General features: G+C 55.0%; 47 protein-coding genes and 3 tRNA genes (2 of these 50 running past the window's edge). 26 read left to right on the top strand and 24 right to left on the bottom strand.

What is annotated here, in order from left to right; translation table 11 throughout:
* From G512_RS0105715 to G512_RS0105705, 3 genes are all read left to right on the top strand, one after another.
* On the top strand, positions 1–201 hold the 3' portion of the coding sequence (locus G512_RS0105715; protein WP_028480876.1) for a P-II family nitrogen regulator. 138 nt of this gene lie to the left of the window's left edge; the window shows 201 of its 339 coding nt (coding positions 139–339); its start codon lies beyond the left edge, outside the window; its stop codon occupies positions 199–201.
* Positions 202–311: 110 nt separating this feature from the next.
* A complete protein-coding gene (glnA, locus tag G512_RS0105710; protein WP_028480875.1) occupies positions 312–1,721 on the top strand; it encodes a type I glutamate--ammonia ligase in 1,410 nt (469 codons plus the stop codon).
* 691 nt (positions 1,722–2,412) lie between these two features.
* Positions 2,413–2,814, top strand: a complete 402-nt coding sequence (locus G512_RS0105705) for a bleomycin resistance protein (RefSeq protein ID WP_028480874.1) — start codon at positions 2,413–2,415, stop codon at positions 2,812–2,814.
* A 109-nt stretch (positions 2,815–2,923) separates the two neighbouring features.
* Here G512_RS0105705 and G512_RS0105700 read toward each other — a convergent pair whose 3' ends face one another.
* The gene (locus tag G512_RS0105700) at positions 2,924–3,703 is read right to left on the bottom strand and encodes a transporter substrate-binding domain-containing protein (protein WP_028480873.1); all 780 of its coding nucleotides are present in this window, start codon (positions 3,701–3,703) and stop codon (positions 2,924–2,926) included.
* Between the two features lie 494 nt (positions 3,704–4,197).
* Here G512_RS0105700 and tyrS point away from each other — a divergent pair, with 494 nt between their 5' ends.
* Positions 4,198–5,451, top strand: coding sequence for a tyrosine--tRNA ligase (gene tyrS / locus G512_RS0105695; RefSeq protein WP_028480872.1), 1,254 nt, complete (start codon positions 4,198–4,200; stop codon positions 5,449–5,451).
* 90 nt (positions 5,452–5,541) lie between these two features.
* Here tyrS and G512_RS0105690 read toward each other — a convergent pair whose 3' ends face one another.
* Positions 5,542–8,859 carry an AsmA-like C-terminal domain-containing protein gene (locus G512_RS0105690; protein WP_143181409.1) on the bottom strand — a complete coding sequence of 1,106 codons (3,318 nt, stop codon included), beginning with the start codon at positions 8,857–8,859 and terminating at the stop codon, positions 5,542–5,544.
* 162 nt (positions 8,860–9,021) lie between these two features.
* Between G512_RS0105690 and bcp the strand changes: the two genes are divergently transcribed.
* From bcp to G512_RS23080, 3 genes are all read left to right on the top strand, one after another.
* Positions 9,022–9,495: a thioredoxin-dependent thiol peroxidase gene (gene bcp / locus G512_RS0105685; RefSeq protein WP_028480870.1), complete on the top strand. Its 474-nt coding sequence runs from the start codon at positions 9,022–9,024 to the stop codon at positions 9,493–9,495.
* A gap of 10 nt (positions 9,496–9,505) precedes the next feature.
* The gene (locus tag G512_RS0105680) at positions 9,506–10,351 is read left to right on the top strand and encodes a ferritin-like domain-containing protein (protein ID WP_028480869.1); all 846 of its coding nucleotides are present in this window, start codon (positions 9,506–9,508) and stop codon (positions 10,349–10,351) included.
* Positions 10,352–10,443: 92 nt separating this feature from the next.
* Positions 10,444–11,775, top strand: coding sequence for a M23 family metallopeptidase (locus tag G512_RS23080; RefSeq protein WP_028480868.1), 1,332 nt, complete (start codon positions 10,444–10,446; stop codon positions 11,773–11,775).
* Positions 11,776–11,831: 56 nt separating this feature from the next.
* On the opposite strand, the gene prfB is transcribed toward G512_RS23080, so the two are convergent.
* The 3 genes from prfB to G512_RS0105660 form a co-directional block, all read right to left on the bottom strand.
* Positions 11,832–12,963 (bottom strand): peptide chain release factor 2 gene (gene prfB, locus G512_RS0105670; protein ID WP_143181410.1). Its coding sequence is split into 2 segments (ribosomal slippage): positions 11,832–12,893 and positions 12,895–12,963, totalling 1,131 coding nucleotides; the frame shifts between segments, so codons are not numbered across the junction.
* 119 nt (positions 12,964–13,082) lie between these two features.
* Positions 13,083–15,533, bottom strand: a complete 2,451-nt coding sequence (locus G512_RS0105665) for a penicillin-binding protein 1A (RefSeq protein WP_028480866.1) — start codon at positions 15,531–15,533, stop codon at positions 13,083–13,085.
* A 196-nt stretch (positions 15,534–15,729) separates the two neighbouring features.
* Positions 15,730–17,016, bottom strand: a complete 1,287-nt coding sequence (locus G512_RS0105660; RefSeq protein ID WP_228130476.1) for an N-acetylmuramoyl-L-alanine amidase — start codon at positions 17,014–17,016, stop codon at positions 15,730–15,732.
* Positions 17,017–17,826: 810 nt separating this feature from the next.
* Here G512_RS0105660 and G512_RS0105655 point away from each other — a divergent pair.
* Complete coding sequence (locus tag G512_RS0105655; protein ID WP_028480864.1) at positions 17,827–21,162, top strand: Rne/Rng family ribonuclease; 3,336 nt, start codon at positions 17,827–17,829, stop codon at positions 21,160–21,162.
* A gap of 140 nt (positions 21,163–21,302) precedes the next feature.
* Here G512_RS0105655 and G512_RS0105650 read toward each other — a convergent pair whose 3' ends face one another.
* Together G512_RS0105650 and G512_RS22755 are read right to left on the bottom strand one after the other, a co-directional pair.
* Positions 21,303–22,475: a pyridoxal phosphate-dependent aminotransferase gene (locus tag G512_RS0105650; protein WP_028480863.1), complete on the bottom strand. Its 1,173-nt coding sequence runs from the start codon at positions 22,473–22,475 to the stop codon at positions 21,303–21,305.
* 29 nt (positions 22,476–22,504) lie between these two features.
* Positions 22,505–22,726 (bottom strand): hypothetical protein, encoded by a 222-nt coding sequence (locus tag G512_RS22755; RefSeq protein WP_208974953.1) that lies wholly within the window; start codon positions 22,724–22,726, stop codon positions 22,505–22,507.
* Here G512_RS22755 and G512_RS20170 point away from each other — a divergent pair.
* The 5 genes from G512_RS20170 to aat all read left to right on the top strand — a co-directional run bounded on the left by G512_RS20170 (position 22,725) and on the right by aat (position 27,893).
* On the top strand, positions 22,725–24,053 hold the full coding sequence (locus tag G512_RS20170; RefSeq protein WP_051269038.1) for a M48 family metalloprotease: 1,329 nt from the start codon (positions 22,725–22,727) through the stop codon (positions 24,051–24,053). The genes G512_RS22755 and G512_RS20170 overlap by 2 nt on opposite strands.
* A gap of 65 nt (positions 24,054–24,118) precedes the next feature.
* On the top strand, positions 24,119–24,862 hold the full coding sequence (locus G512_RS0105640; protein ID WP_028480862.1) for a DsbA family protein: 744 nt from the start codon (positions 24,119–24,121) through the stop codon (positions 24,860–24,862).
* A gap of 510 nt (positions 24,863–25,372) precedes the next feature.
* Positions 25,373–25,831: an acetyl-CoA carboxylase biotin carboxyl carrier protein gene (gene accB / locus G512_RS0105635; protein WP_028480861.1), complete on the top strand. Its 459-nt coding sequence runs from the start codon at positions 25,373–25,375 to the stop codon at positions 25,829–25,831.
* Positions 25,832–25,844: 13 nt separating this feature from the next.
* Complete coding sequence (accC, locus tag G512_RS0105630; protein WP_028480860.1) at positions 25,845–27,188, top strand: acetyl-CoA carboxylase biotin carboxylase subunit; 1,344 nt, start codon at positions 25,845–25,847, stop codon at positions 27,186–27,188.
* 30 nt (positions 27,189–27,218) lie between these two features.
* Positions 27,219–27,893, top strand: coding sequence for a leucyl/phenylalanyl-tRNA--protein transferase (gene aat, locus G512_RS0105625; protein WP_028480859.1), 675 nt, complete (start codon positions 27,219–27,221; stop codon positions 27,891–27,893).
* Between the two features lie 53 nt (positions 27,894–27,946).
* On the opposite strand, the gene G512_RS0105620 is transcribed toward aat, so the two are convergent.
* The gene (locus G512_RS0105620; RefSeq protein ID WP_036488673.1) at positions 27,947–28,486 is read right to left on the bottom strand and encodes a DUF2155 domain-containing protein; all 540 of its coding nucleotides are present in this window, start codon (positions 28,484–28,486) and stop codon (positions 27,947–27,949) included.
* 303 nt (positions 28,487–28,789) lie between these two features.
* On the opposite strand from G512_RS0105620, the gene G512_RS20165 reads away from it, so the two are divergent.
* Positions 28,790–30,781, top strand: a complete 1,992-nt coding sequence (locus G512_RS20165) for a mechanosensitive ion channel family protein (RefSeq protein ID WP_051268996.1) — start codon at positions 28,790–28,792, stop codon at positions 30,779–30,781.
* Between the two features lie 73 nt (positions 30,782–30,854).
* Here G512_RS20165 and G512_RS0105610 read toward each other — a convergent pair whose 3' ends face one another.
* The 5 genes from G512_RS0105610 to G512_RS0105590 form a co-directional block, all read right to left on the bottom strand.
* Positions 30,855–33,689 (bottom strand): valine--tRNA ligase, encoded by a 2,835-nt coding sequence (locus G512_RS0105610; RefSeq protein WP_028480857.1) that lies wholly within the window; start codon positions 33,687–33,689, stop codon positions 30,855–30,857.
* Positions 33,690–33,840: 151 nt separating this feature from the next.
* On the bottom strand, positions 33,841–34,452 hold the full coding sequence (locus tag G512_RS0105605) for a PopZ family protein (RefSeq protein WP_028480856.1): 612 nt from the start codon (positions 34,450–34,452) through the stop codon (positions 33,841–33,843).
* Between the two features lie 225 nt (positions 34,453–34,677).
* The gene (locus tag G512_RS0105600) at positions 34,678–36,012 is read right to left on the bottom strand and encodes a TolC family outer membrane protein (RefSeq protein WP_051268993.1); all 1,335 of its coding nucleotides are present in this window, start codon (positions 36,010–36,012) and stop codon (positions 34,678–34,680) included.
* A 386-nt stretch (positions 36,013–36,398) separates the two neighbouring features.
* Positions 36,399–37,058 (bottom strand): protein-L-isoaspartate O-methyltransferase family protein, encoded by a 660-nt coding sequence (locus G512_RS0105595; RefSeq protein ID WP_028480854.1) that lies wholly within the window; start codon positions 37,056–37,058, stop codon positions 36,399–36,401.
* Positions 37,059–37,212: 154 nt separating this feature from the next.
* A complete protein-coding gene (locus tag G512_RS0105590) occupies positions 37,213–38,025 on the bottom strand; it encodes a DUF2793 domain-containing protein (protein ID WP_028480853.1) in 813 nt (270 codons plus the stop codon).
* A 237-nt stretch (positions 38,026–38,262) separates the two neighbouring features.
* On the opposite strand from G512_RS0105590, the gene G512_RS0105585 reads away from it, so the two are divergent.
* A tRNA-Cys gene (locus G512_RS0105585) sits at positions 38,263–38,336 on the top strand.
* Between the two features lie 62 nt (positions 38,337–38,398).
* Here the strand turns inward: G512_RS0105585 and G512_RS22025 are convergent.
* A complete protein-coding gene (locus G512_RS22025) occupies positions 38,399–39,010 on the bottom strand; it encodes a molecular chaperone TorD family protein (protein ID WP_051268991.1) in 612 nt (203 codons plus the stop codon).
* A gap of 256 nt (positions 39,011–39,266) precedes the next feature.
* Here G512_RS22025 and cobD point away from each other — a divergent pair, with 256 nt between their 5' ends.
* The 3 genes from cobD to G512_RS0105565 are packed head-to-tail and all read left to right on the top strand — an operon-like array spanning position 39,267 to position 41,873.
* Positions 39,267–40,277 (top strand): threonine-phosphate decarboxylase CobD, encoded by a 1,011-nt coding sequence (gene cobD / locus G512_RS0105575; RefSeq protein ID WP_028480852.1) that lies wholly within the window; start codon positions 39,267–39,269, stop codon positions 40,275–40,277.
* Positions 40,274–41,245 carry an adenosylcobinamide-phosphate synthase CbiB gene (cbiB, locus tag G512_RS0105570; RefSeq protein WP_028480851.1) on the top strand — a complete coding sequence of 324 codons (972 nt, stop codon included), beginning with the start codon at positions 40,274–40,276 and terminating at the stop codon, positions 41,243–41,245. Before cobD ends, cbiB begins: the two co-directional genes overlap by 4 nt.
* A gap of 16 nt (positions 41,246–41,261) precedes the next feature.
* A complete protein-coding gene (locus G512_RS0105565; RefSeq protein ID WP_028480850.1) occupies positions 41,262–41,873 on the top strand; it encodes a DUF938 domain-containing protein in 612 nt (203 codons plus the stop codon).
* On the opposite strand, the gene G512_RS0105560 is transcribed toward G512_RS0105565, so the two are convergent.
* Genes G512_RS0105560 through cobU form a run of 3 tightly spaced genes read right to left on the bottom strand, consistent with a single transcriptional unit; the run spans position 41,870 to position 44,245 of the window.
* Entirely contained in the window at positions 41,870–43,345 is a 1,476-nt protein-coding gene (locus tag G512_RS0105560) for a cobyric acid synthase (RefSeq protein ID WP_028480849.1), read from the bottom strand. The genes G512_RS0105565 and G512_RS0105560 overlap by 4 nt on opposite strands.
* Positions 43,342–43,641: a YrhK family protein gene (locus G512_RS0105555; RefSeq protein ID WP_028480848.1), complete on the bottom strand. Its 300-nt coding sequence runs from the start codon at positions 43,639–43,641 to the stop codon at positions 43,342–43,344. The genes G512_RS0105560 and G512_RS0105555 overlap by 4 nt, the downstream gene beginning before the upstream one ends.
* Positions 43,642–43,669: 28 nt before the next feature.
* On the bottom strand, positions 43,670–44,245 hold the full coding sequence (cobU, locus tag G512_RS0105550; protein WP_028480847.1) for a bifunctional adenosylcobinamide kinase/adenosylcobinamide-phosphate guanylyltransferase: 576 nt from the start codon (positions 44,243–44,245) through the stop codon (positions 43,670–43,672).
* Between the two features lie 401 nt (positions 44,246–44,646).
* Between cobU and G512_RS0105545 the strand changes: the two genes are divergently transcribed.
* The 7 genes from G512_RS0105545 to sseA all read left to right on the top strand — a co-directional run bounded on the left by G512_RS0105545 (position 44,647) and on the right by sseA (position 50,220).
* Positions 44,647–44,721 (top strand) — tRNA-Asn (locus G512_RS0105545).
* A 53-nt stretch (positions 44,722–44,774) separates the two neighbouring features.
* A tRNA-Asn gene (locus G512_RS0105540) sits at positions 44,775–44,849 on the top strand.
* A 303-nt stretch (positions 44,850–45,152) separates the two neighbouring features.
* Positions 45,153–45,800 (top strand): hypothetical protein, encoded by a 648-nt coding sequence (locus tag G512_RS20155; RefSeq protein WP_143181411.1) that lies wholly within the window; start codon positions 45,153–45,155, stop codon positions 45,798–45,800.
* A 212-nt stretch (positions 45,801–46,012) separates the two neighbouring features.
* Positions 46,013–47,056 carry a cysteine synthase A gene (locus G512_RS0105530; RefSeq protein WP_028480846.1) on the top strand — a complete coding sequence of 348 codons (1,044 nt, stop codon included), beginning with the start codon at positions 46,013–46,015 and terminating at the stop codon, positions 47,054–47,056.
* A gap of 72 nt (positions 47,057–47,128) precedes the next feature.
* Positions 47,129–48,559: a cardiolipin synthase gene (gene cls / locus G512_RS0105525; protein ID WP_051268987.1), complete on the top strand. Its 1,431-nt coding sequence runs from the start codon at positions 47,129–47,131 to the stop codon at positions 48,557–48,559.
* Between the two features lie 95 nt (positions 48,560–48,654).
* Positions 48,655–49,371 (top strand): alanyl-tRNA editing protein, encoded by a 717-nt coding sequence (locus G512_RS0105520; protein ID WP_028480844.1) that lies wholly within the window; start codon positions 48,655–48,657, stop codon positions 49,369–49,371.
* A 3-nt stretch (positions 49,372–49,374) separates the two neighbouring features.
* On the top strand, positions 49,375–50,220 hold the full coding sequence (sseA, locus tag G512_RS0105515) for a 3-mercaptopyruvate sulfurtransferase (RefSeq protein WP_028480843.1): 846 nt from the start codon (positions 49,375–49,377) through the stop codon (positions 50,218–50,220).
* 62 nt (positions 50,221–50,282) lie between these two features.
* Here sseA and G512_RS0105510 read toward each other — a convergent pair whose 3' ends face one another.
* On the bottom strand, positions 50,283–51,056 hold the full coding sequence (locus tag G512_RS0105510) for an HD domain-containing protein (protein ID WP_228130475.1): 774 nt from the start codon (positions 51,054–51,056) through the stop codon (positions 50,283–50,285).
* A gap of 92 nt (positions 51,057–51,148) precedes the next feature.
* Here G512_RS0105510 and G512_RS20150 point away from each other — a divergent pair, with 92 nt between their 5' ends.
* Positions 51,149–51,787, top strand: coding sequence for a TetR/AcrR family transcriptional regulator (locus G512_RS20150; protein ID WP_051268986.1), 639 nt, complete (start codon positions 51,149–51,151; stop codon positions 51,785–51,787).
* Between the two features lie 59 nt (positions 51,788–51,846).
* On the opposite strand, the gene G512_RS0105500 is transcribed toward G512_RS20150, so the two are convergent.
* From G512_RS0105500 to G512_RS20145, 6 genes are all read right to left on the bottom strand, one after another.
* Positions 51,847–52,644 carry an amino acid ABC transporter ATP-binding protein gene (locus tag G512_RS0105500; protein ID WP_028480841.1) on the bottom strand — a complete coding sequence of 266 codons (798 nt, stop codon included), beginning with the start codon at positions 52,642–52,644 and terminating at the stop codon, positions 51,847–51,849.
* A 43-nt stretch (positions 52,645–52,687) separates the two neighbouring features.
* Positions 52,688–53,815 carry an amino acid ABC transporter permease gene (locus G512_RS0105495; RefSeq protein WP_028480840.1) on the bottom strand — a complete coding sequence of 376 codons (1,128 nt, stop codon included), beginning with the start codon at positions 53,813–53,815 and terminating at the stop codon, positions 52,688–52,690.
* Between the two features lies 1 nt (position 53,816).
* Positions 53,817–55,013, bottom strand: a complete 1,197-nt coding sequence (locus G512_RS0105490) for an amino acid ABC transporter permease (protein ID WP_028480839.1) — start codon at positions 55,011–55,013, stop codon at positions 53,817–53,819.
* An 85-nt stretch (positions 55,014–55,098) separates the two neighbouring features.
* Complete coding sequence (locus G512_RS0105485) at positions 55,099–56,133, bottom strand: amino acid ABC transporter substrate-binding protein (protein ID WP_028480838.1); 1,035 nt, start codon at positions 56,131–56,133, stop codon at positions 55,099–55,101.
* A gap of 545 nt (positions 56,134–56,678) precedes the next feature.
* Complete coding sequence (locus G512_RS0105480; RefSeq protein ID WP_028480837.1) at positions 56,679–56,996, bottom strand: lipid-A-disaccharide synthase N-terminal domain-containing protein; 318 nt, start codon at positions 56,994–56,996, stop codon at positions 56,679–56,681.
* Positions 56,993–57,671, bottom strand: the 3' portion of a protein-coding gene (locus G512_RS20145; protein ID WP_178378254.1) for a glycosyltransferase family 2 protein. The gene runs 110 nt beyond the window's last position; only the last 679 of its 789 coding nucleotides appear in the window; its start codon lies beyond the right edge, outside the window — the gene reads right to left on this strand; its stop codon occupies positions 56,993–56,995. The genes G512_RS0105480 and G512_RS20145 overlap by 4 nt, the downstream gene beginning before the upstream one ends.

Below are 57,671 nucleotides of genomic sequence, written 5' to 3'. Positions count from 1 at the left end.
CGTGGAGCCGAATACGTGGTGGATTTCCTGCCCAAAGTCAAAGTTGAGATCGTCTTGACAGACGACCTTGTCGAAAAAGCCGTGGATGCCATCCGCGATGCCGCTCAAACCGGTCGCATTGGCGACGGTAAGATTTTCGTTTCCAACATCGAGGAAGCAATCAGAATTCGGACGGGTGAAACTGGCGAACAGGCCGTCTGATTTATCAACCTCGCTCATTGGGAGGAGCCGGCGGCACAAGCTGTTCGGAACAAACCGAGAGCGATCCAACACAGACTAATCCAAAAGCTGATATAAGGGGTAAGGACGTTATGAAAACGGCCAGCGATGTCCTGAAGGAAATCCAGGAAAAAGACGTAAAATTCGTTGATCTGCGTTTCAGCGATCCACGCGGCAAGATGCAGCATGTCACGATGGATGCTGGCATGGTTGACGAAGACATGTTCGCAGAAGGCGTAGCCTTCGACGGTTCTTCCATTGCTGGTTGGAAGGCCATCAACGAATCCGACATGATGTTGATGCCAGATCCTGAGACCGCTCACGTCGACCCGTTTTTCGCCCAATCCACCATGTCGATCTTCTGCGACATTCTCGACCCGATCTCGGGCGAAGGATACAACCGCGATCCACGCATGACAGCGCGTCGCGCTGAAGCATACGTCAAGGCATCCGGTGCCGGTGACACTGTTTTCGTTGGCCCTGAAGCCGAGTTTTTCATTTTTGACGATGTTCGCTTTTCTGCTGACCCGTACAACACCGGCTTCAAGCTGGACAGCGCCGAGCTGCCATCCAACATGGATAGCGAGTACGAAACCGGCAACCATGGCCACCGCCCGCGCATGAAGGGTGGTTACTTCCCGGTTCCTCCGGTCGACAGCTGTCAGGACATCCGTTCTGAGATGCTTTCCGTGATGACTGAAATGGGTGTTGTCGTGGAAAAGCACCACCATGAAGTTGCCGCGGCACAGCACGAACTTGGCACCAAGTTCCAGACGCTGACCACGATGGCGGACCACATGCAGATCTACAAGTACGTGGTGCATCAGGTCGCTCATGCTTATGGCAAGACCGCAACCTTCATGCCCAAGCCCGTATTTGGTGACAATGGCACCGGCATGCACGTTCACTTCTCCATTTGGGAAGATGGCAAGCCAAGCTTCGCTGGCAATCAGTATGCGGATCTCTCCGAAAACGCTCTGTACTTTATCGGCGGTGTCCTGAAGCATGCCAAGGCCGTGAACGCCTTCACCAACGCTTCAACAAACTCTTACAAGCGTCTGGTTCCAGGCTATGAAGCTCCGGTCCTGCTGGCTTATTCTTCTCGTAACCGGTCTGCATCTTGCCGTATTCCGTTCACGTCTTCACCTAAGGCCAAGCGCGTTGAAGTCCGCTTCCCGGACCCAACCGCCAACCCGTATCTGGCCTTTACCGCTCTTTTGATGGCTGGTCTTGACGGGATCAAGAACAAGATCCATCCGGGCGATGCAATGGACAAGAACCTCTACGACCTGCCACCAGAGGAACTCTCCGAGATCCCGACGGTTGCAACATCCCTGCGTGAAGCTCTTGAGAGCCTTGATGCAGATCGCGACTTCCTGAAGGCCGGTGGTGTCATGGATGACGATCAGATCGATGCCTACATCGAACTGAAAATGGAAGAAGTGCTGCGCTACGAAATGACGCCGCATCCTGTCGAATTCGACATGTATTACTCAGTCTAATCCTTCAGGGTTAGGTCTAGGAAAAAGGCCGGGTCTAGTACTCGGTCTTTTTCTTAAAAAAACAAGATGACCTGTACTGATCCTGCAGATCCCTGATTGAAGGCGGGGCGTCACGCACCCGTCATACGATTCAGGCACATACTATTTCAGGTTTTCAGCTTCTGACCGGGCTGACTGACCCGCATCGACTACAAGCGGCTCTAACGGGCCGCTTTTTTCGTTTGCACACCCAATTCAAGTGAGTGCATCACGATTGAAGGCAAGCGATCACGAATTGTTACGGTGGCTTGAACATCCGCCCAAATCCATTAGATTAAAGGGGTAGACGGGAGGTTACAAAATGAGTCCACCAGACCGTTAGCGGCCACTTTGACTCCGACGCTCACCACGATTAAACCCCGATTTGTCGAAGTGGCACGAGATAAACAAGTGATGTATTTTGCGCGGCAGAATTTCTGGCCGCGAGTAAAAATGGTTCACCTGAGAGCAGCAAACAAGAAGCGTCCTTTCGAGAGCTTTCCAAACCTGACAAGCGCTCCAGTAACCTGAATACGAAACAAACCCCGCTAGTCCCTTCGAGAAGGGAGCGGGGTTTTTTTATAACCATTCACTAGTGACTGCTCGCGAGCTGTAAAAACACTCTGTACTGCCCTACTGTTGCAGATCCTGAAACGTAACGAGGCGACAGAGCGTGAGCACACCCTCCAACAGTGATATCGAAGTCCTGCCCAATCTACCCTCACTGGATCTGGTCGAAACAAGAGCCTTCTATCAGGATGTGCTTGGTTTTGATCAAATCATCTATGAAGATACAAGCACCCTCATCCTCCGCCGCGATAACTGGGAAATCCATTTCTGGCATTGCTCGAACAAAGAGATCTGCGAAAACTCAAGCCTTTATGTTCGAGGTGGAGGCATTGATATGCTTTATGAGGAGTTCTCCTCCAAAAACTTGGCTACAGACGGGAAGTCGCAGCCAAGGCTTTCCAGTTTTCAGATCCGTCCGTGGAACATGAAGGAGTTTTATATCCATGACCCTCATGGCAATCTTCTGAAATTCGGCAGGATACCTGACAGCGCAGATACGGAATAACGTATTCAAGCCGTCCTGTATCACGGATACGCCGTCCGTCCTATGAGAACCGTCACAATAAAAAAGGCGCTCCGAGAAGCGCCTTTTGAATACCTCTGGAAGGTTTTTATTATTCGCCGTACACGTCGAAATCGAAGTATTTCGCGGCGATTTCCTGATACTTCCCGCTCTCACGCAGATCTTTCACTGCCTTGGAAAACAGTTCGTTCAATTCAGTCTCACCCTGCCGCATGCCAACGCCAACACCTTCGCCGTGAATTTCCGGAATTGGCTTCATGGTGCCGAGCAACTTGCAGCAGTCCCCATCTTCAGATTTGAGCCAATCAGACAATACAACCACATCATCAATCACGGCATCGACACGACCGCCTTCAAGGTCGAGCTTGTATTCATCAGCAGATGGATAGGTTGTGACGGTCGAACCATCAAACTCCTGCTCGGCGAAGATGGCGTGAGTGGTACCTACCTGCACACCTACATAAAGGCCATCAAACGCTTCTGGCGTTGCTTCCGTGATCTCGCTGTCCTTGCGTACGGCAATGCCTGGAGGCGTCTGATAGTACTTTTCAGAGAAATCGATGAACTGCTTGCGTTCTTCCGTGGACGACATAGAGGCCATGATGGCATCGTATTTGTTCGCGATCAGACCGGGAATGAGCCCTTCCCAATCCACCGGGAACCACTCACACTCAACCTTGGCAGCTTCACACATGGCGTTGCCGATTTCGATCTCGAAACCAACCAGTTCACCTGAGGCCGTTGTATAGGCGAACGGAGGATAGGAAGCCTCAGTGGCAATCCGCACCTTCTCCCAGTCTTTCGCCGAAGCGCTACCAATCATCGCGACGCTCATCACCGCAGCTGCAGCGACCATATATTTCTTATTCATTGCTAGCCTTTCTCTGGATCTTCTTGGGCGCGCCACCTGAGAGCTCGCCATCCGGAACTGATCTCCATACACGGCAAACTCACTGATATTTCAAAGACTAATTCAACATCTCTAGAAGATAATTGGCAGGCCTCCGGCATTTTGAATTATCACCTATCAAACTGTCGATTTGACAGTCTTTCAAGCACCATTTTAACGGATCCGCCGACAGGTTCGGAAGGGTTTTTCACAGGACTGCTCGCGAAACGACTCACTCGGATTTGCCTTAGGAATCAAATCGTATTTTTAATATGATCAATATGTCGTTATTAGTTTTCATATTGGCATGTCATTATTATCATATTGACAGTTTAAGACTGCTCAAATAGTGACCATCTACCTCTTATTGACGTGATCCCAAAAACGGATGCAACTCCTCCCATTCTCCGCTATAGAACAGCTACTTAATCGCCCCGTCCTGCGGGCGCCTTTCAAGCGATGAACAGGTTTCCAAAATGAGCGCATACAAGTCAGAATTCATGAAAGTTCTGGATGAGCGAGGCTTCATCCATCAAACATCCGACGCCGAAGGCCTCGACAGACTGTGCGCTAGTGAAATTGTAACCGCCTATATTGGCTTTGATTGTACCGCAACGAGCCTGCATGTTGGTTCGTTGGTTCAAATCATGATGTTGTACTGGCTGCAACAAACAGGTCATCGACCCATTGCCCTGATGGGCGGTGGTACCACACGTGTAGGTGACCCCACTGGCAAGGATGAAAGCCGCAAGGTCCTGAGCGATGAAACGATCGAGCAGAACAAGGCGGGTATCAAACAGGTATTCGAGAAATTCCTCTCTTTTGGTGAGGGCCCCACCGACGCCCTCATGATGGACAATGCCGAGTGGCTTTTGAAAATCAATTATCTGGAGTTTCTGCGCGACGTCGGGCGTCACTTCTCAGTGAACCAGATGATCCAGCGCGATAGCGTGCGGCTTCGGTTGGAGCGCGAGCAACACCTGTCGTTCCTTGAGTTCAACTATATGCTGCTTCAGGGCTATGACTTCGTAGAGATCTACAAACGCACAGGGTGCCGCCTGCAAATGGGCGGCTCCGACCAGTGGGGCAATATTCTGTCCGGCGTTGATCTTGGTCGTCGTATGGTCGAGAAGGAGTTTTATGCCCTGACGACCCCGCTTCTGACCACCGCGTCAGGTGCGAAAATGGGCAAGACTGCCGACGGGGCCGTCTGGCTCAATGCAGACATGCTATCGCCCTACGACTACTGGCAGTTCTGGCGAAACACGGAAGATGGCGATGTAGAGCGTTTCCTCAAACTGTTCACCGTCTTGCCGATGGAAGAGATTGCTCGACTTGCCAGCCTTGAGGGCGCTGAAATCAACGAAGCGAAGAAAACCCTAGCAACCGAAGCAACAGCCCTGCTCCACGGCCGCGACGCCGCGGAGGCCGCAGCTGAAACCGCGCGCCGGGCTTTTGAAGAGGGCCAAAGCGCTGAAGGCCTTCCAACAATTGAAGTGCCTCAGGCAGAAATGGAAGCGGGCATCGGCCTGCTGAGCGCCTACGTCACAGCAGGACTGTGTCAGTCCAATGGCGAAGCACGACGCAACATCAAAGGTTCAGCTGTACGGGTCAACGACAAGGTTGAACAGAATGAAAAACGCGTTCTGACCCTTGAGGACCTGACTGAAGACGGCATCATCAAATTGTCCCTTGGCAAGAAAAAGCATGTGCTGATCCGTCCAGTTTGATCACGCAAACAAGCACGTCTAGATGCAAAAGGCTAGGATCCTCAGGACCCTAGCCTTTTTTCATGATTCACTTTATGAAATTGAGCGGTCTCAATCGAACTCGAAAATTCGCCGGAAGATGCCCGGAGCGATGGCCGAAACCGGATTAATGGTGAAATTTGGCTCATCGAAACTGCCGGTCATCTTATAGGTTACCCCAAACAAGCCAGCATCTCCCTTGTCTCCTCCAAGGGCCAGTCCCAAAATTGGGACCTTGGCAAGGAAGTTGTTCAACGTATAAGCAGGCACAAACGTTCCCGTCATGTCCAATTGGCGCGTTTTGATATTGGCCTGCCCTTCAACTGTGCCGCCAACAAGCGCCCCTTCAAGAACGCCCTTCGTCAAATTGACCACATCCCCGACCCGATTGAACTCGATGGTCATACGGTTAAAGGATGCCTCACCGCTTTGCGCAACGGCATTGAAGGTCGTATCAACTCTGCCTCTACGGAAAGCCGAGTCACGCGGCCTCGCCTTGGCAAGCGCCCGGATGGCTGGATCCTCGGTGATCGAGAAATGCTTGATCACTCCCTGACCTTGCCAGCGTCCCATCTCCGGCATTTCAATAGCGCCAAAAGAGCGACCACCGCGCATCCGGCGAAAGACATTGGTAAACTTCAACAGTTCGCCGGCATCATGCACGTCGAAGTTCAAAACCTTTCCAGCGGCTTTCGGGCCCAGGGAGAAACTGAAAGGATTGCGCTCCGATGTCCGACCCTGCAGATCAAGCGCTGTTACCTCGTCCCCATTCAAAGAAACGGTGCCGTCCAAACGACTGGCAAGAATGCCACCAAACCCCGTCACATCCCGCAGTTGCAGCGCGATCTTGATCGGCACATTTTCAGGAAGTGTGCCTTGCGCCTCCCCTGTTCCATCACCAGTTGCCGACCGAGTTGTAAACCGCTTCAAAAAACCTCGTCCATCCAGCCGTGCAGCTTGAGCGTTCACCATATATCCGCGCCGACCATCCCGGCGAATACTCAGCGCAACATTGTCGTTTGGCCGAAGGTTAAACTCGGAAAAGTCAGCATATTCCAGATCGCCGCTCGACGTGAGTTTGGCATTGCCGCGTAAAGAAACTCCGTCAGAATTCAAAGAGAAGTTATGGATGGTTTTTCCGCCATCGGAATCCAGCATCCGGAAGCGGGCCTGTGCACGGACACCAGGCTCTTTTCTCCATCCAACAGCACCAAGAGTGATTTGGGTTCGGGTAAGATCAAGGCTGTAAACCTTTGTCCCCTCGGACTCGGTCAGCTTGATTTGAAGAGGACCTTGTAAAAACTCCCGAAGATCAATCCCTTGCTCAGCGAGCGCCTGCGCTGTTGCATCGAGAACGATACCTTGGCGCGTGGCACCTTCGACGCCATCCATGGGGCTTTCAAGATCGATCTTGGCTTGCAAACCGTTCAGCTTGCCATCGCCCTCGATAGTAACCAGATCCTTGTTAGCCTTTACCACGAGGTCCGCATCACTGATCAACTGGTCGCCGATCTTGCGGCTACTGGAGAACTTCTCTGTCTTGAGTTCAGCATTCCACTCCACATCCGCAAACGTGATGTCGTCCTTAACCGGAAAAGCCGCGCTCACGAGCAGCGTTCCGCGTCCCTGCAAGTCGCTCGGCACCAGGCCGATCCGGTCCAACGCCCGGAAGGGTTCGGCATTGACGAGTACACCCAAATCATCCGCATCGCCCGCGACAGTGACCGCCAGATCATGGGATCTTTCTGGGCGCAGGGCCAGATTGAGAGTCTTGTAGGTCACATCGGTGACATCTACCAGATTGCCGTCCTGCATGCGAAAGACACCATCTTTGGCCTCAACAATCAGCGTTTCATTCTCGATACGACCGCGACCATTGAGTTGCGAGGCGATGGGCAAGTTGTCGAGTGTGGCCAAAGCTGCATTCTTCAGATCAAATGACGCCGTGACAGCATTTCCAACCCAACCCTGGTTGTCTGGATTTCCATCAAATGACGACGGTCCCAACCCCAGATCCAAGCGAATGTTTTCAACCCGCCCTGCCTTGATGTGCTCAACCAGCCAGTGCCGTGTTTTTGGTACAACAGGCACCGGCCAAAGCTGAAGCACCTGCGCCGCGCTGAGCGAAGGACTGGCAAGCGCCAACGCCATGAACGGCCCCCCATCGCCAAAGTAGAAGGACCCGGCAAGGCTCAGATCCGCATCCAGCCCTTGTGCGCGTGCTGCATCAACAAAAACAGTTTTCTCGTTCAGGTCCAAACGACCATCAACGTAGGAATCAATGAAGACGATAGGCGGCGCGTTTACATCGCTGGGGGCAACAACCGCTTCTCGCGAGCCAAGCGAGAAGGTCCACTGCCCATCATTTATGACCGGCGGCGAAATACTCCCTCCGAACACAAAGCGGGTCTGCCCTCGCACGGCATAAGAGCGACCAATGAAGATGTCCCGTTCATCACGCTGGACATTCAGGTTCAAAAACACTTCATCAAGATTCACATCTGCCTCGGTCAGGTGCACCTTGATGCGTCCCGTTCTCACCCTCAGATCGGCATCAATGAAGTTCCCAGCCGCTGTCAAACGCGCTTCCGCAGTGGCATAAAGCGGAGTTCCCCGCCCCTTGTCCAGAGGCAACTCCACATTGCTGGGCAACAAGTCCCCAACTGCAACGCCATCCATTTCCACGGCGATGGAGCGCTCGCCGGTCTCAGGAGAAACCGTGCGGCGCATGGTCCAAGACCAACGTCCTTGCTCACCGGCCAGACTGGATTCGATCTGAAATGAAACCTCGTTCAGAACTTCAAATTCTGCATCGATGCCGCCAGCCTCGAAATGGCCGGAGGCGCTGTCAATGGCGACCACGCCATTTGCAACCGATACACTTTGCAGGTTGCGCCGTTTCAACTCCTCCGCCAGCAACACGCTGAACTTGTCGATGGCAACCACTTGGCTTTGCAGCTTGGGCAACGGCCCTCGTCGGCTACCGATTCGCAGAGCGGCTTTCGGGCGTTCAAGCTTGACACCCGTCACTTCAAAAGCCCCGCGCAGGAAGCCAAACAAGTTCAGGTCAACTTCCGCATACGGCAGGTAGACATCCGCCGCAGATGTGCCGGACACCGATATAACGGAGTCTTCCAGGATCAGTTGCGTCCCTTCACCGGAAAAATCCAGAGAAGCGGCCCCGATTTTCAGGTCGAGCGCTCCTTTATCAAACCGGGTTGACGCCCAGTCCACCAGAAATGGCAGGGACACAGGGCCAGAGGACGCACGCCAAACAGCCCCGAGACCAAGCACAAGAAAAATAGCAACGATGCCCACCACGGCACGCCGACGCCAACTGGCCTTCTTCTGGCGGCGCAACCGGTCCCGTCTTTTGCCCAACCTCTTCAACAGTGCAAGTTTCCTCGTCCCCGACCGATTGAATTCTTCTCGAATCGATACAGATCATAACCGTCTAACGAAAGGTTGTGCATACAACCATCTGCATTAGATTTAAGAGACATCATAAGCGACAGGTCTCGCCTTCGCACCCACCAATACAGGAGATACATCATGCCAACAGAAGCTTTGACCGAAGGCGCCCCGGCTCCGGATTTCACTTTGGAAACCGATGGCGGTGGGTCCTTTGCGCTGTCAGCCCAAAAAGGCAAGCCCGTGATCGTTTACTTTTACCCCAAGGATGACACCCCGGGCTGCACCAAGGAAGCAATTGCCTTCACTGAAATGGCCAGCGAGTTCGAAGCTTTGGGCGCAACTGTTGTAGGCATCTCGCCCGATACACCAGCCAAGCATGACAAGTTTAAGGCAAAGCATGGGCTTGCTGTCACGCTGGCCTCGGATCCGGAAACAAAAACCTGCGAAGCCTATGGCGTCTGGGTCGAAAAAAATATGTATGGAAAAAAGTACATGGGCGTGGAGCGCTCCACCTTCCTAGTTGATGCAGATGGGAATCTTGCCAAAATCTGGCGGAAGGTAAAAGTACCCGGACACGCTGAGGCGGTCCTTGAAGCTGTAAAATCTCTTTGATGAAATCTGAATGACACAGACAAAAAACACCGCACCGGAACTCAGTGTGCCGTCACTGAAATCCGGTGCGCACGCCGTTGTCAGCGCGGCCGATCCACTGGAAAAATCACGGATCGCCTATGCAACGGCCCAGCACTGGTTTTCCAAAGGGTTGGGGCTGCATCGTGCAGCGCTTGATCCGGATATGCCGGACCGTCCAGGTCGTCCGGAGAAGCCCGATCTATTGCCACCGCGCGACATGCCCAAGCGAGCGATAGGTGGTAAGGCTGGCAAGATCGCCCTCCTCCATTCCTTGGCGCATATCGAGTTGAATGCCGTGGATCTGACATGGGACATGATCGGCCGGTTTTGTCGTGTCCCCATGCCCCGGTCCTTTTTTGATGATTGGGTGCAGGTGGGGCTGGAGGAGGCTAAGCATTTCTCGATGTTGGCCAAACACCTGAACAGTCTCGACCACGCCTATGGCGACCTGCCCGCCCACGACGGTTTGTGGGAAGCAGCTCAATCCACCGGGCACGACCTGTTGGCCCGCCTTGCCATCATTCCGCTGGTCCTTGAGGCGCGTGGCCTGGACATCACACCCCCTATGATCGCCAAGGCCAATGCCAACGGTGACCATGGCACGGCCCGCATTCTTGAAACCATTTACCGGGATGAAAAACGTCACGTGGCGTTCGGAGCCAAATGGTTTCGTTTCATGTGCGATCGCCACCGCCTGAAGCCCGATCCCAAGTTCCACGAGCTGGTACGCAAGCATTTCCGCGGCCCTTTGAAACCGCCTTTCAACGACCGAGCACGGTCTGAGGCAGGTCTGACACCGGGTTTCTATCGCCCGCTGATCAAGCTGACCGGATAGGCACGCGGCGGTTAGTCTTTGTTAACCATAACGACTTTAAATGGAGGATCAGAAATCGAGAGATACCTGTAGTGAATCAGTGAGGAGACACCATGCTTTCTGCGTGGCGCAAACAAAAGCGATCCGGACGGAAGCCTCCGCACTATATCATTGTCAAATCGCCCAAAGGCGAAAAAGCCATAGCCCTCAATCCGGCAGTTGCGTTGGCAGCCGGCTCAGCGCTTTTGGTGTTCTCGGTAGGCTACTTCGCCGCAACAGGGTATCTGTTGATGCGCGATGATATGCTGGCAAAGACAGCACTTCAGGAAGCTGAACTGCGCCGCAGCTACGAAGACGAGATTACCAAGCTACGCGGTCGCATCGAAACGCTGAACTCCAAACAACAGATGGCCCAGCATCGGGCCTCCCTGAGGCTTGAGAGTCTGGAGAGCATTCGAAACCATCAGTCTACTCTCGAACAACGCCAACAGAAGCTGCTTGAGGTGCTTGCACTGGCGCAAGATACTGGATTGCAGATCGCCAGCTTTACCACCAATCCAAAGCCGTTGCCCAAGCCTTCTCTGGCTCAACGTCAAGTCATTTCAGTTGCGGAAAACGGCCTGCCCGACTCCGTTGGCGGCGAAACAGTACCGCTCGAGAATCCCGGGCACCTACTGGGATTGCGGCCAACATCCACGACCATACCCGCGCCCGGCCCAAAAACATCACCACCAGAGACGAACCCCAAAGGCCTTGGCGATCTCTCGGCGCTTGAGTGGGAAATTCGCGGCCAGATTGATCAAGGCAAGGCAGTTCTGGCGTCAGTCCTCGCGTTTGCTCAAAGAGACCTCGAAGCTCTCAAGAGTGTCGCAGATACGCTGGAAGTCGATGTGCCGACAGCTGAAAAGGTTGCAATGGGCGGCCCATATGAGCCGCTACCGCTTTCCGACTTCAACACCTATGTGATCAAGACCGAACAGGCCCTCTCCTTGCGCCACCGCCTGCTCACAGACTTGCAAGCACTACCCTTGGCAGCACCATTGGGACAGGCCCCCATTACCAGCGATTTCGGGGCCCGTATGGACCCGTTCTTGAACAAACCGGCGATGCACACCGGTGTCGACTTCAAAGCCCTGCGCGGCACCCCCATAAAGGCGCCCGGGAGTGGAAAAGTCACGTTCGCTGGATATCGCGGCGGCTATGGCAAATCCGTAGAAATCACTCACGACAACGGTTTGACAACACGTTTCGCCCACATGCACAAACTGCATGTCAAAAAGGGAGATCGGATTTCTACCGGCGACGTGCTGGGTGAAGTGGGCAACACCGGTCGGTCTACCGGTCCTCACCTGCACTATGAAACGCGGATCAACGACACTCCTCGCGACCCCATGCGGTTCATAAGAGCGGGACGCAAGCTTACCGCCATTCTCGGTCGCTCGTGATCCTGGACATAAAAAAGGCCCCAACACCGGGGCCTTTTTCTTCTTTCAACGAGTAATCATTCAACGTCTTCAATCACTTGATCGCCGGTACCGAAGGCCCGCTGCGCCAGAGCAGCTTCCATGAACTTCGTCACGTCGCCATCAAGCACGTCCTGCGGCGCGGTGCTCTCCACCCCTGTCCTCAGGTCCTTGACCAGCTGATAAGGTTGCAGCACGTAGGAGCGGATCTGGTGCCCCCACCCGATATCGGTCTTGGAGGAAGCTTCCTTGTTGGCCTCTTCCTCACGACGCTGCAACTCCGCTTCGTAAAGACGAGCCTTCAACATGTTCCAGGCCGTCGCGCGGTTCTTGTGCTGAGAGCGCTCGCTCTGGCACTGCACGACGATACCCGTGGGCATATGCGTGATGCGTACAGCGGAATCGGTCGTGTTGACGTGCTGTCCACCCGCACCGGAGGCACGGTAGGTATCAATCCGGCAATCGCTTTCGTTGATCTCGATGTTGATGCTGTCATCAACAACCGGGTAGACCCAAACGGATGCAAAGCTGGTATGGCGGCGAGCGTTGCTGTCATAAGGCGAAATGCGAACTAGGCGATGAACGCCAGACTCGGTCTTCATCCACCCATACGCGTTTTCGCCTTTCATCAGCAATGTAGCTGACTTGATGCCGGCTTCTTCGCCATCATTGTATTCCATCAGCTCCACTTTGAAGCCTTGCTGCTCACCCCAGCGCCGATACATGCGCAACAGCATGCTCGCCCAATCCTGGCTTTCCGTTCCACCGGCACCCGAGTTGATTTCAACATAGGTGTCGTTACCGTCGGCCTCACCAGACAGGAGCGATTGCAATTGCAGCTTGTTCACGGTACCCAGCATCTCCTTGAGAGCCGTTTCCGCTTCCTGGATGACATCCTGATCGTCTTCCATCTCGCCCATCTCGATGAGCTCGAGGTTATCGGCCAGGTCCTGCTCCAGTTTCCGAATACCGGAGATACTGTCATCAAGGTGCTGACGTTCCTTCATCAGCTTCTGCGCGTTGGCAGGGTCGCTCCACAAATCCGGATCTTCGGACAGAGCGTTAAGTTCATCTAGACGGACAAGCGCAACGTCCCAGTCAAAGATGCCTCCTCAGCAGGCTTATGGCCTGCTTGATTTCGTCGACGATGGCCTCCATTTCGGCGCGCATCGGATACCTCTCTACTTATTCTAGTGTCATGGACCAAGGGGTCCATATGCCCATATGAATGGAGGGCGACATTAATCGCCCTCCAAAACCAATGCAATCATCACTATGGGATTTCCGGTCTAATACAGACCACCCGTTCCGCGCATCACCGCTTCACCAGCCTCGGGTGAAAGCTCACGATACGTGCCGATTTCGTCTTCGAACCCGATGACGGAATAGCTGTCCGGCGGTGCAGTGCCCGGCTTAAAGGCTTCCAGAATGGTCCCCGGCTCACCCGGATTTGCCCGAAGGCCCGTACGCCGGTTGATCGGGATCAGCTGCAACCCGGATGGCACACGGAATTCCACAGGCGGCGTTCCCGCCAGAGCTTGCTGCATGAACTCGGTGAAGATCGGGGCCGCAATTCGGCCACCGGTTGCCCCCCGTCCCATACGGCGCGGAGTGTCATAGCCAACATAAACGCCGACAGTCAGATCCGGTGTGAAACCGACAAACCAAGCGTCCTTCTCATCATTGGTGGTACCGGTCTTGCCCGCAACCGGGCGGCCCACCGCCTTCACTGAAGTGGCGGTACCACGTTGCACCACACCTTCCATCATGGAGGTGATCTGATACGCGGTCATCGGGTCCAATACCTGCTCACGGGTGTCGATCAGATCAGGCTCTTCTTGCCCGTTCCACTCGGCAGTCGCACACGCATCACAGATCAGCTGTTCATTACGATAAATGGTCTTGCCATATCGGTCCTGAATGCGGTCAATGAATGTTGGTTGCACCCGACGCCCGCCATTGGCAATCATAGAAAAGGCATTGGTCATGCGCAGGACGGTGGTTTCGCCAGCACCCAGCGACATGGAAAGAACCGGCGTGAGATCGTCGTAAATGCCAAAGCTTTCAGCATACTGCGACACCAGCTCCATGGTCATGTCCTGTGCCAGCCGAACTGTCATCACGTTACGTGACAGCTCAATACCGGTCCGCAAGGTGGATGGCCCATAAAATTTGCCGCCGTAGTTCTGCGGCCGCCAGATATCCAGACCCGGCCCCTGCTCAATCTCGACCGGAGCGTCCAGTACCACGGAAGACGGCGTATAGCCATTGTCAAGCGCTGTTGCATAGACGAACGGCTTGAACACCGAACCGGGCTGACGCCACGCCTGGGTAGCGCGGTTGAACTCACTTTGGTCAAAACTGAAGCCGCCAACCATGGCAAGCACACGACCGGAATGCGGATCCATTGCAACCAGTGCACCGGAGACCTCGGGAACCTGACGCAGTTCGTACTGGTCACCAGCCGTATTCTCCACATAGACCACATCACCCGGATTCAAGACTTCTTGCACGTTCCGCGGCGACCGCCCATTGACGCGGGCCCATTTCATGTCGTCCAGAGAAAGTCGCGCACGAACCCGGTCTGTCGAGAGTTTGCCACCATCCAGAGTTTCCGGGCGAATGCCTACGATTGCGTTCTCATTGGAAGTCGACAGCACAATAGCCGTTGTCCATTCCGGCACATCGTCCAGCCGCTCAACCTCGGCCAGTTGTGGGCCCCAATCATTGGAGTTTATCTCCAGTGTCGTGATCGGCCCACGCCATTTGCCCCGCTGGCGATCAAAAGCAATCAAACCATCCATCAGCGCTTTTCGGGCAACAACCTGCATCTTTGGATTCAGCGATGTGCGAACGGACAATCCGCCTTCATAAAGGCGCTCTTCACCATATTGATCCGCCAGTTCCCGGCGTACCGCTTCGGAGAAGTATTCGGCCCCGGCCAGTCGGGTGCCGGTGGAGCGCAGCTTCACATTCAAAGGCTTGGCTTTGGCTTCTGCAGCTTCCTGAGGCTCCACGAAGCCATTTTCAACCATGCGATCAATGACCCAGTTACGGCGTTCGATCGCCCGATCCCGATACCGGAACGGATGGTAATTGGCGGGGCCCTTTGGCAGCGCTGCAAGGTACGCCATTTCTTCAAGCGTAAGCTCGTGAACCGACTTGTCGAATAGGATCAGAGAGGCCGCACCGACACCATAAGCCCCGACACCCAGGTAAATTTCATTGAGGTAGAGCTCAAGGATGTGATCCTTGGAATAGGTCTGCTCCATGCGCAGTGCCAACAACGCTTCCTTGATCTTGCGTTCGTAAGACACTTCGTTGGTCAGAAGGAAGTTCTTGGCCACCTGTTGTGTAATGGTCGACGCACCAACCAGACGTCGGCCACTGCCGCGATTGCGAATATTGGTTACCACCGCACGCAAAATGCCCTGCGGATCAATGCCAATGTGGTGATAGAAATTCTTGTCCTCAGCCGAAATAAATGCGTTTTTCAACTGATCAGGAATAGCCTGAATGGGTAGATAGAGCCGCCGTTCGCGCGCAAACTCATCCATCAACTGGCCATCTGCGGCATGAACGCGTGTCATCACCGGTGGTTCGTAGGTCTGCAGCGCTGTAAAGTCAGGCAGATCTTCGGACATCTTGTTCAGATACATCCAGAGGCCAGCAGCAGCAATCAGCCCGAAAACCACTGCTATGCCAAACAAGTATCCAAAAGCTCTCACTAAAAACTTCATCTTTCGGGCTCGTCTCCAAATCCCGCAAACATTCCGTGCGTGTGTCTCGTTCCGCGGCGTGGTTGCGGCTGTACCACTCGTGCTGCTCGTAGGCAGCCCCCACCTGCAACCGCGCACCGCTTCGTATGAGCCCCGTCATCGCTCGCTAATATGGCAATGATGAGACGTCTCGGCGTGTCAGGCGGCGCTCAACTGTTTAATCGCGCTCTACATTCTGCGCAATGCGCGCCTTGAAAAAAGAATTGATCGCCTGCACCAATGCTGACGATACCCGGTCGCGCCATTCGTCCGAGCCTAGCATTTTTTCATCTAACGAATTGGAAAGAAAACCGAGCTCTATCAAAACCGAGGGAATATCGTAGCTTTTCAGCACTTGGAACCCGGCGGAGCGCAACGGATTGTTGATCAGCTTCGTGGCGCTTTTCAATTCTTCAACAGCCAGCCGCGCGAAATAGATGGAAAAATTCTTCGCTTCCCGGCGCGCCAGATCCACAAGAATATCGCTCACCTCGTCCGGCTCTTCCTCCAGATTGACGCCTGCCAGAAGGTCAGAGCGGTTCTCGCGCTTTGCCAGCTCTGCGGCCATGCGGTCCGACGCGCGTTCCGACAGGGTATAGATGCTTGCACCCCGTACCGTTTCTGATCCGCGCAAGATGGAGTCGGCATGGACGGAGATGAATAGATCCGCCTCAAGCTCCTTGGCAATATTGACACGCCCACGCAGAGGGATGAAACGATCATCATCCCGCGTCAGGTGTACGGCATAGTGCCCTTCCGCCTCCAACTGCTCTTTCAGGTAGCGACCGAAATTCAATACGATGTTTTTTTCAAGTGTGCCGGTATCGCCAACGGCCCCTGAGTCGATGCCACCATGTCCGGGATCAATTACAATGGTAATGCGATCGCTGCGTTTTTCTGCTGCTGTCACGACCCTGTCAGACTTGCCACTGCGCTGGGGGCGCAGGCCGAGCGCAAACTCCTCCGCTTGTTTTTGAAAGGCCTCACGTGGCGCCTCAACCAGATCAAGCACCAACCGGGTTGGCTGGTCTTGTACGCCTGGCAGCAAAAAGGATTTGTCGAGTCGCACGGGGCCAGTCAGATCAAGGACGACCCGTGAGCGCCCCACGAACACTTGCCCGTAGCGCCAGGAAGACACCAACCCTCGCCCCTCGGCCTTGAAGGTGTCGCTGAAAGAGAATTCGACCTCCGGCAGGTCAATCACCACGCGGTACGGATCAGCAATGAAAGACACGTGGTAGTCGATTTCCTGGTCCATATCCAGAATGAACCGGGTGCGCGTGTCATCGCCAGCCACTCGCGCATCAACAATTTCGGCCCGCTCCGGCGGCTCGATTGCTGCTGCTGGCACTACGCCCGAAACAAAAATTAAAAGTGCAACAAACCCAGCAAGGACGCTCCAAAGCGCCGCGCTCAGCCTCTGCGCACATACCGCCCGATCGTGGCATTGCAGGTCTGAGTTCAAATGCCCCTCCTCACAAAGCATGAGCACCGGCACGAGAGCGGACGCCCGACACCCAGATTGCATCGTGGATTGTGATACTCGCAAATTGTGATCAAACCGCGCTTTTTTAAGCGTTAACCACTTTTCTTCCCCTTAACACCCTACTAAATCGCCTGTGTCAAACTAAGAGTTCGATTTTCCCAAACTTGCCAAGTCGCTCTACGGATCGTAAAAGAACATGTCAGGTTTCTGATTGCCTCTTGAAACAAGGAGCAATCACCCTTCCCGCCTAAGGGTTTTCGCGGAAAATCGCGTCATTCTGGGCGAAAGGGAAAACACCGTCTCCAGATACCGCGAATCCGGGGAGCCCCGTATGCCGCTTAGTTAGCATGAAGGCCTCTCCCGCGAAGCGGTTTTATGGAAACGAATATGGAATGAGTACGCTTTGCAGACATCCGGTCTGCAAAAACATGTAGATAACACTCCGAGATCCTCGGGATCGATTTTCGGGCACTCTCCTGAAAATCAAGACGCGAGATCAAAGGAATACCCTTATTGCCGGGCACATGACAGTGGCTCGGCCCCTGCATTCAAGGCAGGGCCCACAGAATTCGAGGTCACGCGGTTTGAACAAGATGCGCGCCAATTTGAAAACACTGACTACAGATACCGGGGCACCCTGTGCGTTGCCCAGTGGTCTGTTGAGTGCAGCGCGTCGCCGCCCCTCCCCTTCAGTTTTTAACAACGACACAATAGCGACCCCCGGAACAATCAAGAGGCTCGAGCGCCGGCTGCGCCGACCATCCTGGTGGGTCGTGGAGAACTGCATTCATGGCAAACAAGATGCTGATAGACGCGACCCACCCGGAAGAGACCCGGGTGACGGTCGTACGCGGGAATCGGGTTGAAGAATTCGACTTTGAAGCGGCAAACAGAAAGCAATTACGCGGCAATATTTATTTAGCCAAGGTTACACGAGTAGAACCATCTCTTCAGGCGGCATTCGTCGAATACGGAGGCAACAGACACGGGTTTCTCGCGTTTAGTGAAATCCACCCGGATTACTATCAGCTGCCAAAGGCAGATCGCGAAGCACTGGAACGCCAGCTCGCAGAAGAAGCGGCCGCCCATCAGCGCGATCGTGAACGCCGCGAACAGGAAGAAGCCAAGCGCGCGGCAGCCCGGCGCAGTGAAGATGATGACACCGTAATCTCTGAAGACATCGACGAAGACGATGAAAATTCGGAGGACGACGATCTTTCCAGTCTGGACGCTCCTGTCGACGAAGACGGCTTTGAAGAAATCACCCCGGGTGATGACGAAGACGATGAAAACTCTGACAACTCCGATGAAGAGTCATCTTCGGAGGCAGTAACCGCGCGCAAATCCGGCAACCACGAGGAAGATGACACCGACGGGAATGCTGACGCTTCTGAGGAAATGTCAGAGGATGACGCATCCGACGACAACGATTCAGATGACGACGAGGACAGCGACGACGCCGCCGATGACGATGAAGAAGAGGCATCGGCAAGCGACGATCAGGACAACCAGTCCGGTCGCCGTCGCCGGGGTCGTGGTTCACGCCGCAGACCACGCCGCAAGCGCAACAACAACGACGAAAACGAAAACCGCGCAACCTCCGATTCCGAGGATGTTTCGGACACGGGCGGTGATGACGACGATTTCGAAGGCGTTCCGGAACGCGCGCGCCGTCTGCGTGACAAATACAAAATTCAGGAAGTAATCAAGCGCCGCCAGCTCTTGCTGGTACAGGTGGTCAAGGAAGAGCGCGGCAACAAGGGCGCAGCTCTGACAACCTATCTGTCTCTGGCGGGTCGCTATTCCGTTCTGATGCCGAACACCGACCGTGGTGGCGGGATTTCGCGCAAGATCACCAAGCCAACGGATCGCAAGCGCCTCAAGGAGATCGCTCATGATCTGGGCGTGCCGGAAGGTATGGGCGTTATTTTGCGCACCGCTGGTGCAAGCCGCACGAAAGCGGAAATTCGGCGGGATTTCGAGTACCTGATGCGCCTGTGGGAGAATGTTCGCGAACTGACGTTGACGACCACTGCCCCCAACCTCGTTTATGAGGAAGGCAGCCTCATCAAGCGCTCCATTCGCGACCTTTACAACAAGGACATCGATCAGGTTCTTGTGTCTGGCGATGACGCCTATCGTGAAGCCAAAAACTTCATGCGGATGCTGATGCCCAGCCACTCCAAAAACGTGCAGCCCTACCGGGATCCGGTACCGATCTTCAACCGGTTCGGCGTGGAAGCACAGCTGGATGCCATGTTCTCGCCGGAAGTCACGCTCAAGTCCGGTGGCTACATCGTCATCAACCAGACAGAAGCGCTGGTATCCATTGATGTGAACTCGGGCAAGGCAACCCGCGAGCAGAACATCGAAGACACGGCACTTGCCACCAACATGGAAGCGGCAGAAGAAATCGCACGGCAGTTGCGTCTGCGCGATCTGGCCGGTCTTGTTGTGATTGACTTCATCGATATGGAAGAAGGCCGCAACAACCGTGCTGTCGAGCGCAAGCTCAAGGAATGCCTGAAGGCAGACCGCGCGCGCATTCAGGTTGGTCGCATTTCCCATTTCGGGCTTCTGGAAATGTCTCGTCAGAGACTGCGCACCGGCGTGCTGGAAAGCTCCAGCGTGGTGTGCCCGCATTGCCGCGGGTCGGGCATTGTGCGCTCGGTTGAATCTTTGTCCTTGCACATACTGCGTTCTGTTGAAGAACAACTGATGCGCAATGCAAGTCACGACCTGATTGTTCGCACGCCATCCGAAGTGGCACTTTATGTGCTCAATCAGAAACGAGATCACCTGATTGCCTACGAACAACGGTTCGGAGCGCGGGTCATCATTCAGGCCGACGACACCATTGATGGCGAGCATTTCTCCATTGATCGGGGTGAGCCAGTCAGCCTGACACCCCGTTTGCAGGCTTTGCCTGTATCCGCTCAGCCGGATTCAATGCCGTCAGTTGACGAATTTGAAGAAGAAGACGTTGTAGAAGCCGAAGTGGATGAAGTTGAGGCGAGCGAGGATGACACCGACCAAGCCGAGGAGAAATCCGGCCGTCGCCGCCGTCGTCGCCGTCGCCGTCGCAACCGTGACGACGAGCAAGACACCGTAGCCGCCTCGCAGGACAACGGCGATACTGACACCGATGCCTCCGAAAACGGAGAAGCAGACGGTGATGAGTCCGCAGATGCGGAAGCGCAGGAAACCAGTAGCGACGACAAGTCCGAGCAGGAAGATGATCGCCGCCGTCGCCGTCGTCGGGGACGCCGAGGAGGCCGTCGCAGCCGTCGAAACAATCGCCGTGAACAAGGTGATGATGAGGCAGTAGCTGCGAGCGCCGACGCGCAGGATGAAAACGCCTCAGGCGCCAACGATGCAAACGTTGAAGCTGAAGCCACAACAGCTGAGGCTGATCAGCAGGCCAGCACCGATCCGAACCTGTCTGCCACGCAAGCAGGCGAGACTGACGGTGAAACCTCAAAGGTGGATGCCAGACCAGACTCGGACGAGGCAAAAAGCGACGATATCGCGGCGGACGCCGAAGCAGACCATGGACAAGAAGCCCAGGTTGCTCACTCAACTGCGCTCGATCGCCCGGCGCCTGTTCAGATCATAGAGATCAAGGAACCGGAAGTTCATCTGCCGGCGACCACTGAACAACCAGTGGCAACCGAAACAGCAAAGGCGGCAGATGCCGATCAGGTAGAGGCTGGCCCTGTTTCCGCTGAGGACAACCCTGTATCTTCGCAGGAACCGCTGGCTGTAGAACCAGCAGCTGCGACAGAAAGCAACGATCAAGCGGGATCACAGACTGACAAGCCCGAACCGGTAGCACAAGCGTCTCAAGCTGCCGATGAGGACCAGAGCATCGCTGCTGCCACACCGGGCACCGATACCACAGGTGATGTGGACGAGGATGTAACCTCAAAAGAAGCCTCATCGCCGGAGCCGGCAGGCAACGGAGCAATTGAGCCCAAAGCTGATGAAGACACCACAAAGGAGGAAGCCAAAACGCCTTCCGAGCCTGTCGTCACCAGCGAAACGGTCAAGGCCGATCAGAGCATTGAGGTCAACAACGATGCGCCCCGCCGCACCGGTTGGTGGCAACGTCGATCTTTCTTCTGATCTCAACAAAATATAGCATACAAAAAGGGCGGCCTTGGAGCCGCCCTTTCCATTTTCAGATGAGTTGTAGTGTCATCGAGCCACCGTGCAGACCGTAGTAGGCGAGCAACACTTGAGATCTTCAATCGCCGGATGGGTGCTTAGCTGCAGCTGCTCCACCCCTTGAGGCGTTCCATCGCATCCTGAACGTCTTGTGTCGGACCAGCGAAGGAAAACCGAATATATCCCGCCCCGTGCACCGGATCGAAGTCCGCTCCGGGCGTTGCAGCAATACCGGTTTCCTCCAACATCCGCCTGCAATAATCCAGACTGTCGTTGGTGAATTTGCGCACCCCCACATAGGCGTAGAAGGCACCGTCAACAGGCAATACCTCATCAAATCCAGCGGCCGCTAATCCGTCCAACAAAACCCGCCGATTTTCCGCATACACCTGTTTGATCGCCTCCAGCCCATCTCGTGCATCGAACGCCGCCATGGCGGCCACCTGGGACAACTGCGGCGCGGAAATGTAGAGACTCTGACCAATACGTTCTGCGGGCCGGACCAACTCCTCGGGCAGGATCATCCAGCCGATACGCCATCCGGTCATGCAGTAATACTTGGAGAAGCTGTTGACGATAATCGCTTTTTGCGAGTACTTCAGCGCCGTTTCTTCCGGTAGGCCGTAAGATAGGCCGTGATAAATCTCGTCTGAGATAAACCAGACCCCCTCCTCCTCGCAATAGCACGCCAAAGCCTCCAAGGCTTCCGGGGTCATCATCGTGCCTGTCGGGTTCGCCGGGCTGGCCACCAACACGCCTTTGATAGGACCGTCTGCCCGTGCTGCATCAAGGTGGGCCGGTGTTAGAGCCCAGCGAGTATCAGCGCCAACGGCAATCTCCACGGGCACCAACCCTAGCGCCTTCAAGATGTTGCGGTATGCTGGATACCCCGGAGCCGTCAAGACAACGCGATCCCCCGGATCAAATCCCGCTAGAAACGCAAGATTGAATCCGGCAGACGAGCCTGTCGTCACCATCACCCTGCTCTCTGGCACAGTGACCCCATACTGCGTTTCATAGTGGGCAACGATCGCTTGCCGCAGCGCAAGCATTCCCCGCGCCTCGGTGTAACCCAGCTTGCCACTCGCCAGCACTTCTTCCGCCGCCAACCGCACCTTGTCGGGAACAGGCATGCCCGGCTGCCCCAACTCCATGTGCAGAACACGCGTCCCCTCAGCTTCCTTGCGGTTGGCCGCACTCATCACGTCCATGGCAATGAAGGGGTCGACTTCACTTCGTTTTGACGGTTTAAAAATTGCCAAGTTCCACATCCTCTGTATTCTTGGAGCCCGCTACGATATCACGGGGTGATTGCCCAATTCCCGCCGCCGTGGAAGGGTAAGGCATCGGGTATTCGGGAAACACGAGATTCATTGCCCCAGTTCTGCTGCGCTACGTCGAAAGGCATGATTTTGCTGAAACGATTCTTTTCGAACCTTAACCGCTCGGGGTCACGCAACGCTACCGTTACGTCGCTGGCGCGCAAAATCACGGCCTGCGCGACAGCTCTTGCCGTGGTCATGCCAACGCTGCTCGCCGGTCCGGCGCACGCGCAAAACCGCAAGTTGCCGCTGGTTCGCGACGCTGAAGCCGAGAACCTCTTGCGTGAATATGCCAAGCCTATTTTCCGGGCAGCGGGCCTGCCGCAAGGCCAGGTTGACATCATTCTGGTCAACGACAAGACGTTCAATGCGTTTGTGCCTGACTCCCGGCGCATGTTCATCAACATCGGTGTTCTGATGCAGGCAGAAACCCCCAGCGAAGTCATTGGCGTAATCGCACACGAGACAGGGCACATTGCGGGCAACCATCTGGTTCGCATGCGCCAGGCGGCGGCCAATGCCCAAATCATCTCCGTAATTGGAATGATTCTCGGCGCTGGCGCCGCTGCAGCTGGAGCCTCCACAGGAAATTCAAGCATTGCTGGCGGGGGCGCAGCTGCTGCCATGGGCAGCGGCTCCATTGGCCAGCGCAGCTTTCTTGCATATCGCCGCTCAGAAGAATCTGCAGCCGATCAGGCCGCGCTGCGGTATCTTGAACGCACCAAGCAATCCGCACGCGGCATGCTGACAACATTCGAACGCATGGCGGACCAGACCCTCTTTTCCGCGCGCTACGCTGACCCTTATGCGGTGAGCCACCCCATGCCCCGGCAACGCTTCAACGCGCTCAAGGAAAAAGCGGTCAAAAGCAAATACTATGACAAGCCGGAGGACTCGCGCCTGCAGTTCAAGCACGACATGGTGCGTGCAAAACTTCTGGCCTTTACCAGCCATCGCAACACGGTATACCGCCAGTATCCGCGCTCGGACAAATCGCTGCCCGCCCAGTATGCCCGCGCAGTGGCCTCCATGAAGTCCGATAGTCTGCGCAAGTCCATTCCGGCTATTGATGCACTCATCAGCCAAATGCCGCAGAACCCGTATTTCCACGAGTTGAAGGGGCAAGCCTTGCTGGAAGGCGGTGAGCCGGGACAGGCCATTGCCCCGTTCCGCAAGGCACTGTCCCTGTTTCCCGGCAATCCTCAGTTCGAGATCTGGTTGGGCTTTGCCATGGTTGCATCAGAGAACAAGCAATACCTGCCGCAAGCACGGCAGCTTTTGACAGCTGCCTTGCAAAAAGATCCGTTCTCGGCCCTTGGGTACCGTCAGTTGGCCATTGCCCACGCCCGTCTAGGGGATCCAGCCATGGCCGACCTTGCAACGGCGAAGGGGCTTATGCAGCGCGGTGATGTACGCGCCGCACAACGCTATGCCGCCCGCGCTCAAAAACAATTGAAAACCGGTTCACCATCCTGGCAACAGGCTGACGATATCCTGTCGTATAACGTAGACAGAGATCTTCGATAGTCCGTTCGAGGAATCGGTAAAACATCGACGCCCGTCGCCCTAGCGACGAGAGCACAGGAGAAAGTATGCTGAAATCCATTTGCAAGGCCTTCGCTATTGCTGCCACGGCCCTCGTGACATTGACCGGCGCTTCCCACGCGCAAGACGCCGTAGAAAACCGGGCAGACGTCGAAAAGATCATTCGCGAATACCTTCTTGAAAACCCCGAGGTCATTACCGAGGCGTTGACCGAATTGGAAAAGCGCCGTGTTGCTGAAGAAGAAGCCGCCAAGAAAGAAGCTCTTGCGTCCCTGTCTGACATCATCTTCAACTCTGAAAATCAGGTTGAGCTCGGCAACCCGGACGGCGATGTGACGCTGGTTGAGTTTTTCGACTATAACTGCGGCTACTGCCGTAAAGCCATGGGCGACATGTTCCGCCTCATCGAGGAAGATCCCAACCTGCGCGTTGTGCTCAAGGAGTTCCCTGTTCTGGGTCAGCCATCCATGGAAGCTGCTCAGGTGGCAATTGCCGTTAACGCGGTAGCCCCCGAAAAGTACGAGGACTTTCATGCAGGCCTGCTGTCACAAAGCTCACGCGCCAACGCGCAAAGTGCCCTGGATGTAGCCACGGGCCTTGGCATTGATGAAGAAGCGGTCAAAGCTCAGATGGATTCCGGCGTAGTTCAAGCAACCTTTCAGGAAGTATTTGAGATCGCCAGCCAGTTGGGCTTGAACGGCACCCCCTCCTACATCATCGGCGATGAGGTGGTTGTTGGCGCCGTTGGATACGACACCTTGAAAGAAAAAATCGCCTCCGCCCGGAACTAGGGGGAACCCGTAAGCGTTTTTTCCGCAAGTTTTCGCGAGAAATAAAGCTTTAAGACAGGATCGGACGGACAAAACTCTTTTCCTCCGTCCGATCAACTTCTATAAAACCCCTTGAAATCAAGGTTGACCTAAAAGGGGAATTGCGCCGATTCATCTTCCACGCTTGGAAGACGACTCTGGTCCCGGCAGACCGAACAGGATGCCCCAAGAAAGACTTAGTTTTTCCGCATATCCCTACCCCATTGTCTACCTTGGCGATTCATGACCAGCACAAGCCAGCGCGACAGGCTTTGTGCACGATGATTTATCGGTGTATCTGGCGCGGCCCCACTCTCATGGGACGGGCGCAATGCCAGATAGGGCAGCACACGTGGGTCTTATGAGCTGGCACTGGCCTCAACCTGACTCTGTTGCCTGATGAGGAAGGGCACGCCGCCTTCGAACGACAAGTATTTAAAAAGTCCATGGCTTAACGCAGAGCTGGACGTCACGAACTGGACGAAGAAAACGATGACGAAAGAAACAAAGTTTGACCAGGATCTGATCCGTCAGTTGGCAACACTTCTGGATGAGACCAACCTGACCGAGATCGAGCTGGAACAAAAGGATCTGCGCGTACGCGTAGCTCGTCAGGTAACCGTGGAAGCCCACAGCGTGGCCCATGCCGCCCCGGCCGCCGTTGCCGCACCAGCAGCGCCGAAGGAAACCGCCGTTTCTGCAGATCCGGCCAATCATCCGGGCGCGGTAACCTCACCCATGGTCGGTACAGCCTATATGGCCCCCGAGCCAGGCGCACGCCCATTTGTTGAAATTGGCTCCACCGTCAGCGAAGGCGAAACGATCCTTATCGTGGAAGCGATGAAGACCATGAACCAGATCCCGGCAACAAAATCGGGTAAGGTAACTTCCATTCTTGTTGAAGATGGCCAGCCGGTCGAATTCGGCGAACCACTGGTGATCATTGAATAACGGGCGAAGCGTAATGTTCTCAAAGATTCTCATCGCAAACCGCGGCGAGATCGCACTTCGTATCCTGCGCGCCTGTAAAGAGCTCGGCATCAAGACTGTTGCCGTTCACTCCACAGCCGACCAGGATGCCATGCATGTGCGACTGGCTGACGAGAGTGTTTGCATTGGCCCTCCGGTGGCCCGCGACAGTTACCTCAACATCCCGGCGATTCTGGCCGCCTGTGAAATCACTGGCGCCGACGCAGTGCATCCGGGCTATGGCTTTCTCTCGGAAAACGCCCGCTTCGCTGAGATTCTGGAAGCGCACGGCATCACCTTCATTGGCCCTACGTCTGAACACATCCGCATCATGGGCGACAAGATTCAGGCCAAGACCACGGCCAAGGATCTGGGCATTCCCGTTGTACCCGGCTCTGACGGTGGTATCACCGCCGATGACGATGTGCACGCTCTTGCCCGCCAGATCGGTTACCCCGTTTTGGTGAAAGCCGCTGCTGGTGGTGGCGGACGCGGCATGAAGGTGGCCCAGACCGAAGCCGAGCTGGAAACTGCCATTTCTACGGCCCGCTCCGAGGCAAAGGCAGCCTTCGGAGACGACGCGCTCTACATGGAAAAGTACCTTGGCAAGCCACGGCACATCGAAGTGCAGGTGCTGGGGGACGGCTATGGCAATGCCATCCATCTGGGCGAACGTGATTGCTCCTTGCAACGCCGTCATCAGAAGGTGTTCGAGGAATGCCCCTCACCTGCTCTCAATGATGCACAGCGGCAGGAAATCGGCGAAATCTGCGCCGCTGCCATGCGAAAGTTGAAGTACCGCGGTGCTGGCACAATCGAGTTCCTCTATGAAAACGGCGAGTTCTTCTTCATTGAAATGAACACCCGTCTTCAGGTGGAGCACCCTGTCACGGAAATGGTCACCGGCATCGATTTGGTCATCGAACAGATTCGGATCGCCTCCGGCGCAACCTTGTCCATAACGCAGGAAGACGTGCGTTTTCAGGGCCACGCCATCGAGTGCCGCATCAACGCGGAAAACCCGCGCACGTTTGCGCCATCTCCGGGCACCATTACCTATTACCACCCACCGGGTGGCTTGGGTGTGCGCGTGGATTCCGGTGTTTATCAGGGCTACAAGATCCCGCCGCATTATGACAGTCTGATCGGCAAGCTCATTGTCCATGGCCGTAGCCGTGTGGAATGCATGATGCGTTTGCGCCGCTGTCTCGGCGAGTTTGTGGTCGATGGCATTCAGTCAACAGTGCCATTGTTCTCTGAATTGATCGACAATCAGGACATCGCCAACGGCGCCTACGACATCCATTGGCTTGAAAAGTTCCTGAAAGAAGGCAAATAGTTCTTAACCAGAACTGTTTGGCGAGGGACTATGGCCGCACGGCACGACCATGTGCATCTTGAAATCACACCGCAGGTTTTGCTCAAAGCTTATGCCTGCGGTGTTTTCCCTATGGCTGAATCCGCAGATGACCCGGACCTGTTCTGGGTTGAGCCGGAACATCGCGGAATAATCCCACTCTCCAATTTCCATATCCCCAAACGATTGCGCCGAACCGTCAGGTCCGACCGCTACACTGTTGTCGCCTCCCAAGACTTTCAAGGGGTGATTGACGGGTGCGCGCGTCCCGGACCTGGACGAAAGCGCACGTGGATCAACTCCGAAATTCGAAGGCTGTATGGTGAGTTGTTCAAGATGGGCTACTGCCACACGATCGAAGTTTATGACGGCGACGAGTTGATCGGCGGGCTCTACGGCGTGTGCCTGGCAAGCGTGTTTTTTGGGGAAAGCATGTTCTCTACGAAACGCGACGCCTCCAAGGTGGCACTGGTTCATCTTGTGGCGCGGATGAAGGCAGGCGGTTTTTCACTTCTGGACACGCAGTTCGTTACCGATCACCTGGAGCAGTTCGGAGCTGAGGAAATTCCCCGCGGACTCTACAACGAGCTGTTGGATGCTGCCCTTCAGGAACCAGCGGCCTTTTTCGCAGTCCCGCCGCAACTCAGCGGCGCTCAGGCACTGGAACTTGCTGAACAGCCCTATTAACCGCGGCCCTAATCCCATGAAAAAGCCGGGTCAGCGCCCGGCTTCTTTTAGGTCTAACGATAGGGATGCACCGGCGGCAGCGGTATCTCTCCAGTGCTTTCGAAATCATCTCCGGCCAAAGGATCATATTCCGGTGCATCTGCCACAGGCGGTCCGGAGTACCCTTCGGGCGGCGGTACATCGGAATACTTCTTGCAGTCCACCAACCAGATATCATAGACGCCATGCTCAACCGCATGCACACCTGGGTTTGCTGCAAACATCCAGCCGGTAAAAATGCGCTGTACTTCGTTGTTCAGCGTCACTTCGTCCACTTCAATAAAAGCGGTGGTTTTGGCCGCTTCCGTCGGCGGGCGCGTATAGCACACCCGCGGTGTAACTTGCAGCGCGCCAAACTGAACCGTCTCGCCGATATAGACGTCGAAGTCGATAATGCGGCCGGTGATCTTGTCCAGACCATTGAACACGGCTATCGGATTTTCGATCCTGGAGGCACGCGCATCCTCTGGCAAAGCCAATGCTCCCACACTCATGCTTGTGAGAGCCACTAGGGCTATTGAACTCAAACGGCGGCGCAAAACTTTCAACGTCATTCTATCCTGATCCGGGAAACTCGTGATTCACCAGTGATATCGCCTTTAGGCTGTAGCAAACCAATAGCCGCGCGAAAAGGTCGGAATTTGGCGAACCAAGGGCAATTGTAAAACTGGAAGGTTTATTCCCAGTTCATGTGGTACAACCGAACCACTTGAGCGTGCCTTCGCACAACTTTTTGCCATGCCCAGCCACGGGTATCGTGACCTCTCTTCTATCCCTTAGATTTAAGGGGCAACTTTGTAAGCCTTTTACAACTTTACCCCAAGAATCTGATGGTAACTGTGACACAGGAGCCACTCATGACGAAAGGCATCGGGATCCGGGCTTGGGTTATCCTTGCAAGTTTCTTCATACTCATCATTCATGGGCTGCCGGGTTTGCCTCAAGCACAAAGCCAACCCCTTGCATCTGCAGAGAATAACGCTGACTTTGCCCCGCCAAGTGCCTATATCCGGGCATTTGATGCAAATGAAATGCTCACCGAATATCCTTTGGCACCTGCCGACACCAGTTCACCGCGTGCCTCTCTTGAAAGCTTCATCAGTTTGATGAGTGAAGCCAATCGCCTCGTTCTCGAAGCCTATGAAGCCAACCGCAAACTGCTCGATCTTGGAGAGGAGAGCGCTCTTACCGATTCCCAGATCGAGCAGCGCATTGATCTGGCGCGTGTACTTTTCGACCGCGCTCAGGAGATCTTCGATTTTTCCGGCCTTCCAACCGCCACCCGAGAGGAAACAGCGCTCGAAAACATCATGCTGATGAAGGAGATTCTGGACCGGATTCCCCTGCCCCTTCCTGAAACAATCCCCGGCAATCCTGCCGGCAGCTACACCTATGATGCACCCGACCTGCCTGACCGGTGGACGCTTCCTCAAACGCGTATAACGCTGCAGAAAGATGAGAACAGCGGCTACCTGTTCACGCCGGAAACTGTCGCCAACATCCCCAACTACTACGAGCAGATCAAGGACTTTCCCTCCCATCAAGGGGCCACCCAGGATCTGTTCCAATTCTATACATCCAGCCCCGGAGACCTCCTGCCTCCGCCATGGTATGTCTGGATTGAAAACGCTGATCCATGGTTGATGGAGGTGTATGAGGGGCAAACCGTTTGGCAATGGATCGCGCTGATCGGGCTGGCTGTTCTTTTGACTGCGGCTTTCCTTGGATTGCGGCATTGGCACGTCCGCCGGCCTGTTCCACTCCATGCCGCGCGGCGCAAGCTGTTCCACCTCACGCTTCCCGTCGCAGCACTCCTCGCGCTACAACTTCTGCAATACCTAGCCGTGGAGGAGATCAATATCACGAGCCATGTGGTCATTGGTCTCAACCTTGTCATTGAAGCCGTTAGTTGGGCGCTTCTGGCGATCATAGTCTACCTGATCATAGACTTTGTCGCCGCGACCATTCTCTCGCAAGATCGCTATCGCGAAACGCTGGACGCAAGCATCTTGCGGACGGGGTTCCGGATCCTCGGCATCACCGCTGTGCTGTGCCTTTTGGGATACGGCGCAACCCGGCTCGGCATCCCCTTGTTCGGTGTCATTGCAGGTTTGGGCGTTGGCGGCCTTGCTATTGCCCTCGCCGCTCAGCCGACACTGGAAAACCTCATAGGCGGCATCATCTTGTACGCAGACCGCATGGTCCGTGTTGGCGAGTTCTGTCAGTTTGGAGAGTTCGTCGGCACGGTGGAAAGCATCGGCATTCGCTCAACGCGCGTTCGCGCCCTCGACCGCACGCTTGTCACGGTTGCCAATGCAGATCTCGCGAAAATGCGCATTGTAAACTACACCCGCCGGGATCGAACGTATCTGCGCCGCTTCTTCGGTTTGCGTTATGAGACCACACCCGATCAGCTACGCACAATCCTTATGGATATTCGCGCCTACATCACCAACCATCCGGACGTGATGGACGACACCGTGCGTGTTCGTTTTCTAGGATACAACGGCACAGCGTTGGAAATCGAAGTCGCGGCGGATATTCTCAAATCTGCTTATGAAGATTTTCTCGCTGTACAGGAAGATATCTTCTTTGCCATCTATGACATCATCCAGAAGAACGGGTCCGGCTTCGCGCTTCCATCAACAACGGCCTATTTCGCAAAGGATAAAGGCCTCGCGGAGGAGCGCCAAAAAGCGGCTGAGCACAAAGCCGAAGACCTGCGCGGCGCCCATGAACTCCCTTATCCCAGTTATGCCAAAACCAGTTGCACTGACAATTCAGCTCCCTCCGCGCCCGAAACGACCGAAGAAGCCTACAAGGACGGCAAAACGGCTGCAGCAAGATAACCCTGCTTGAATACGAAAAGGCGCTGGAGAGATCTCCAGCGCCCGCAATTTTCGTCATGCACGCAGTAAAGCTTTAACCGAGAGCTGCCAGACGTGCCAATGCTTCAGAGGTTTTTGCCTTGCGTTCGGTTAGTTCAACCACACGCTCTTTTTCGCCAGCAACAACCTCAGCCGGAGCCTTTTCGACGAACTTCGGGTTTTCAAGCTTCTTGGTGATCTTTGTCAGATCTCCATCAATCTTGCCGAGTTCCTTCTCAAGACGAGCCTTTTCCGCATCCAGATCAATCACACCCGCTAGCGGCAGGCACACGGTTGCCTCACCAACGACAATCTGCGCCGACCCCTTCGGGGTTTCATCTGCAATTGAAACACTTTCGGCACGTGCGTTCTTGATGATCGCCGCTTCGTGGATGTGCAGGCGGTTCTGGGTCAACTGCGAAGCACCTGCAATCACCACCGGCACTTTCGCTCCAGCCGGAACGTTCATTTCAGACCGAACACTGCGAACCTGCATGATCAGATCAATCAGCCAGTTGACCTCAGCAGCTGCTTCATCGTCTTCCCCGACGGGCTGAGACCAACGGGACAAGGCCAGCAGATTGTCGCGCTTGGCGCCTTCAATCTCCACGGTACGGGCCCATAGCTCTTCAGTGATGAACGGCATGAACGGATGCAGCATCTTCAGGATTTCATCCCGCACCCATGCAGCGGTTGCCCGTGTTTCCGCCTTGGCGTCTTCATCGTCGCCATTAAAGGTCGGCTTGGCCAGTTCCAGATACCAGTCACAGAACGTATTCCAGACAAAGCGATAGGCTGCGGCAGCCGCATCATTGAAGCGGTAGGTGTCAATCGCTTCGGTTACAGCCCGGATGGCACGGCTGGTTTCCGTGACAATCCAGCGGTTCAACGTCATCTTGACGAGAGCAGGATCGAAAGTCGCAGACCGCTTGCATTCATTCATCTCGGCAAAGCGGCAAGCGTTCCAAAGCTTGGTTGCGAAGTTGCGATAACCGCCGACACGGCTTGTAGACAACTTGATGTCCCGGCCCTGTGCGGCCATGGCAGCCAAGGTGAACCGCAGTGCATCCGCGCCATACTCGTCCATCAAGGCCAAGGGATCGATCACATTGCCCTTGGACTTGGACATCTTTTGCCCTTTTTCGTCGCGGACGAGAGCATGGATATAAACCGTGTCAAAAGGCTCTGTGTTCATGTAGTGGTTGCCCATCATCATCATCCGGGCAACCCAGAAGAAGATGATGTCGAAACCCGTTACCAGAACAGAAGTTGGATAGTACCGAGCCAGCTCCTGTGTCTTGTCCGGCCACCCCAGCGTGGAGAACGGCCACAAGGCAGAAGAGAACCAAGTATCCAGAACATCCTCATCGCGGTAAAGCGCAACAACTGCGTCATCGCCCGCTTCGTGAGCCTGCAAAGCCTCATTGATTTCCATAAGCTTTACTGGCTTGCCATAGAAACTTTCGGCAGCCTTGAGCGCTTCTTCCTCGGACTTCTCGACGAAAACCTTGCCCTCTGGGCCATACCACGCCGGAATCCGGTGTCCCCACCACAACTGACGGGAGATACACCAGGGCTGGATGTTTTCCATCCACTCGTAGTAGGTCTTGTCCCAGTTGGCCGGAACGAACTTGGTGCGCCCTTCACGTACAGAGGCAATGGCTGGCTGCGCCAGTGTTTTCGCATCAACGTACCACTGATCTGTCAGCATTGGCTCAATCGGCACACCGCCTCGGTCGCCATGAGGAACCATGTGGGCATGCTCGACAATCTCGTCCAGCAGGCCATTAGCCTCCAGCATCTCGACAATGCGCTTGCGGGCCGCAAACCGTTCCATGCCGTGAAGCGTTTCGATGGTCTCGGTCAGCTCATCAGAAGCCTCAACGCCGGACAAGAAGTCCTCGTTGTCAGCCAGCTCCATGTTGGCCTCACGATCCATGACGGAAATCATCGCCAAGGAATGGCGCTTGCCGATGTCAAAGTCATTGAAATCGTGCGCCGGTGTCACCTTCATGGCGCCCGTGCCGGTCTCAACCTCGACATAGTCATCCGGGATGATCGGGATACGGCGACCAACCAGCGGCAAAAGGACATCCTTGCCCTGAAGATCCTTGAACCGTTCATCATCGGGGTGAACGATCACAGCCGTATCACCCAGCATGGTTTCCGGGCGCGTAGTCGCAATCACGATGTAATCGCGCGTTTCGAATTCTGTCGGCTTGCCTTCCTCATCAAACGCAATGGGATACTGATAGGTGACGCCATCAGCCAGCGGGTAGCGGAAGTGCCACATGCTGCCCTGCGTTTCCTTTTGCTCCACTTCAAGGTCGGAAATGGCTGTCAAAAGTTTTGGATCCCAGTTCACAAGGCGTTTGTCCTTGTAAATCAGACCTTCCTTGTAAAGCGAGACAAACACTTCCAGAACAGCTTTGGACAAGCCTTCATCCATGGTGAACCGCTGACGCGACCAATCACAGGACGCACCGAGGCGTTTCAGCTGATTGAAGATCATCCCGCCGGATTCATCTTTCCACTGCCAGACGCGTTCAATGAAACCTTCGCGTCCAAGATCGCGGCGAGAAGGCTCGCCATTGGCAGCCAATTGGCGCTCTACAACCATTTGGGTTGCAATACCGGCATGGTCCATGCCCGGTTGCCACAAGACATCCCGGCCACGCATGCGCTGATAGCGCACCATGATATCCTGAAGGGTGTTGTTCAACGCATGGCCCATATGAAGCGAGCCCGTCACGTTCGGTGGCGGAATCACGATGGAATAGGTTGCAGCACCATCGTCTGCCCCTGCTCCAGCCTTGAAAGCGCCTGCTGTTTCCCAGGCCTCGTAAATCCGCGGCTCAACCGACGCCGCCTCATATGTCTTGTCCAGCATACTTCTTTTCTTCCAATTGCGGGGTTTGTCTGGTGTAAATCGGATGCGCTGAGCGAAGTCAACCGTTACCAGCCCGTACAGCCCACTCCCATCGCAATAAAAAAGCGCTACCAGCCGGCAGCGCTTTCAGGTTTGAATTGGAGCGTCCTGATTAGCGACCGCGGGAGATCCGTTCAATCTCCTGTTTCACGAGACGCTCTACCATATCGGGCAGGTGCTGATCCAGCCATGATTTGAGCATGGGCCTCAGCATATCCGCAACAAGATCCTCAAGAGTTCTTGCGTTCTTTGAAAGTACCGTATTGGCCAGCCCACTGAATGCGGAGGACACTGCCTCGTTCGCACTCTCAGACAGCAGCGACGGAGCATCGGCCTCTACACGGTTTTGGACATTCTCCAGAATGTCGTCACTCTCAACCTTGGGAGCGCCCTGAAACGAGATGTCGCCATCATCGTCGTCAGCGGATTCCGGCAGCCCCTGCACCAGATCCACTTCAGGCTTGTCCTCGACAACGGCAACATCCTCCGTAAGCTCAAGAACGTCATCTGCTGGATCAACTTCCGGTTCGGCATCGTCGGTATCCATGTCGAAACCGCCTGGCGAGTCGAAAAGCTTGTCCAGATCGTCTTGAGAGAGATCCTTGTTACCGTCTAGGTTCATGTCCTCGGCTTTCGTGTCCGGTTCGTCTTCGGAGATGATCTTTCGAATAGAGCTCAAAATCTCCTCCATGGAAGGCTCTTGGGTCTTCGAAGCTTCTCCCATGGCATCCCCCTCTGTCTCTCGCAATACATCACTCAAGTCAGGTCCGCCGACTCGAGCCCCTAAATTAATCATCAATTAATATTAAGGGATAGAGACCAATGATGAACACAGCGCGACAGAGTTCAGAGCGCCTCTGCCCACAGGAAACCTCGGCCTTCGCATGGTTATCCATAATAAAAAGGGGGAGCTCACGGCTCCCCCGGCTCAACTTTTATTCGCCTTAACTCAGCGACCATCCGGAGTCCGTAGGCCGATCCACTTATCACGAACCGCATTATAGTGTTCACGCGGATCGTATTTCGGAACGGTCAGCCCCAAGAAGTCATGGGTCAGGCGGCCAACAGTCGCCAGCAATGCATATGCTGCCACAACCTTGTCCCGCTGCGCTGTAATCAAGGTAACGCGGGCATCAACCAGATCACTCTGGGAGTCCAGAACGTCCAGCGTTGTACGTTGACCGACGCGCTGCTCTTCAATCACGCCTTCCAATGCCAGCTGTGCTGCCGAGACTTCTGCCTGAGCTGCTGAAATGGAGCCTTCTGCCGCATTGAGCCGACCCCATGCAGAAATGGCTTCCGCACGCACCGTGTCTCGGGCCACATCCACCAGAATCTCGGTTCGCCCAAGATCTTCTTTAGCCTGACGAATTGTGGAGTATTCTGTTCCTTGCTGATAAAGGGGAATTGTCACGCGCCCAAAGATTGACGCCGCATTCTGTGTGCCATTGGCACCCGACTGCCGTCCATTTGAACTCGTTAACTTCGTCTGTAGCGATCCCTCAAGCTCAACCGATGGAAGCAGAGTACCTTCAGCTGTCTTTACGGAGAAAATGGCGGCATCGACGATGTGCATCGCCGACATGATCGAAGGGTGCTCTTCCTGCCCGATGGCAATGGCCTGGCTCACGGATTTTGGAATGAGGGTCGCCACGTTGGACTTGGGGCTCAGGTTTTTCGGATCCAGCCCGATCACCTGCCGGAATACCGCGCGGCTCGTGTTCAAGTTCGCCAACGCCGCATTGAGAGCCGATTGCGATCGCGCCCGACCAGCTTCTGACTGCGCCACATCCGTGCGCGTTCCTTCCCCTACGCTGAACCTGTCCTTGGAGGCGCGAACGAGCTCCTCCTGGAACTTCAAGTCGCTTCGGCGCAGCGCCACGATGCCCGTATCCCGGATCACATCCATGTAAGCAGTCGCCGCCTGCAACAGCGCCGTCTGCTCGCTGACGCGCAGGTCTTCACGCTGAGCAAACACAATCGACTCTGCTTGGCGGGTTGAGTTTACGGTTCGGAACCCTCGAAACAGCGGTTGAGTTATAGCCATACCAACAGTGGTTTCGGAAAAACCTCTGCCGGTGAAATAACTCTGATCCGAAACATTTCGCATACCAGAGCTAGCGGAAACGGAAATCTGAGGTCGCCACCCTGCCAACGCCTGAGGAACGTTTTCATCGACACCGCGCAGTTCAGCCCGCGCGGCGTTGAGTGTCGGATTGTTCTCATATGTAGCGGACAGCGCGTCGCGAAGGGATTGCGCATGTCCGGCTGTCGCCGAAACCATCAAACACGCGCCTGCTGCTGTCGCTAGAAGTTTTCTTGAAATCACTTTTATAGCCTCAAGTCAGGAACAGCGACGGAGCACTGCTTCGAACCAAAATATTCCAACACCTGCGACCAACGTATACTGCCCACGCGTGCCCGCTGAAACCCGAGGAGATGCGAATTCCGCAAAAAAAACAAGCCCTGAGGCGAACGAGCAACAATCGTGAACTTTTTGGCACAAATGACAGGTTGCAGCGGTTTTTTACTTGAATATGGCCATGGTTTTTGTGGCACAGGCCACAGAAACAGGTTTGCCCACAGTTTTCCTAAACGGAAACAGCCAGGTTTTCACAGTCTGTTAACCATGAATTTGCGGGCCTCACGCGACATTGGTGATTCTGACAATCAGAACGTGAAGCTTTTTGGCTTTTCAAAACCGGGAAGTTTTGCACCGCTCGCGTTGAAAGCAAACCGGGAGCTTACGATATCCTTGGTCTTGTAATAAAGATTCGCCTCGCCTGTCGGCCCTGTCTGCTCAATGGCAACCAAACGACCTTCGTTCTTGAGCTGGTCGAACATGCCCTGCGGAATTGATTCGACAGAGCCATCCAGCACAATCACGTCATAAGGTGCATCCGACGCATAGCCTTCGGTCAACTTGCCATCGATGACCGCCGCATTCTCGATGCCCAGTTCTTCAAGCGTGGCGGACGCACGCTGAGCCATGGCTTCATCTTCTTCAACGCCAACCACGGAATCGCAGAGTTTGGACGCCACGGCGACAGAATATCCCGTGCCCGCACCAACGATCAGAATGACGTCATTCTGGGTGATCCCTGCCAGTTGCAGCATCTTGCCCAGAATATGAGGCTTGAGCATGCGGCGCGCGCCATCCTCGCTGATGGGCAGGTCCTCATCGATATAGGCGATGGACTTTTGTGCATCTGCGACAAAGCGCTCCCGGGGCACACTGCCCATCGCATCCAGGATCCGCAGATCCGTCACGTCGTTCGTCCGCAGTTGGTTGTCGACCATACGGGTTCTGGACTGCACGTAGTCGGCCATAACGTCCTCATGAAGAATTCGGATTAGCTGGTAGGTGCATATCGCTCCATGCGCGCAAATACAAGCATGCTCGCCCGTAAAAATGAAGCAAAACTACCGATATGCCCTTTTCTTTGGTTGCAGCCCTTTCCTGCTTTCGCAGCGTGTCTTCTTGTCATGTCTGCGGCACAGCGGGTCGGTAGTAGTGCAACGCCACCCGCACATCTCCGCCGGAAAAGTCACCTCCATTGGCCGACAACCGCAGCGGCGTGGCTGCATAAAACGCCTGCGGACCGATCACCCCTGCATTGCTGGAACCAACAGAAGTTCCCAGCATCCCACCGAACTTGGAGCGCTCTCCGGCGATGCCACAATCATATGAGCTAGCGCCGCTCACCGCACCGACCGTGCGGGTTGACACACACAAGACAATAGCCCGATCGGGAATGGTCATGACTGTATCTGCAAACGCGCCGGACAGCCCGCTGACAAGCTCCTCTTCCACGTAAAAGCCTGAGGCGGCCTTGGATGGGCCGGAACTGACAATACTGTTGCCAAACACATGCAACTGTTCTTCCGGCAGACCGTCGCCAACAGCCAGACCACTTCCACCGGCCCCAACGGACAAGACCTCGGCCAACCCGATCGGCACGCTGACACGCTGCCATCCAGTGTGTGTTCGGACAACCAGCGCGCGCTCATCCTTGATCAGCACCAGTTGCCCCGCAACAGGCTCTGTAAACACCCACGCATCATCCAGATAAAACGCGAGGCCGTCATCATGGCCTGCCCACTCGCCGGAAGCTGTATCAGGCAATACATACCCTACCCCCGCCTGAGGCGCTGCAGGTGGTGCACTCAATGACCGGCTTTCGACGGCACACGAAACCAACTGGTCCAACTGAAACAACGCCTCGTTGTGGGTCACGTGTTTCTGCGCCTGAGCACTGGCAATAAACGGCAAGCCCAATCGCTGTGTGGATGACATCCAATCCCTCCTGAACCATTCAACAGGATTCAACAATGCCCCACTGCCAACCAAGGGGGATAACTTGCACATCCCCGCGGGCGCCCAACCCGGCCCCGCCCATACGTCACCAGCCCCTGCAAACACTGGTAAAATCCCTAGGCGTCGGAGTTTTTTCACAATTGCAGTCGATTAATTGAACCACAGCGCTTGACTAAAAGCGCCAAATATCAGAAAAGCCACTCCACACCACACGGTGGCCTCTTGGCGGAGTGGTGACGCAGCGGATTGCAAATCCGTGTACGCCGGTTCGATTCCGGCAGAGGCCTCCACTCTCTTCTCCCAAAATACTTTGATGAATGTCAGCGTCGGATAACCGCCGCGATAGGGCGGATCATGCGCGGCGTGCAGCTTGCTGCAGATATGCGTTCAGCAGTTTCAGTACAGCCTTGTGAAACCCGTATGTGGTCGGCACGGGCGCAACATCCCGCGTGAACTTCGGCACCCAGGTCAATAGCTCCAGTCTGATGAACTCCTCAGGCGTTTCCGGCGGCTGTTGCGCAAGATAAAGCTCAGCCAGATAGGTCAGTTGAAAAGAGAGGTGGTCAGCAGGCTCGCGCGCGTCCACATCCACAGTCAACCCCGCGGCTTCCAATCGCCGGGCCATTCTGTGGTGCGGCTTGTCGAAAAGTCTCTTGCCACCTGTCTCATAGAAGGAGGCATATGGCATGGCGACCCCGACACCATTTGCCAAAAACAGCGCAGCGAAATCAGCCGCCAATTCCAACTCCGATGATGGTGCTTTCTGCCACCTTTTAAGATCGCCTTTGATTTCCTCAAGGGGTCCTACGCTGGGCGGGCCGATTGCCTGATCCAGCTCGGCAGCCAGCCTGTCAAAACCACCCACGCCATAGTTTTGCATTTGCTCCCGCGTGAGCTCGCGAAAAAACACGCCAGCAAACCACTCGCACAACACTGCAGGCCCCAAGGGCGCTTTAATCTCCATTGACTAGACCTCTTTCGGGCCGCCAAAAGCGGTCACGGCTGGTGCCGGCCCTTCCCAGCGCCCCATCTTCACAAGGCACCTTGTTCTTTTTATGTTCCAACCCCTTGATAAGATCACAAGGTCAGATCACTTCATGTGCCAACACGGCGAGGCCATGTTTCTTCAATCTGGAAATCCCCGCCAATCACAGCGCATCCCCTAGGGATTGCAAGGCTTTTGCTGTAGGAACGGGGAAACGCAAAAAAGGAGACACGCCATGCGTCATGGTGGAGATTTGAGCGAAGCGATGGCTCGGTTCGGTGGTACGTCAGCCGACTGGCTGGACCTGTCCACCGGCATCAACCCGCATGCCTATCCCCACTCATCTCTGGTTACGGCTGAGGATTGGACCCGCCTGCCAGCGCCCAGCGCGCACGATGCCCTCGTAGAGACAGCTCGCACCGCCTATCAAGTGCCGAAAACCATGGGAGTGGTAGCTGCATCAGGTACTCAAGCCCTGATCGCCCAATTACCCCGGTTGGTCTCCCGTACATCCGTTGCAATCGTCTCCCCCACCTATGCCTCTCACGCTGAAAGCTGGGCCAGCGCCGGACATGCCATCACTGCTGTTCCCTCTGTGGACCAGATCCCGCAGCACACGCCTTATGTTGTGGTTGCAAGCCCCAACAATCCCACCGGTGCGCAGTACAACCCGCAAGATTTGCTTACCCTCGCCAGAACGCTCCATGAGCGCGAAGGCATGCTGATCGTGGACGAAGCCTTCGCCGACAGCATCCCGGCCTCAAGCCTGCTGCCCCACATTCAGGATGAGTCCGTGGTGGTGCTGCGCTCCTTCGGCAAGTTCTATGGCCTTGCAGGGGTGCGGTTGGGCTTTATGATTGCACCCGGCCCCGTTTGTCGCACCATGCGTGAGCGGCTCGGCACCTGGGCTGTTTCCGGCCCGGCGCTGAAGATCGGCCACGCCGCATTGAACGACCATGACTGGCAACAAACCATGCGAGCCCAATTGGCAGAGGAAGCCCAGCGCCTCGAAACCCTCGTAAAGGCGGCCGGTTTCACGGTCACCGGCCAGACCCCCCTGTTCACGCTCATATCATGCGAAGATGCTGCCGATCTGCATTACCATCTCGCTACCAGACACATCTGGACCCGCTTGTTCGACTATTCCGAAAACTGGCTGCGTCTGGGACATCCAGCGACCGAGGATGAGTGGCAAAGACTGGAACAGGGACTGGCCACCTTCAACATGCAGGAGGTCGCGCGATGATCCTGTTCGAGCACACGCTCTGGATTGTCGTACTTGCCGTGTTGCTGGACGCGCTGTTCGGCGAACCTGACTGGCTGTGGAAACGCGTCTCCCATCCGGTGGCGCTGATTGGCAAGGTCATTGATATGGCAGATCGACGGTTCAACACCCCGGATCTGTCGGTGCAGGTTCGCCGCCTCAACGGCGCGGTCCTTGCCAGTGCGCTTGTCATCGGCGCCTTGGTGCTCGGGTATGTTCTTCAAGATCTTCTGGAAGAAATTCCGTTTGGTGAAGTGCTCATCGCGGCGCTGGGGGCAACACTCATTGCTCAGAAAAGCCTGTACGAACACGTCGCCGCGGTTCGTGATGCCCTGCGCAACCAAGGGCTAGACGCTGGCCGTCGTACGGTCCGCCAGATCGTGGGGCGCAACCCGGAAGCTCTGGACGAAGCTGGCGTGTCCCGTGCAGCCATCGAATCGTGCGCGGAAAACTTTTCTGATGGTGTAGTGGCCCCGGTGGTCTGGTTCGCTCTGTTGGGGCTGCCGGGCATTCTGGCCTACAAGGCCATCAACACTGCTGACAGCATGATCGGCCACAAGACGGAGCGTCACCGCCATTTTGGTTGGGCCAGTGCCCGGCTGGATGATCTCATCAACCTGCCAGCCTCACGCCTTGCGGGTCTTTTCATCTGCGCAGGTGCCATCGCCGTCAACGCCAGACCGGAAACAGCTTTTGCTGTCATGCGCAAGGATGCCGCCAACCATCGCTCCCCCAATGCAGGCTGGCCCGAAGCAGCCATGGCCGGGGCGCTGGGCATTGCCCTTGCCGGGCCGCGCCAGTATCCGGGTTATTCTGTCGATGATGCCTTCCTCAACAAAGCAGGTCGCAAGCCCGCAACCGCTGACGACATCACGAGAGCGCTGAAAGTTCTCCTGTTTGCCTGCGGCATTCAGGCCCTTATTCTGGTCGCGCTGTCCATTCCGCTTTGAACCAACGGAGACCCACGTGCTGCCTTTCAATCAAGCTGCCGATAACAACAAAGGCTTCATTCTGGAAAAGCTTACCAGCCATCTGCCAACACAGGCGCAGGTACTAGAGGTTGCCAGCGGCACCGGCCAGCACGCTCTGCATTTTGCAACGGCCCTGCCGCACACCACATGGCAACCAACCGACCTTCCCCACAACCTTCCGGGCATCACTGCACGTTTCAAGTTGGAAGGCCAACCGGACAACCTTTTGCTCCCGCAACCGCTGGACATCGCCGCAGTCCCTTGGGCCACACAGAACGAGTTGTTCCAAAACCGCTACGATGCCGTTTATGCATGCAACTGCCTTCATGTCATCTCGTGGGGCCTTGTGGAAGCGTTCTTCAAGGGCGTGGATGCAACGCTCGACGCCGGCGGGAATCTGTTCCTCTATGGCCCCTACAAGTACGAAGGCGCCTTCACAACCGAGAGCAACGCACGCTTTGACGACTGGCTGAAGGAAACCTATCCCGGCGGCGGCATTCGCGACTTTGAAGCGGTCGATGCCTTGGCACAGGCCATTGGCTTGTCCCTTGTGGCCGACCACGCGATGCCCGCCAACAATCAGTTTCTTGTTTGGCAGCGCCGTTAGCCACCCCGCGATCGCGCAATGGCCAGAATGCGATCGCAATCAAGATGGCGCTCCAAGTGGTCCGCAAGCCCATCCATGGCTGCTTCAACCTTTGCTGAGTACGCAAGAGTGGATTTTGCGCCCAGGCTTTCAAGATACGCCGCTCGAAACCCGTCAGAGCCAAACAGTCCATGCAGGTAAGTGCCTGCAATTTGGCCATCCGCCGTTTGCGCCCCATCGGGACGCCCGCCAATCTTCAAGAAAGGCCGAGCACAATCATGTCCATGTGTTTGCCCGATGTGAATTTCATAGCCGGACACAGCCTCGTTGCTTGAAAGATGCGTCCCTGTTTGTGCCACCACCTGCTTGTCCGGCATGAGCAGCGTCTCCACATCAAGCAACCCAAGGCCCTCACAGCTTGCCGGCGCTCCTTCAATGCCATGCGGATCCCTGATCGTGCGACCCAGCATCTGATAGCCGCCACAAATGCCTAGAACCCGGCCGCCACGGCGGACATGAGCAGCAATATCGATGTCCCAGCCCTGTGCCCTCAAAAATGCGAGGTCTCCAATGGTGGACTTCGTCCCCGGCAGCAACACGAGGTCAGCGTCACCCGGCAACGCTTGCCCGGGATAAATCAGCCGGAGCGTGACCTGCTCCTCCATTCTCAAGGGATCCAGATCATCGAAATTGGCAATGCGACTGACAACCGGAACGGCGATGGTCACCTTGCCTGTACCCTGCCTGTCATCAAGTCCAAGGGCATCCTCCTCCGGCAAGTCACCGGCCTTTTCAAACCACGGCACAACACCGAGGCTAGGCCAGCCCGTGCGATTTTCTATCTCCGTCAAACCGGAATCAAAAAGTGAAGGATCCCCTCTAAACTTATTGATAAAAAAGCCCTTTATTCGATCACGCTCAAAGGATTCCAGTACTGCAGCAGTCCCAACCAGCGCGGCAATTACACCCCCGCGGTCGATATCACCGGCAAGTACAACGGGTACATCCAGCGCCTGCGCAAATCCCATATTGGCGATATCGCCTGAGCGCAGATTGATCTCGGCCGGAGAACCGGCCCCTTCAACCAGAATCAGATCGGCTTCCTGCTCCAAATGGCAAAAGCTCTCTTTCACATAGGAAAGCAAAGACCCTTTTTGGCGCCCGAAGTCGCGAGCCTCCAGCGTTCCAAATCGCCGCCCCTGGACGATAACCTGAGAGCCCCGATCGGTTTCCGGCTTCAACAGCACCGGGTTCATATGCACCGAAGGCACAACACCGGCACCATACGCTTGCAAGGCCTGTGCTCGTCCAATTTCGCCGCCGTCGGCTGTTACTGCCGCATTGTTGGACATGTTTTGCGGCTTGAAAGGAAACACCCTCAGCCCTCGTCGAGCGAACACCCGCGCCAGCCCGACAACCATAATGCTTTTGCCGACGTTGGAGCCCGTTCCCTGCACCATGACCGCAGGCCGAAGATGTGTACGCGCCCTCATTGGCCCGGCGTCTCATCTTCGGCGCCATAGGGACGAAACTCCCTGGGCACCGGCAATCGAGCCAAGCGCAATTCAAGCAGCAGACGGATGGTTGGCCGGACCCCAAACAGGATGGAGCCCAGTAAGAACAACCAGGTCCCGGCATAAATCAACGCATCATAGAAAAAGAAGACGCTGCCCACCACAAACAGTGCCGCAGCGAAAAACTCGATTACCGTTCGCCATAGCTCGTAGCGGCGAACCACCTCATAATGGTCTTCACTTTGTCTGCGCAGCCGCGCATCAAATAGCTTCATCAATCCTCCGACACCCGTAAATTACGTTTCAGAGCTTTATGGCTGGGTGCAACGAAGGTTTGATCTGCACCGGTTGCCCTGCTGCCACCAACACAACACGCTCGCACAGGCTGGCAATGTGTTGGTTCAACCGGCCCGCTTCATCACGAAACCGCCGCGCCAGCGCATTCTCCGGCACAATTCCCTGCCCCACCTCATTCGTTACAAATACAACAGGCCCATGCAAAAAGCTCAGGCTCGCGCCCAACTTCGCAACTTCCTCGGCAATATTCCGGTCCTCCAGCATCAGGTTGGACAACCACAGTGTGAGACAGTCCACCAGAACTGCCCGGTCCGGGCGGCTTTCCCGTTGCAAAACCTCAGCCAGTGCCAACGGCTCCTCAACTGTTGTCCAGCCACTGCCCCGGTCTTGCTTGTGCTGCTCAATTCGAGAGCGCATTTCTGCATCAAACGCCTGCCCAGTCGCCACATATACCTTTTTAAGGCCTGCACCAGCCACGAGGGCCTCCGCAAAACGGCTTTTGCCCGATCGCGCGCCGCCCGTCACCAGAACATGGGACGGCTTACCTCCTCCAGCGGCTTGATGTGTTGATTGATTACTCATGTCCCAGTCCCACCCCTTGAGTTAGACCCGCATATAAGCACAATCAAAGGCGGGCGGGTCAAACAGGAAGCCAGACCAGCCACAACAACTTTGCCCTGAAGGCACGCAGTGAAGCGTTTACCCGCGTTCAACGCGCCTGAAAATCTTCGCAGTAACAGTGCACTAGGTACCTCTGCTGACACAAATACAGCAGACAAAAACTTCCCGGTCTAAATTATTCACAAGAGAGCTAAATGGCTGATTTCTGCTATTTTTTACCTTTTGCAGACCTGCGCCCCCAGAAAAGTCGCGCTTCTGTCCACAAACGCCGGATTTTTTATAAAAACAGGCTTGGCAAATCGAACCGGCTTTTATAAAACCCCCTCACGCAAACGGCGACGACGCGCTTCACGGCGCACTGGTCCCCGGTAGCTCAGTGGTAGAGCAAGCGGCTGTTAACCGCTTGGTCGCTGGTTCGAATCCGGCCCGGGGAGCCACTCCTTACCGTTTGCAGAACATGAAGGTCTTGTTTTTGAAACAGATCTGGTAATCCCCGGTAGCTCAGTGGTAGAGCAAGCGGCTGTTAACCGCTTGGTCGCTGGTTCGAATCCGGCCCGGGGAGCCATTTTTCAAAGCTGCACTCTCCATTTCGCTGGAAAAATTCAGTGTTCACTTTTTCGTGAACGCCTTATCCCCGTTATCCCTCAGTATTCACACCGTAAAATTGCGTGATAATTTCCGCAATCATTTCATCTCGTTAGTGAAATATTAACCATTTCTCCAGTTACCCGAAAGTAACGTGAGCGAGAAACCTCTTTTTCATGCAATCGTGATCCCATAGTCTTTAATCCTGACTTGTTTACGCTTCTCCTAACGAAAAGCCGCAGTAATGTAGCGGTAAAAAGAACTAACAAAGGTGGAGGGTCACGTGCTGAATACCCATCGGAATTCCGGAAGGTCCACCAATGCCCTGCGTAATCTGGGGCCCCTAGTGTTGGCAGTTGCTTTAGTAGTGAGTGCAACTGCCATCACGCTCTCGCCGTCTGAGGCGGCATCCATCACCAACTCAGCCGCCAAGGGCGACCGGGCAGTCACCTACGCCATGCCTGAGGATTATCTTGATGTCACTCTGGCTCCGGCCGCAGACAGCATCAGTGACGACCCGCTGGATAGCGACCTGTCCATATGGGTGGGCGAAGTAGAGCTCAACAATGAAAAACAGATCTGGGTTGAGTTGATCGATGCCCATGGGGAAGTGATCTACGATTCTCAGGTTCAAGAAAATGAGACGCACATGCTGCCTGATGGACGGGCCCTTGTCGTCCGCGCTCGCGGTGTTGAAGCACCGGTCTTGGCAACCACAAGTTCAACAGTCGAGAAAGATCAGGCCCGTATCGAAACGAACGCAGAACGTATCGTTGTAACGCATCAGAACGTCGAAACAACGCAAACGAACGCATCCATCGAGTTTGTAAAAGAACAGCCAGTTCACCCGCTCCACCGCCAATCATTCATGGAGCGCGCTGGTGAAAACGGAGAGACAGTGAAAAAGGCCCTGGTTTCGCTGGTCAATTAAAAACCATAAAACAAGACCTCTCTCCTGATTAGAACCCTTGTTTCAAGACAAGGGTTCTTTTTTGCCCCGAGAAGAAACACAGACTACAAAGCACATGATCTATAGAACTCATTTCTAAAATGCCAGCCAGACGCCAATTGCTGTAGCTTGTCGTAAAGCGTTTCTGGCCTTAGCTTGCCATAAGGATAAACCGCTAGTGCGCGAGGCTACGCATGACCGCCCATTCCAGCGTTATTAACGCCATAGGCAACACCCCCCTGATCAAACTGCGCAAGGCATCCGAGATAACAGGCTGTAATATCTACGGAAAAGCAGAGTTCATGAATCCTGGCCAGTCGGTCAAGGATCGTGCCGCACTGTTTATCATCCAGGATGCGATCAAGTCGGGCAAACTGAAACCGGGCGGTGTTATCGTGGAAGGCACAGCGGGAAACACCGGCATAGGACTAGCACTGGTAGGAAACGCTTTGGGTTTTCGCAGTGTGATTGTTATCCCCGAAACACAAAGCCAAGAAAAGAAGGATATGCTCCGCCTTGCGGGCGCACAGGTTATTGAAGTGCCTGCTGTTCCCTATCGCAACCCGAACAACTACATCAAGATTTCCGGGCGAATTGCCGAGGCGCTGGCAAGCTCTGATCCCAATGGCGCCATCTGGGCCAACCAGTTTGACAATACCGCCAACCGCGATGGCCATATCGCCATGACGGCACCTGAAATCTTCGAGCAAACCGATGGAAAGATTGATGGTTTCATCTGTGCCGTCGGCACGGGCGGGACACTTTCAGGCGTTGGCCAGGGACTGAAGGCTCGCAACAAGAACATTACAATTGGCCTTGCAGACCCCATGGGCGCAGCGCTCTACAACTATTACAAGAACGGCGAATTGAAGTCCGAGGGATCCTCCATAACAGAGGGCATTGGCCAGGGGCGTATCACCGCAAATCTGGAGGGCGCTCCGATTGATATCCCCTTCCAGATTCCCGATGCAGAAGCACTGGAGATCATTTTCGACCTGCTCGAACATGAAGGATTGTGCCTTGGCGGTTCCTCCGGCATCAATGTAGCCGGTGCCATTCGACTGGGTCAGGAAATGGGACCCGGAAAAACTATTGTGACCATATTGTGCGACTACGGCACCCGCTATCAATCCAAGTTGTACAATCCCAACTTCTTGAAATCAAAGGGCCTTCCAAGTCCAAAATGGATGGAGACCACACTCGATATTCCCGTTCCCTTTACCACCGAGGAAGCTTAGACGAAAACCGAAGGTTTCATAGCTTCCCTTCCCGGTCGAATATGATATCCATGCGGGCAGGAGTTGTATCGCATGGATGGTTTCTTCAGCACGGTAACGATTGTTGCCCTTGTCACAGCCTTCATCTACGGCCTCGCCATCGTCTGCGCGTCCCGCGAAATCATGTGGGGGCGCACGTCGGAGGGTAGCATTGCATGGTTGCTCTCCCTGTTTTTCCTCCCGTTTCCCACGGCATTCCTGTATCTCATCTTTGCATGGAAGCGCTTTGATGATTATGGCGAAATCCAACGTGGCCTCAGTTCCTTCGAGCAAGACGTCAATCGCCGCCATGGCGTTCTGATTGACCATGAGGCCAACGAGACGTGGCCCGTACATAATAGAATTACCCCCCTGCCGTTTCTCAAGGGCAACGACTGCCGCCTGCTCATTGATGGGGAAGCCACGTTCAGGTCCATTCTGGAAGGCATTCGCGCGGCACAGCATTTTATCCTCGTCCAATTCTTCATTGTACGCGATGACGAAGTTGGTCAGGCTCTGGCGGATGCCCTGATCGACAAGGCCCGGGAAGGTGTCACCATCTACTTTCTTTATGACGATGTGGGCTCGCGCTCGCTGTCTCGCGGCTATATCAACCGTCTGCGCAACGCCGGCGTAAAAGTCAGTGGCTTCAACAAGCGCCATCGCTTGCTGCGCCTATTGGGGCCCATGCGCCTGAATTATCGCAATCATCGCAAGGTGGTAGTGGTAGATGCCAAACAGTGCTGGGTTGGCGGCCACAATATCGGACGAGAATATCTGGGGCGCTCCAAAGCACTCGGCCGTTGGAGAGATACCCATGTGCGGGTAGATGGACCAGCGACAATTGCCGCAGCTCTGTCATTTGCAGAAGACTGGCAATGGGCAACAGGCTCCCTGCTGGATGTGGCCCTTCCGGAGACACTGGAAACTCCCGGCAATCAACCGGTTCTGGTTATGCCCACTGGCCCGGCCGATCCGATTGAAGACTGCTCCATCGCCTTTGCTGAAACCATTTCACGAGCCCGCGACCGCCTTTGGATCGTCAGCCCTTATTTTGTCCCCGGCATCGAAGTGCTCACTGCTCTCTATGCGGCGGCCCTGCGCGGCGTAGATGTGCGTATCCTGTTGCCGGAAAAGGCGGATCATCGCCTTGTCTGGTTGGCCAGTTATGCCCACGCAGACGATCTTATCGACCATGGCATCAAGATCTACCGGTATCAGGAAGGCTTCCTGCACCAGAAGGTTATCCTCGTTGACGATCACTTGGCCGGTATAGGCACAGTGAACTTTGACAACCGCTCCTTCAACATCAACTTCGAGATCACACTGTGGTTCACAGGCGCTCAGATGATTGACGACACCTCACGTATGCTGCGAACCGATTTCGACAATGCCCGCCAGACCGGCCTGGCGGAACTGCGCAGCCGACGGTATGCATTTCGCATTCTGTGTCAGGCCGCCAAGCTGTTTTCTCCAATACTTTAAGCAGACCAGCTCATCACTTGAAACCAACTCCATTGACCTGAGCGTAACACGGCGTACGCTGACAGCCACAAGATGTGCAACCTGAAGGAGCCACCATGACTGAAGCCCTGTTCCACGATGACGCCTACTTACGCTCATGCGAAGCCAAGATTGTCGATGTGCTGGAGGGGAACAACGTGGTTCTGGATCGAACGGTCTTCTACCCAAGCGGCGGTGGCCAACCGGGCGACTGTGGGCAAATGGAATTGGGTAACGGCACCAAGCTCACCATAGTCAATACCTTTTACGGCGAAGATCGAAAAACCATTCAACATCAACTGGCTGATGGTAGTGCTGCACCTATGGTCGGAGACACAATTACCCTGCACGTGGACTGGGCGCGGCGCTACAAGCTCATGCGCGTTCATACCGCGCTGCACTTGCTCTCCGTGATCCTGCCCTACCCGGTCACTGGAGGGCAAATCTCCGATGGAACCGGGCGACTTGATTTTGATATCCCCGAAGCAACACTCGACAAGGAAGCCCTTTCTACCCAGCTTCAGGAACTGGTGGACGCTGACCACAAAGTCACATTTGAATGGATTACGGATGAGGAGTTGGCTGCCAATCCAGATCTGGTCAAGACCATGAGCGTAAAACCACCGACTGGTAGCGGAAAGGTCCGACTCATTAGAATTGGCGATGACATCGACCTGCAACCCTGTGGCGGTACACATGTTTCTCATAGTCGGGAGATAGGCTCTGTTCGCATAGCCAAGATTGAGAAAAAGGGCCGCCAAAACCGCCGGGTTCGCATTCAACTGGAGGACTGAAAAATGCCTGTTACCCCACTGGTCACCACACAATGGCTGCGAGACAATCTGGAACGTTCGGATCTGGTGATCCTGGATGCCTCCTTCCACCTTGCAGCTACTCAACGAGACCCGAGGGAAGAATTCCGGCAAGTCCACATTCCCGGCGCGCAGTTCTTCGACATCGAGTACATTGCAGATCCGACCACGGATTTGCCCCATATGCTGCCCACCGACAACGACTTCATCGAGAAGGTCTCGGCGCTTGGTGTCGGAAACGACAAGACCATCGTCGTGTATGATGCTTGTGGCATTTTCTCGGCCCCGCGCGCGTGGTGGATGTTGCGCATATTCGGTCTTGAAAACGTTCATGTTCTGGATGGCGGACTGCCCAAATGGCAAGCTGAAGGACATCCGGTTACGGATAAAATCACCAAGCCCGCCCGCGGCACGCTTACTGGTGCGCTGGATCGATCGAAGGTCTACGACCTTGATGTGGTTCAAGAAGTTGTCAACGGCGCGCCCGGCCTTATTCTGGATGCGCGAGGTCGCGGTCGTTTTACGGCGGAAGACCCCGAACCTCGTGAGGGGATGCGGTCCGGCCACATGCCCGGAGCAAAGTCAGTTCCACTCTGCGATCTGTTGATCGACGGTTGTTACCGGCCCCTTCACGAACTGAAAACCATTTTCACGGAAGCCGGTGTTACCCCCCAAACCCGCGCCGTTTGCACTTGCGGCTCAGGCGTCACAGCCGCTGGAGTTGCTCTGGCCCTCACGTTGACAGGGCATGATGATCACGCGGTCTATGATGGCTCCTGGTCCGAATGGGGCAGCCGAAGTGACACCCCCATCGCCACCGGCGCAGACTAACCAACCAGAATCATTTTCCCAAGAAAGCCCCGCAACACTCTGTGATTGCGGGGCTTTTATTCTCAGAAACCAAATCGATCCAAACGTGTTTTGGGTGCCTTCCCGCCTGACAAGGCCGTCATGAGAGCAGGACGAGTGCCCGGCAAATGTTGTATTTGCCCGAAGCCCAACGCGCTCATTGCACCGCGTCGCGGATGACGCTCCATGATCTTGTCAACGGACCTCGGCGAAAGCCGCCGCAGGCCGGTTCCAAACAAGTCACAAACGGCGCCCCGCGAGACCAGATGTGCTTCTGCACCGTGTAACCGGCTCGAGACATAAGCATTGAGGTGCAGGGAAATGGCATCTCCAACCTTTTGCGCTTTTTCAACTCCATGCCCTTTGTCAATAAGGTGGGAGCACGCCCGCTCAGCTCCACTGATGGCGAAGCAACAGTCTTCAGGGTGCGTGCTGCGATCAAATGCAAGACCGGTATCATGCAAAATACAGGCCGCAAACAGAAGCTCACCATCATAGCTCAAGCCTTTATGGTGACCCAAGAGCGCGCCAAACAGGAACGTGCGCCAACTATGGTGAAGCAAAGCCTCTGAATGTGTTTCTCTGGCAAAGCTGAGGGCATCGCGCATCAATGGACTTTCCTTGGGCAACAACTCCTCCAGGAACGCCTCTTCCGGCTTTAAAAACCCGAGCTTTGCACGAAACAGGTCCCCCGCTTCAACAAGCTGAAGGCGCGCCATATTGGCCAGCAGTGCGACACGCTCCCCTGGTGCCAAACGCCCAAGACTGTATCGGCCCTTCCGACGCCCCCATGCCATTGTTCCCATTTGTTTATTCATCACAGCTTGACCCTTCTCATTTGCCCCATAATTTTGTACTATTTCGCATAAATAAAACAGACAATCAAATTAATTTGCGAAACGGTACATAAATGACAGAACCAAAACCCCGAGGCCGCCCCCGCAGGTTTGACAAGGACACGGCCTTGAAAAGCATCAAGAACTTGTTCTGGAAACAGGGGTTTTCGGCAACAAGTCTGGATGACATAGCCAAGGAAACAAACATCAATCGGCCGAGCCTTTACGCAGCTTTTGGCAGCAAGGAGGAAATGTACCTCGCTTGCATGGATTTGTTTGTAAAAGACATGACAACCATGGCCGAGCAGGCCTTGAAAAGCGCCCCTGATGCGAGATCTGGCCTCATCAACCTCTTTGAAGGAGCCATCGCAATCTATACAAACAATAACGTTGCTCGTGGGGATAAGATAGAAGTGCCTTTGGGCTGCCTGATAGCCTGTACAGCACCTTCTGAAGCCTTTTATTCAGAGAGAATTGCAACAGTTCTTCAAAAAGCCTTTGCGGAACTCGACGCCAGCTTTTCCGATGCATTGTCGCGGGAAAGCGCTGGCGTCGCTTCAATTCCAGAAGAGCAACGCCCCATGATCGCACAAATGCTCGGTACCCTACTGAATGGGATTGGCGTACGCGCCCGCGCGGGTGCGAGTGCTGAAGAACTCAATCAAATTGCAGTCCACTACATTGACTGCTTGCTCCCACCACCGCGTTCTTGAACAAAAAGAAGCCCGGCAGTCAGACTACCGGGCCTCAGCAACCTAACTAATCTGTCAGATCAATGATGCAGGATCTGGGAGAGGAACAACTGTGTCCGTTCGTGCTGTGGATTGGTAAAGAAGGCTTCAGGCTCATTCTGTTCCACAATTTGCCCCTGATCCATGAAGATCACACGGTTGGCCACCTTACGGGCAAAGCCCATTTCATGGGTCACGCACAACATGGTCATGCCCTCTTCAGCAAGGCCAACCATCACATCCAGCACTTCCTTGATCATTTCCGGGTCGAGCGCAGATGTTGGCTCATCGAACAACATGATCTTCGGATTCATGCACAAGGAACGGGCAATCGCAACACGCTGCTGCTGACCGCCAGACAACTGACCCGGATACTTGTGGGCCTGCTCTGGAATTTTAACTCGCTCCAGATAGTGCATGGCCACTTCTTCCGCCTGCTTCTTTGGCATCTTGCGTACCCAGATCGGCGCCAGCGTACAGTTTTCCAAAATGGTCAGATGCGGGAACAGGTTGAAGTGCTGAAAGCACATGCCAACTTCGCGGCGAATCTCGTCAATCCGCTTGAGATCATTCGTCAGCTCGATCCCGTCAACAATGATCTTTCCCTTCTGGTGCTCTTCCAGCCGGTTGATGCAGCGGATCATGGTGGACTTGCCCGAACCGGACGGCCCGCAGACAACGATCCGCTCCCCCTTCATCACGCGCAAATTGATATCGCGCAGCACATGAAAGTCGCCGAACCATTTGTTCATGCCGATGATGTCAATCGCGACCTCGGTATCGGAAACCTGCATTTTTGAGCGATCTGCCAGGATATCGGCGGCATTTGCTTCACTCATTCTTCATTCTCCAAATCTTTGCTCTTCCTCTGGTCCCGGACCGTTAGTGACGATCACCGGTACTTAGCTTGCGTTCCAGATACATCGAATAACGTGACATTGCAAAACAGAACGCAAAGAAGAAAAGCCCGACAAACACATAGAGCTCCACAACCAACCCATTCCATGTGGAGTCCGCCAGTATGGGCTGGATAATGCCCAATGGATCCAGAAGACCAATCACGGAAACAAGCGTCGTATCCTTGAACAGGCCAATAAAGGTATTCACGATTCCCGGAATGGAAATCTTCAAGGCCTGTGGCAGCACGATCAGATACATGGATTGCCAATAAGTCAGGCCCAATGCATCCGCCGCTTCATACTGCCCCTTGTTCAACGCCGCTAGACCACCACGGATCACTTCCGCCATGTAGGCCGAGGCAAACAAGGTCACCATGATCAGCACCCGCAGGATGAGATCGAAACTGGTGCCGGGTGGCAGGAAGTAGTTCAACAGGGTTGAGGCTACGAACAACAGGGTAATCAGCGGCACACCACGAATGAACTCAATGAAAGTGACACAGATTATCTTGATGAACGGCATGTTCGAATTTCGGCCCAATGCCAGCAGAATACCAAGTGGCAAAGAAAAGGAAATTCCGGTCACCCCGATGATGATTGTCAGCAGAAAGCCACCAAAATCACTTGAGGATACACTCTGGAACACCCAGCCATCACCCCAAAGCAGCACAAAGGCAACCAGGGGGTAGACTGCGGAAAAAGCAAACAGCTGTTTGCGCGCCGGGACTGCATCCCACAGAACCGGAAGCAAGGCCACACAAAGCAGAACGAACGCCAGAATGGGACGCCAGCGCAGGTCTTCCGGGTAAAACCCGAACATGAACTGGTCAAATCGGGCCGTAATCACAGCCCAACAAGCCCCTTCCGATGAAAGCTGGCGGCATTCATCAATGGAACCGGCCACCCAGACCGCGTCCACAAAGGCCCACTGAACAAGTCCCGGCACCATCCAGGCCAGAAAAATCAGCGACAGAATTGTCAAAGCCGTATTCAAAGGAGATGAGAACAGGTTTTCCCGGGTCCAGGCCAAGGGTCCGGTTGTCGTGATAGGGGCCGGCATGGCCTCCTTGGCTTCTTTCATCACGAAAGCAATGGAGCTGTTATCCGTCATCCTAGCGCTCCTTCAGCTTGACCGACTGGTTGTACTTGTTCATGACCGCAGAAATCAGCAGCGACACGGTGAGATAGAACGCCATCAAAAGCAGCACACATTCCATTTCACGGCCGGTCTGGTTCAGTGTGATCCCGCCCAAGGTTCCCGTCACGTCCATGTAGCCAACAGCAATAGCCAGTGAAGAGTTCTTGGTCAGGTTCAAGTACTGACTGATCAACGGTGGAATGATGACCCGCAGCGCTTGAGGTAAGATCACAAGTTTCATCGTGCGGTTTGGTCGCAAACCCAGCGCATAGGCCGCTTCAGTCTGCCCTTTGTTGATCGCCTGAATGCCTGAGCGGACGATCTCACCGATGAATGCGCCGGTATAGATCGATAGTGCCAACCACAACGCCACCAGTGAATTGCGCAGATGAATGCCGCCCTGATAATTGAAGCCCTTCAACTCGGGGTATTCCAGAGAAATGGGCGACCCAAGCGCAAAGAAAACAATGGCCGTGGGAACAATCAGGATTCCCAGACTGATGCTGAACACTCTAATGATCTGGCCGGTTTCTTCCTGACGCTTGCGGGCCCAGCGGCGGAATAGAAAAATACCCACCAGCGACACCACAAAGGTGGACACAACGATCCAGCCGGTTTCAGCAAGCACCAATGACGGGATGTAAAAGCCGCGGTTCGTGGCCACCAAAAAGCCATCCAGCATGGGCTCACTACCCCGAGGGCGCGGCAACAATTCGATAAAGACGGCGTAGAGCAGAAGAATCTGCAACAGAAGTGGAACATTGCGCACCACCTCGATATAGACGGCCATCAGCTTGGAGATGACCCAGTTCTTGGATAGCCGCAGGACACCGGCGATCACACCGATAACGGTTGCCAACGCACATCCAAGAACTGCGACAAGTAATGTATTGAGAATGCCAACGACGGCCGCGAGCCAATGTGGCGAGCGGGAGTCATACTCGATCAGCCGCTGGTTGATATCGTAGTAGGCGGGCTCAAACAGAAAGCCGAAACTGAAATCCTTACCCAAGTCCGCAAGGTTGGTGATGATGTTGTTGATCAGGTAGGCGCCAAGCAGCATCACCAGGAATAGGGCGATGGTCTGAATGGTGGTGGACCGATAGCGGGAATCTGTCCACAGCATCCCCAAACGGAACCGCTCCTCAGGAGAATATGTCGCTACGCTCATTCGCTGTCCGCTTCTTTTCATTGTTTTAGAAAAAAGGCGCTGTCCCCGGCCTCCGGCAACAGCGCCTTCTCAAGCAGGTGCGCTCTTAACGGAACGGAGGCGCGTACAGCAGACCGCCGTCGGTCCACTGTGCGTTCAGCCCGCGCGCAAGACCAATCTTGGTGTCCTCACCAATGGTTTTGGCAAACAGCTCACCATAGTTGCCGCCCGCCTTGATGGCGCGCAAGGCGAAGTCATTATCCAGACCGATGATCGCGCCATACTCACCTTCAGCGCCCAAAAGACGAGCAATTTCGGTGTCAGCGCCCGGAGCGGTAGATTGAGCCTTCTTCTCATCCGCATTGGCGGCAGTAATGCCCTTTTCCTCGGCGATGATTAGAGCATTCAGCACCCAGCGAACGATGTCTTCCCACTGGTTGTCACCATGACGGACAAGCGGGCCAAGAGGCTCCTTGGAGATGATCTCTGGAAGGATCACATGGTCAGCAGGAGTTTCGAAGCTCGAACGGCTGGCGGCCAGACCAGAAGCGTCGGTGGTGTAAACGTCACACGCGCCGGCAAGGTAGTTCTGACGCGCTTCTGTGTTGGTTTCAATTGGCACGGGGTCGTAAGACATACCATGCTTGCGGAAGTAATCGGCCAGATTCAGCTCGGTTGTCGTACCGGTCTGAATGCAGACTGTCGCGCCATCAAGCTCAAGTGCAGATTCAACACCAAGCTCTTTTGGGACCATGAAACCCTGGCCATCATAGTAATTAACGCCAATGAAGGTGAACTTCAGGTCGGCGTCACGTGTGAAGGTCCAGGTTGTGTTGCGCGCCAGCATGTCGATCTCGCCAGAGGCGAGCGCCGTAAAGCGCGTCTTGCCGGTCGTTGGAACGAACTGAACGGCATTGGGATCGTCAAGAACTGCCGCGGCCACTGCGCGGCAAACGGCAACGTCAAAGCCTTGCCAATCACCATTGTCGTCAATCTGCGAGAAGCCAGCCAAGCCGGTCGACACACCGCAGTTCAATATGCCCCGCTCCTGGACTTCCTCAAGAGTGCTGGCGGATGCGGCCGTCATCGCGGCGAGACCGAACACGGCACTCAGTGCTACTGGAAGGTATTTGCTTTTCATAGAATTGGGCCTCTTTGTTAGTCCAATTTTTAGCTTATGCGTTTTCAGAAGCAGCAGGTCGCCGACCAACAGGCCGAAGCCACCGGAATACGAGGTAGTACCCTTAAAGCCCCCCTTTGGCTTCAACTGCCCCTGCGCAAGCATTCGAAGGCATTTTTCCGACCCCGTCAAGAGGAAACAGTTAGTAAAAATATCGAACTTTAAGATATTCGCTTAACGCAAAAGTCATTTGACTACAATTCAGGAAAGTTGCCCGCTTTTAAATCAACTGATGCACATGACTTGTGCAACGCAATATTAGAAATATGGTAGATATAGCTTATCGAACCACAACCAAAGACTTAGACTTAAACAAATTATTCATAAATAAAACTTAGCGGAATGAAGTCATCAATATTTGTGAGACAAGCATCACCCATGTGTATGCAAGTGTCGCCTATGTTTTCCGGAGTTCAACGCACAAAAGATACGCAAAAATACAAAGCCACCGCAGAGCGGATCTGCGGTGGCCGAGTAAAACAGCTGAAACACAGAGTGAAGATTACTTAGAAACTCGGATCCTTGCGTCGTTCTTTATAGATCAGACGCAGATTGCGGAAATAAATGACCAGCCCAAGCCCTTGCCCGAGAATAATTACCGCATCCTTACGTGCAATGCCGTAGGTTAAAAGCAGCAAGCCCCCGCCGATTGAGAAAAACCAGAAGGCAATCGGCACGATCGACTTGCCAACTCGTTCAGAAGCCAGCCACTGAACCAGAAACCGCATCATGAACATGCTCTGCGCCAGCAGTCCCCAGAACATCCAGAAGTCGAGGCGCTCGATGAAAACCTCATAAAACCAAGCCCAAAGTGCTTCAATCATCCGGCTCGCTCCTCGGCCGGCGCCGGAGCGGAGTGTCGTTCCATTACCACTTCCTCAATCTGGGGCAAACACCGCCGTCGCCTGCGGAGCCACCACACGCCATACAAATCCAGAACCCCAACAAGAGCGCGATCAAAAATCCCGTACTTGGACGCCCCATGGCGTCGCTGACGGTCGACTATGTCAACGTGGGTGACTTGAAAGCCCTCCCGGATCACCAGTGCAGGCAGAAAACGGTGCCACCCATCAAAATAAGGCAGCCGTTTGAAAACTTCTGTACGGATTGCCTTGAGACCGCAGCCGCTATCACGCGTATTGTCCTGCAACAGCGCACCTCGCAACCGATTGGCTGCTCTGGACGCCACGCGTTTGACAAAACTGGCCTTGCGACCCAGCCTCTGTCCTGCGGCCAGTCCTGTCATCGGCCCGCCAGCCTGAAGCGCTGCCAATAATTCAGGCATGTAGGCCGGATCATTCTCACCATCCCCATCGATGGTGATCAGAACACGCCCCCGCGCGTGTAAAAGCCCGGACCGGACTGCACAACTCTGGCCACCCGACCGATCATGACGCAGCACACGCAAAAAACCATGATCGCGGCCATACTCCGCCAGTACGTCAGCCGTACCATCGGTAGAGCCATCATCCACGACGATAACTTCAAAAGACCAGGCC

Origin of the sequence: Pseudovibrio exalbescens DSM 16456 (assembly GCF_000422785.1) — a bacterium.
GTDB lineage: Bacteria > Pseudomonadota > Alphaproteobacteria > Rhizobiales > Stappiaceae > Pseudovibrio > Pseudovibrio exalbescens.
This window is presented reverse-complemented; position numbering and strand designations above follow the sequence as displayed.

Bases quoted from the DNA above. Each gene is read 5' to 3' on its own strand.
- G512_RS0105665 (WP_028480866.1), bottom strand. From the start codon at position 15,533: ATGAAGTTTTTAGTGAGAGCTTTTGGATACTTGTTTGGCATAGCAGTG.
- bcp (WP_028480870.1), top strand. From the start codon at position 9,022: ATGCCAACAGAAGCTTTGACCGAAGGCGCCCCGGCTCCGGATTTCACT.
- accC (WP_028480860.1), top strand. From the start codon at position 25,845: ATGTTCTCAAAGATTCTCATCGCAAACCGCGGCGAGATCGCACTTCGT.
- G512_RS20165 (WP_051268996.1), top strand. From the start codon at position 28,790: ATGACGAAAGGCATCGGGATCCGGGCTTGGGTTATCCTTGCAAGTTTC.
- G512_RS0105485 (WP_028480838.1), bottom strand. From the start codon at position 56,133: ATGAAAAGCAAATACCTTCCAGTAGCACTGAGTGCCGTGTTCGGTCTC.
- G512_RS0105605 (WP_028480856.1), bottom strand. From the start codon at position 34,452: ATGGGAGAAGCTTCGAAGACCCAAGAGCCTTCCATGGAGGAGATTTTG.
- cls (WP_051268987.1), top strand. From the start codon at position 47,129: ATGGATGGTTTCTTCAGCACGGTAACGATTGTTGCCCTTGTCACAGCC.
- G512_RS0105530 (WP_028480846.1), top strand. From the start codon at position 46,013: ATGACCGCCCATTCCAGCGTTATTAACGCCATAGGCAACACCCCCCTG.
- G512_RS0105490 (WP_028480839.1), bottom strand. From the start codon at position 55,013: ATGAGCGTAGCGACATATTCTCCTGAGGAGCGGTTCCGTTTGGGGATG.
- G512_RS0105480 (WP_028480837.1), bottom strand. From the start codon at position 56,996: ATGATTGAAGCACTTTGGGCTTGGTTTTATGAGGTTTTCATCGAGCGC.
- G512_RS0105495 (WP_028480840.1), bottom strand. From the start codon at position 53,815: ATGACGGATAACAGCTCCATTGCTTTCGTGATGAAAGAAGCCAAGGAG.
- G512_RS0105650 (WP_028480863.1), bottom strand. From the start codon at position 22,475: ATGTGGAACTTGGCAATTTTTAAACCGTCAAAACGAAGTGAAGTCGAC.
- G512_RS20170 (WP_051269038.1), top strand. From the start codon at position 22,725: ATGCCAACGCTGCTCGCCGGTCCGGCGCACGCGCAAAACCGCAAGTTG.
- G512_RS0105590 (WP_028480853.1), bottom strand. From the start codon at position 38,025: ATGTCATCCACACAGCGATTGGGCTTGCCGTTTATTGCCAGTGCTCAG.
- cobD (WP_028480852.1), top strand. From the start codon at position 39,267: ATGCGTCATGGTGGAGATTTGAGCGAAGCGATGGCTCGGTTCGGTGGT.
- aat (WP_028480859.1), top strand. From the start codon at position 27,219: ATGGCCGCACGGCACGACCATGTGCATCTTGAAATCACACCGCAGGTT.
- G512_RS0105620 (WP_036488673.1), bottom strand. From the start codon at position 28,486: ATGACGTTGAAAGTTTTGCGCCGCCGTTTGAGTTCAATAGCCCTAGTG.
- tyrS (WP_028480872.1), top strand. From the start codon at position 4,198: ATGAGCGCATACAAGTCAGAATTCATGAAAGTTCTGGATGAGCGAGGC.
- G512_RS22025 (WP_051268991.1), bottom strand. From the start codon at position 39,010: ATGGAGATTAAAGCGCCCTTGGGGCCTGCAGTGTTGTGCGAGTGGTTT.
- G512_RS0105680 (WP_028480869.1), top strand. From the start codon at position 9,506: ATGACACAGACAAAAAACACCGCACCGGAACTCAGTGTGCCGTCACTG.
- G512_RS0105560 (WP_028480849.1), bottom strand. From the start codon at position 43,345: ATGAGGGCGCGTACACATCTTCGGCCTGCGGTCATGGTGCAGGGAACG.
- sseA (WP_028480843.1), top strand. From the start codon at position 49,375: ATGCCTGTTACCCCACTGGTCACCACACAATGGCTGCGAGACAATCTG.
- glnA (WP_028480875.1), top strand. From the start codon at position 312: ATGAAAACGGCCAGCGATGTCCTGAAGGAAATCCAGGAAAAAGACGTA.
- G512_RS0105655 (WP_028480864.1), top strand. From the start codon at position 17,827: ATGGCAAACAAGATGCTGATAGACGCGACCCACCCGGAAGAGACCCGG.
- G512_RS22755 (WP_208974953.1), bottom strand. From the start codon at position 22,726: ATGACCACGGCAAGAGCTGTCGCGCAGGCCGTGATTTTGCGCGCCAGC.
- G512_RS23080 (WP_028480868.1), top strand. From the start codon at position 10,444: ATGCTTTCTGCGTGGCGCAAACAAAAGCGATCCGGACGGAAGCCTCCG.
- G512_RS20150 (WP_051268986.1), top strand. From the start codon at position 51,149: ATGACAGAACCAAAACCCCGAGGCCGCCCCCGCAGGTTTGACAAGGAC.
- G512_RS0105600 (WP_051268993.1), bottom strand. From the start codon at position 36,012: ATGGTTTCGGCGACAGCCGGACATGCGCAATCCCTTCGCGACGCGCTG.
- cobU (WP_028480847.1), bottom strand. From the start codon at position 44,245: ATGAGTAATCAATCAACACATCAAGCCGCTGGAGGAGGTAAGCCGTCC.
- G512_RS0105595 (WP_028480854.1), bottom strand. From the start codon at position 37,058: ATGGCCGACTACGTGCAGTCCAGAACCCGTATGGTCGACAACCAACTG.
- G512_RS0105640 (WP_028480862.1), top strand. From the start codon at position 24,119: ATGCTGAAATCCATTTGCAAGGCCTTCGCTATTGCTGCCACGGCCCTC.
- accB (WP_028480861.1), top strand. From the start codon at position 25,373: ATGACGAAAGAAACAAAGTTTGACCAGGATCTGATCCGTCAGTTGGCA.
- G512_RS0105510 (WP_228130475.1), bottom strand. From the start codon at position 51,056: ATGAATAAACAAATGGGAACAATGGCATGGGGGCGTCGGAAGGGCCGA.
- G512_RS0105520 (WP_028480844.1), top strand. From the start codon at position 48,655: ATGACTGAAGCCCTGTTCCACGATGACGCCTACTTACGCTCATGCGAA.
- G512_RS0105555 (WP_028480848.1), bottom strand. From the start codon at position 43,641: ATGAAGCTATTTGATGCGCGGCTGCGCAGACAAAGTGAAGACCATTAT.
- G512_RS0105500 (WP_028480841.1), bottom strand. From the start codon at position 52,644: ATGAGTGAAGCAAATGCCGCCGATATCCTGGCAGATCGCTCAAAAATG.
- G512_RS0105610 (WP_028480857.1), bottom strand. From the start codon at position 33,689: ATGCTGGACAAGACATATGAGGCGGCGTCGGTTGAGCCGCGGATTTAC.
- G512_RS0105700 (WP_028480873.1), bottom strand. From the start codon at position 3,703: ATGAATAAGAAATATATGGTCGCTGCAGCTGCGGTGATGAGCGTCGCG.
- cbiB (WP_028480851.1), top strand. From the start codon at position 40,274: ATGATCCTGTTCGAGCACACGCTCTGGATTGTCGTACTTGCCGTGTTG.